Origin of the sequence: Tunturiibacter gelidiferens (genome assembly GCF_013410115.1) — a bacterium.
Classification (GTDB): Bacteria; Acidobacteriota; Terriglobia; order Terriglobales; family Acidobacteriaceae; genus Edaphobacter; species Edaphobacter gelidiferens.
The window spans coordinates 2,008,080-2,063,096 of the sequence record NZ_JACCCV010000001.1; the positions used below are offsets into that span (position 1 = coordinate 2,008,080).

Below are 55,017 nucleotides of genomic sequence, written 5' to 3' on the forward strand. Positions count from 1 at the left end.
GAGTTTGCTGAGCCAGACGCCGATGGTAGAGACGAGGCTGAGGGCGATGCCTCCGCGGGACATTTGGTAGAGAAGGATGGCGCCGGCGGCTGCGAAGAGGAGGTTGGCTCCCCACACGCCGAGGAAGGGTGAAAGCCTGCCGGATTGCGCGAAGGCTACTCCAACGGAAGAGAGGAAGTAATAGATGAAGACGAGCAGGATAGTGAGGACGAAGCCGGTGGATTTGCCGCCGCGTTTGGAGGAGATGCCTAGCGGAACGCCGACGAGCATGAGCACCAGACAGGCGAAGGGGTAGGAGAAGCGCTTGTTGAACTCGATGCGGTAGACGGAAGATTCGTGGCCGCTGGAGGCTTTGATGGCGTTGGCGCGGCGCCAGAGGTCGGGCAGTGAGAGGGCCTGGATGGGAGTGTTGACGCGGCCCAGGTGAGCTTCTTCGGGAGCTTCGGTCTCGATGGGGACGTCGGTGCTGGTGAAGGTGGATATGTTGTATTGGTTAGGGTCGCTGGAGGAGGTGTCGTGCTGGCCGCCGTTGAGCAGATGAAGGCGGATGGTTTGGGCGTCCTGCGTGTTGGGCGCGCCGCTGACGACGACGGCTTGGTCGGCGGTGGTGATGTGGGGATCGGCTGGTTCGGTGAGGTCGGCGAGAAAGACGTGATGCCAGAGAGCGGCTCCGGCTGCGGGGCTGACGTCCTGGATGTAGAGGACGCGATCTTTGAACTCTTCGTAGAAGACGCGGGGCTGAACCTCGAAGGAGGCCTGCGAAGACTTCAAAGATTCTCCGAGGGCGATGAGGCCGGAGGCGGCGCGTGGGGCGAGATACAGCGAGTTAAAGAGGCCCAGCGCGAGGGCCACCGCGGAGACGATGGAGACGATGCGGACGAAGTCGATGGCTCCCATGCCGCTGGCGCGCATTGCGGTGATTTCGCTGTCAGCGGCCAGGCGGGAGAGGCCCAGAAGGATGCCGACCAGAACGGCCATGGGGATGGTGACGGTGAGGGCTGGAGGAAGGGTGAAGGCAATGATGCGGGCAACATCCCCCATAGTGGCGGAGTCGCGTACGACGAACTCGAGGATACGGCCGAGGTCGCGCATGAAGATGATGAAGGTAAAGAGGGCTCCGCCGAGGAGGGCGTGCGAGGTGACTTCGCGGAGAATGTACCGGGTGATGATGCGCATTTGTTTGCTGCTTAATGTGGCTGGTTTCAAGTGTATCGTGTGCGCGGTGGATTGCTGGTTGATGGGGAAGGAGTTAGGTGCTGATTCGAACTCGAGGCAACTCGGAGAGAGATTGTGCACTCCATCTTCAGAGACAAATACTGCATGGGGTGAGTTCGCGCGGCAGTTGATGCCGAGTGCGAAACTGGGAGTTTGAGACGGGATTGAAGTTAGAACCGAGATTCAGAAATGATGATTCGCCGATGTCGCTAGATATTTTTGCCTCTGAGCGTGTTGCCGCTGAGCTTTCGCCGAGCAGGATTTTGCTGGTCGATGACGATCCGGATATGCGCGCGTTGACGCGGACGTTCCTTGAACATGAAGGTTATGGGGTTTTTAGTTCGGGGGACGCGGAACGGGCAGCACAGATCTTTCGCAGCGTGCCGGAGATCGATCTGTTGGTGACGGATTTGTATATGCCCGGCAGGTCGGGCATGGAACTGGCACGCGAGTTGAAGGTGATCCGTAGTGAGTTGCCGGTACTGATGATTTCGGGTGGGATGGTGGATGGCGCGCAGAAGTTGCGGTTGGAACAGGAGGGTTGGAGCTTCCTGGCGAAGCCGTTCCGATTGCCGGAGTTGTTGAGCACAGTGCATCGGATTCTTGCGCCGATGGAGGCGCAGAGGTGGAGAGAGGCGCGTTAACGATTGCTTGCTGCCAGTCTTTCGGCGACGAGTATTAGCGCTCTTGGTTGGTGGATCGGAGTTCTTTTTCCATTAAGATGAAGTGGCACGGCAGGATGAGAACTTCAGGGCGTATGTAAGGAGCTTCGCCAACGATTTTGTAACCTTGTCTCTGATACCACGCGAGGAGTTCCGGCCTGAGATCGATAACGGAGATCTCGATGAGACGGCAGTCGTGGTCGCGACAGAGTTGCTCGCCTGCCTTCATCAACTCTCTGCCGGTTCCCATGCTTTGCCAGCCGGGATCGACGGCAACCATGCCAATATAGCCGTGGCCGTTATCGCGCAGCTCGATGTATATCAAACCGAGCAATCCATCTCCATCTTCCTTGAGGAGAAAGGTGCCTTTCTGAAGATATTCCGCGACCTGTTCAGCGTTGGTTCGTTCGGTGCGCTTGAAATAGTTGTCGCGGGCGAAGGCGCGATTGATGAAGGGCACCAGTCGACCAGTGTCTTCAGGCGTGGCCGTCCTAAGTTGAGTGGCGAGGTCTGACCCGAGTGCCGGTGTCGATGTATGGGACAAGGTTATGTGTTTTCCTTCGATCGATGATGGAACAGGTCAGGAATGCTCAATGGCTCCCTCAAATTCGATAGCCACGTTGTTGATGCCAAGACTTCCTTAATTATAAATACGCCTAGGGATTGGCGAGGAAGCGGTAGCCGACGCCGCGGACGGTGACGAGGTGTTGGGGATCGGCGGGATCGTCTTCGATGTAGCGGCGGAGTCGGACGATAAAGTTGTCGATGGCACGGGTGTCCGTGTCTTCGTGGACTCGCCAGACGTCTTCAAGAATGGCTGATCGCGAGACGATCTGGCCTTCTCGCTCGGTGAGATAGCGGAGAAGATCGGCCTCCATCAGGGTGAGGTGGGTGATGCGATTGGGTGCGATGAGTTCCAGGGTGTCGAATCGGATGGTGCGGTGATTGAAGGCGTATTCGTCGGTCTGATCCACGATGGCGGGTGGTGGAGTCTCCGGAGTTGCTGCGTTTTGCCAGGCAGTCCGGCGCAGGAGTGATTTGAGCCGTACGAGAAGGATGTTGAGGTCGAACGGCTTGGCGAGGTAGTCGTCGGCGCCGGCCTCGATGCCTTCGAGAACCTCTTCGGGGCGGGAGCGGGCGGTGAGCATGAGGACGGGAGTGTAGTGATGGGCTTCGCGTAGTGCGCGGACGATGGTGAAGCCATCAGCGCCGGGGAGCATGCCGTCAAGGATGATGGCGGCGATGTGTTCTTCGGGAGTGTGTTTTTCGGCGAGAAGATAGGCGAGGGCGGCGTCGCCGTCGGATTCATGATGAGTGCGATAGCCTTCGGCTTGAAGGTTGAAGAGGAGGCCCTGGGCGAGATGCTCCTCGTCTTCCACAAGAACGATGAGTGGGGCGGTGGGTTCAGTCATGGCTTTTCGGTCCGGATCTTCTGTGCTATTTTGTAACTTTAGACGTTACGATTTCTTCAAAAGCTCGGTGAACAGACCGCTGAGGCCGTTCCATGCTATCTGAACTCCTATGCAGAGCAGAATGAAGGCCACGACGCGAAGGATGCCGTGCGCGGTCGCGGGCGAGATGGTGCGGGCGATTTTGGGAGCATAGGCGTAACACAGATAGATAAGAGCGCTGAGCACGATGACGGCGATGAAGAGGCCTAGATGGGCGAGGACTTTGTCTTCGAGGGTGGTCTGTTCCGTGTGCACGCTGAGGGTGAGCATAACTACGATACAGCCAGGGCCGGCGGTGATCGGGAAGGTGAAGGGATAGAAGGCTTTTTGTCGAAGGCTGTCGATCTCTGCGGGTGTGACGGCAGGGGCGGCGGCTGACGTCTTCTCGGGGTTGGGGGTGCTGTCGGGTTGATTCAGGAGCGCCCAGGCGATCATGGCGATGACGATGCCTCCCGAGACTTGAACGATGGGAAGCGAAATGCCGAAGAAGCCGAGAAGATAAGAACCGATGAGTTCGATAACGGCGAAAAAGATTACGGTGTTGATTGCGATGCGGCGGGCGAGGCCACGATAGATGTCGATGGGTGCAGCGCCGACGAGACCAAGGAAGATCAGCGCGGAGCCGAGGGGGTTGATGAGCGGCAGAAGCGCGCTGAATCCAAGGGCGAAGTATTTCCAGAGCAGAAGCATGGAGATCACGAAGTCGATTGAGATTAGCTACAAGCTTTGATGTGATTGTACGTCTCGTATTCTTTAAGGAGTCCTTGAAGGAGAGTACAAGATTGCCTAGTTGTTGACCGCTGAAGAGGCTGGCGCGGCGAGCGGAAGGGTGATGGAGATGGTGGTGCCGAGGCCAGGACCGGGGCTGATGGCGGTTGCCTCGCCGCCGTGTTGACGGGCGATGTTACGAACGAGAAAGAGGCCGAGGCCTGTGCCTTTGATCTTGGCCATGGCCCTACCGGGGACTCGGTAGAAGCGTGTGAAGATGCGTTTGAACTGGTTGGCGGGCAGACCGACGCCGGTGTCGGTGACCCGGAGGGCGACCCAGGTGTAGTTGGATATGGAGAGCGAGCAGCGGATGTGAACTCCTTCAGGGGAGTATTTGACGGCGTTATCGAGAACGTTGAGGACGGCGGTGCGAAGATCTTCGGCGATGCCCTGGGTATAGAGGCGGACGACGCCCGAAATCGGTTCGAGGACGATGCTTTCGGCAGGAAGGTGGTGCCGCTGGAGGGTGATGGCGATGCAGTCGGAGACGAGGGATTGCATGTCGATGAGGGTGCGGTTTTGTTGACGGTGGCGCTGCCCGAGCTGGCCAGCTTTGAGGACCTGCTCCACGGTGGCCAGGAGACGGTCGGAGTCAGAGAGCATGATCTTGTAGAACTCCTGGCGCTGGGACTCCTCGACGGGGCGCCGCTGGAGGGTTTCGAGGTAGAGGCGGATGCTGGCGATAGGGGTTTTGAGCTCGTGGGTGACGGCGTTGAGGAAGGAGTCCTGGCGTTCGTTGCGGCGGATCTCGCGGACGAGGAAGACGGTGTTGAGGACGACGCCGGCGATAAGGGCTGCGAAGAGAATGACGCCGAGGACGGCGATGGCGACGGTGCGCTCGTTGAGAACGATCCAGGTGATATTGAGGGTGATGGCGAGGCCGACGGTTAGGACGCCCAGGGTGATGAAGGTTGCGATGGCTCCGCGGCGTCGGGTGATGTTCATGGCTTGCTGGAAGTATAGCGGGGGAGGTTTAGAGAAGGAGATAACGTCGGGCGAGATTGTCCATGAGGTCTGCCGGGGCGTCGCAGAGACCTGTGTGGACGGGCGAGACCTGGATGATGGTGCTGCGAGGAGAGACGAGCCAGTGGAAACGTTCGCGTTGGCTCAGTTGCGAGATGGGGCCGCCAGCGGGGTCTGCGGCGCAGATTCTAGGGAAGGCCTCAAGGTGGTTGCGAACCAGATCGAGATCGATCTCGGGCCAGAGGGTGCGGAGGCGTTGATTGTCGATGTGGATGCGGGCTTCAAGGAAGCGTTGCTGCAGGCAGAAGACGACAACGCCCGCGTTGACGAACTCTTCGCGCTCGACGCGGGGAACGACGCGAACGACCGCATAGTCAAATGAGATGGGCGCGAGCACGGATGGCCTCCTGGGTGAAGATGGGGGATGCAGCCAGCCGCCGGGTGAGGAGATCGAGATAGGCTGCGCGTGCCTCGGCGGGAGTGGGATGGCTGGACTGAAGCCACTCGTCGGGAATCTGCGCGAGGATCTCGGTGAGAACCTGGCGGTTGAGGCGGCTGGATGCATGCACGGCAGCTTGTTCCAGATCTGTGGCCCAGGGCAGAAGGATGTGGTTGCGGACGTCGGAGAAGGGAGAGTCGGCGAGGCGGCTGGCGTCGGGCCAATTGTGGTGAAAGTAGAGTGCCGCGCCGTGATCGATAAAGTAGAGCTGGGTGTGCCAGTTGAGGAGATTGGCATTGCGCGGGGTGCGGTCGACGTTGAGGGTGAAGGCGTCGAACCAGACGGCGAGTGAGGCGGTGTGCGGGTCGGCTTTGTCGCCGGCTGCCCGGTCGAACATGGAGGAGCCGGGCAGATAGTCGAGGGCGAGGTTGAGCCCGGAGCTGGCGCGAAGGAGGTCGCGGATCTCTTGGTCGGGTTCGTTGCGTCCTAGCGCGGGGTCCACTTGGGCGAAGACAAGTTCAGGAACGTTGAGGCCGAGGGTGCGGCCGATTTCGCCGGCGACGAGTTCGGCGACGAGGGCGAGAGGACCCTGGCCCGCGCCGCGGAATTTGACGACGTAGAGGCCAAGGTCGTCGGCCTCGATAATTGCGGGAAGAGAGCCGCCTTCACGAAGAGGAGTGACGTACTGGGTGGCGCGGATGGTACGAAGCATTGGTGCTTAGTGTAGCTGGACGGTAGTCATCTTGGAGCAGGTGACTACCGTCGAGTTCGGCGATCAACAGGCGATCAATAGCGGACGCGGAAGTCGGCGCGACAGCCGCGGTCGACCCAGAGGCCGCGACGGTCGAGGCCCCAGGTGCTGTCTCGGACACAGGGGGAGCCGCTGATCTGTCGATTTAGTCGGACGTCACGACTAGGCCCGATGTCGCACCAGTTTCGCCTGCCATCATTCGAAGAGCAGGTGACGATGCGGGCTGGTGGTGGCGGTGGTGGGCCTCCCCGGCCGACGATAAACTCTGCGCGGCATCCGCGGTCGACCCAAAGGCCGCGACGATCTACGCCCCAGGTGCTGTCACGAACACAGGGAGAGCCGCTGATCTGTCGCGCCATGCGGACATCGCGAGAGGGGCCGATATCGCACCAGTTTCTGCGGCCATCGTTGGAGGAGCAGGTGATCCTTGGTGGCGGGCCGCCGTAACCAGGTTGTGCTGTCGCGGATGTGGTTACGACGGAGGTGCCGGCGATAAGCAGGGTGGATATCAGTAGGAGTTTGATTGTGCGCGTCATCTTTCCTCTTTCGAGTTGAAGATTGCCACTGATGTTGAAACGTGCGGTTCCGGATGAGGATAGCGCGGAGTGGAATGCTTGTCGAGATTGGATGAAGAGATTTAGAAGACTGTCAGTCCTTTCGGAGGACGGGTTTTTTGGTTGCTGATGTTCGGTCAGAGACATGGTGCGAAGTATTGATGCTCGTGCTAGCGAGCCTGGAAGTCGGCACGGCAGCCCTGGTCTACCCACAGGCCGCGATTGTTGACGTTCCAGGTCTGGCCGCGAACGCAGGGAGATCCGCTGATCTGCCGGATGAGCCGGACTTCGGTTCGGGGACCTATGTCGCACCAATTTCTGTCTCCGTTATTGGAGGAGCAGGTGACAGTGATGGGAGGAGGTGGTGGTGGTCCTGTGCGAACGAGGAAGTCGGCGCGGCATCCGCGGTCGACCCAGAGGCCGCGTTGATCGATGCCCCAGGTGTCGTCCTGGATACAGGGGGAGCCACTGATCTGTCGCGCCATGCGGACATCGCGAGCGGGGCCGATATCGCACCAGTTTCTGCGGCCATCGTTGGAGGAGCAGGTGATGGTAATGGGAGGAGGAGGTGGTTCGCTGCGGCCGAGGATGAACTCTGCGCGGCATCCGCGGTCAACCCACAGGCCGCGGCGGTCGACGCCCCAGGTGTCGTCCTGGACGCAGGGGGAGCCGCTGATCTGTCGGACCATGCGGACCTCGCGATCGCGAGTCGGTCCGATATCGCACCAGTTTCTGTGGCCATCGTCGGAGGAGCAGGTAATTCTCGGGGGACCGCCGTAATCAGGTTGCGCCGCTGCGGTTGCGGGTAGGGCGCAGAAGCCGGCGATGAGAGTCGTGGCTGTGAGGAGGAGCTTGATTGTGCGCGTCATCTTTCCTCTTTCAAGTCGGCGATTGCAACTAAGGGCCCTTGAAGCGTTTGCGATTCCGGATGAGGATAGTGCGGAGTTGGATGCTTGTCGATATTGGATGCAGAAATAAGAATGGCCGCCACCCTTTTTGGATGACGGCCTTTTCTTTTTTTGTGAACGGTGGACTAGATGACGCCCGCTGGTTTGGGATTCTTCGGATCGAATTTGGCGATCTGGATCTTGTCTGCGAGACCGACTTTGCTGAGAACCCAGATGCAGTAGTAGTTGATGTCGAACTCATACCATTCGAGACCGTGGCGCGCGCTGACGGGATGGGCGTGGTGGTTGTTATGCCAGCCTTCGCCTCCGGTTAACATGGCGACCCACCAGTTGTTGCGGGAGTCGTCCTTGGTCTCGAAGCGGCGCTTGCCCCAGAGGTGGGTGGCGGAGTTGACGAGCCAGGTGGCGTGGAGACCGATGGTGACGCGTAGGAAGGTTCCCCAGAGGACCATGCCGAGAGCGCCTACAAAGTGGTGACCTGCAGGTGCGAGAGCTGCGCCGAGCGCTACCTGGAGAAGCCCGGTGACGACGAGGGGCACGTAGTGGTATTTGCTGAGCCAGACGTGGACCGGGTCTTTGGTGAGGTCGGGAGCGTAGCGGCCGAGGAGGGCGGTTTCGGAGTGGAGGGCGCGACCGGAGAGGATCCAGCCGGCGTGAGCCCACCAGGTGCCGTCATGCGGTGTGTGCGGATCGCCTTCCTGGTCGGAGTTCTGATGGTGGACACGGTGGGTGGCTACCCAGAAGATCGGGCCACCCTCGAGCGCGAGGCAGCCGCACATGGTGACGAAGTACTCGACCCACTTGGGAACTTTGTAGCCGCGATGGGTCAACAGGCGGTGATAGGCGACGCCGATGCCGACGTTGATCGCGAAGAAGTACATGACGAAAAAGACGGCTAGATTTTTCCAGGAGAAGAAGAAGAAAGAGGCGATGGCTCCAACGTGGAAGAGTCCCATGGCGATCGTGGTGATCCAGTTGATGCGGCCTTCCTGGTGCTCGCGGCCCATTCGCAGATCCTGCTTGATCTTCTGGGTAACTTCGGCGACGGCCGGAACGACGGCGGCGAGCTTGGGTGCTTTTACCTGGGCTTCTTCGATGGTGGTGATGGGGGTCATATATGTATCGCTGTCCTTGTGTTTCGGGTACCGATGAACTGCTAATACTGACGCTATCAGGGGCGAAGGGAGACGTGGTGTAAGACTTTTGTAATGCCACCCAAAGGTGGGAGTTGATAGGCTTGAAGTATGACGATTGGGACCAAAGTTGCACCGTTTAGCCTGAAGCCGTGGTTTAGCGAAAGAGTATGGGGAAAGAGCGATCTGAAGCCTTGGTATGAAGAGACTGGAACGACCGAGTTGGTGGGGGAGGCCTGGCTGACCGGGCCGCAGTGTCTGGTGGAGAGTGGACCGTATACGGGGCAGACGCTGGCTTCCGTTGCGGAGAAGATGGGTGGCGAGTTTCCGCTGCTTGTCAAGATTCTGTTTCCGGCGGATAAGCTTTCGGTGCAGGTGCATCCGGATGATGCGCAGGCGACGGCTATGGGCGAGACGCGGGGAAAGACCGAATGCTGGTATGTGCTGGAGGCGGAGCCGGGTGCGACGGTCGCACTCGGGTTGAAGCCGGGTGTGGGTGCGAAGGAGGTTGCGGCTTCTGTGGAGAGCGGGACGATGGAACTGCTGCTGGAGCATGTTCCGGTGTCAGTGGGGGACATGCTGTTTGTGGATGCTGGGACTGTACATGCGATCGGACCTGGGGTGGTGCTGCTGGAGACGCAACAGACGAGCGATGTGACGTATCGGCTATATGACTACGGACGGCCGCGGGAACTGCATCTGGAGAAGGGCCTGCAGGTGATGAAGTCTAAGACAGAGGCGGGCAAGGTTGCGCCGCGGAAGATGGACGGATTTACGAGATTGATTGAGCAGAAGTATTTTGTCGTTGATCGATTTGAGATCTCTTCGAGGAGTGAAAGAACGGTTTCTTTTGCGGGAGCGGGATGTCTTGTCGGGTTGACGGGTAGTGGAGTGGTCAGGACTCCTGATGGAGAGTTAGCGTTGACTCCCGGGAGGGCCGTGGTAGTGCCGCGGGGAGATGGTGACGTTGTTGTTGAGACGAAGGCTGGAGTTTCGTTTGTGCGGTGTGTGGCTCCAGTTTAGAGGAGTGCATGATGAAGGATCGAGTCGCCGAGACGCCTTTGAGATATGTCGCTTTGATGCGTGGCATAAATGTTGGCGGTAAGAACATGTTGCCGATGAAAGATCTTGTGGGGTTCTTTGAAGCGGCTGGATGTGGGCAGGTCGCGACATACATCCAGAGCGGGAATGTCGTCTTCTGCGCCGACGACAAAGTGGTGAAGCGATTGGAGACGGTGATTGCGATGAAGGTTGAGGAGCGGTTTGGGTTGAAGGTGCCGGTGGTGTTGCGGACGGCTTCGGAGATGAAGGCAGTGGTTCGGGGAAATCCGTTTTTGAAGGCGGGAGCTGCGGAAGAGATGCTGCATGTTTCTTTCCTCGCGGATTGTCCAGGAAAGAATTTAGTGGCGGGGCTGGATGCAATGCGATCACCGCCGGACGAGTTTGCAGTGATTGGGAGAGAGATCTACATGAAGCTGGTGAATGGGGCGGCGAGGACGAAGCTGACAAATGCTTATTTTGACTCGAAGCTGCAAACCGTGAGCACGATGCGGAACTGGCGGACGGTTTTGAAACTCGCCGAGATGATGGCATGAGATGCGATTCTCATTCGACTGAATTTTGGTGACGATTAGTTGAGGAAAGCGCTTAGCTCGTTGGCGGCGTTGCGAAGGTGATTGAGGAATCGGCTTTGCATCTCGAGGACGGAGAGACGAGGCGCGTTGCCGCTGAGATTCAGCGTGGCGACGACTCGGCCTGAGGCGGCATAGACGGGCACGGCGAGGGAGCGGAGGCCGACCTCGTACTCTTGATCGACGAGGGCGTAGCCGTTGCGACGTACGTTGCGCAGAGCGAGGCGGAGCTTTTCGACTGAGATGATGGTGCGAGTGGTGTGAGGAGTGAGCACGGCTTTGGCGAGATACTGCTCGAGCTGCTCGGTGGGGAGATAGGCGAGAAGGACGCGACCCATGCTGGTGCAGTAAGCGGGGAGCCGGCTGCCAATGTGGAGGTCGACGGCCATGACGCGGCTGACTTGAGTGCGGGCGATATAGACGATGTCTTCGCCGTCGAGGGTGGCGACGGAAAAGGACTCGCGGAGAGCGGCGGACATGCGTTCGAGGATGGGCTGCGCGGCAGTGGAGAGGGTGTTCGAGGTGGTGTAAGTCTGGGAGAGGGTGAGCATGCGCGGACGAAGGGAGTAGCGCGAGCCGTCTTCCGCGCCGGCAAACCCTAGCTTGGTGAGCGTGTAGAGGCAGCGGCGGACTGCTGCGCGAGAGAGGCCGGTCTTCACACTAAGTTGCGAAATGGTCATCTGCGGGGATTGCTGGGTGAATGCCTGGATGACAATAAGACCGCGAGCGAGCGAGGTCATGAAGTTGGGATCGCCGGTGAAGATGTCGAGAGAGGATGCGGGGGTGGGTTTGGGAGCAGGAGGTGGAGCGGGCGGGAGGGAGGTTTCGGATAATGTGAGGGGTTGGCGGGGGGTGAGGCTCATGCGGGTCCTTTTCCGTGACGTTGTCGAACAAGACTGTTCGATAGACGGACTATCACTACGATAAACGCACGCTTAGGATATCGCAAGATCTCGCCATGATCGGGCTTCAATATTGCGGGAAGATTGGAAGTCTCTAGAGGAATCAGCGACACGTCCGTCGGCGGAAAGCTGGCTATCGTGGGGTGTGAGCTGTTTTATCTCTGGTCGAGAGTTGCAAGGATGTCGGCAGGTTCAGGGCGGACACGGAAGTCGGCGTGGCCTTCGGCGAAGACGATGGTGTTGGTCCGGTCGATCACGAAGACGGCGGGGAGCGGGAGGCGCCAGCTGGCTTCGGTGGCGTTGTGATAGCTGAGGCCTGCGTTGTTGAAAGGGATATTGATGAGGATGGACTGGTAGTAGCTGCGGAGGGCTTGCGGGATGGTGTGGGCTATCCCAAATTTGTCTGCGATCGTAGCGCCGGGGTCGGAGAGGAGGGGGTATTGCAGGCCATGCTGCTCGAGGGTGAAGTTATTTTGGCGAGTAGTTTGCGGGGAGATGGCGACGAAGATGGCGCCGTGTCTGCGGAGGTCGGTGTGCAGCTCGCGCCAGGCTTCGAGTTCTGTGACGCAGTAGGGATCCCAGCGCCCACGAAAGAATTTGATGACGAGGGGTCCGAGGGCCAGCAGATCGGCAGAGCTGACGGACTTGTGGGTGAGGGCGTCTTCGAGTGTGAAGGCCGGAGCTTGCGCCCCGGCTTTGAGGGTACGGTCTTCAATGCCGGTGTTGAAGAGGTCTTCGGTCGCTTTTTCGGAGATGGCGAGACGCTCGGGCTGGACTAGAGCACGAGTGTTTTGCGTGATGCGGTCCAGTTGATCCTGAAGCGAGATGTTGAGAGCAGCGGCCACGATTACATTATTGCAGCTGTCTCTGTGGGTTGGTTTGTTGGACTGGCTTTCGCAACTTTCGTGTTGGTGTGGCAGGAGATGGCGGGCTGTGCTTTTTGCGCTACGGTCTTATTGTGATTTGCGTTGCTGGCAACCGGGGCCGCCTTCATCTCCTTAATCAGAGTTACGAGACGGGTGAAGGCTTGTTCGCGTGCGGTTTTGTTTCCGGGGACTGTGTTGCCTGGGTCTTCGCCGGCGCGCATGAAGCCGTGGCCTGCGCCGGCGTAGGTGATGGGCTCGTACTTCTTGCCGGCGGCCTTCATAGCATCGGTGGTAGCGGGGATGGTTGCGCCGATGCGGGCATCATTGCCGGCGTAGAAGCCGTAGACGGGAGCGGTGATCGTGGTGACGTCCGAGGGGCCGGGGCCGTAGAAGACGAAGGCGGCGGAGAGATCTTTGCGGTGAGCGGCGAAGGCGAAGGAGTTACCACCTCCCCAGCAGAAGCCCGTCACAGCGATCTTGCCGTTGGCCGCCGGTAGCTTCTTGCCGTAGTCCGCTGCGGCGTCGAGGTCGGCGGTGACGACGGCGGGATCGAGGCCGGAGATGGCTTTGACGGTGGCGTCCTGATTGGGGAAGGCGTCGGAGCCGCCGCCATTTGGGCCGAAGCCGGTAAGCAGATCGGGAGCGATGACGATGAAGCCCTGGGCGGCTAGCTCGTCGGCCATCTCTTTAGCCCAGTCGCTGAGGCCGAAAATCTCGTGGATGAGAATGATGACGGGGGCCTTCGTCTTTACCTCTGGGTAGACGACAAAGGCCTGAACGGTGCGGTCGCCATGCTTGAGAGGAACATATTCGTGGTGGCGGGGCGAGGCTTCGAGGCGGGTCTTGGCCCAGTCCTGCGCTTGGATCGTAGATGTGAGGGGGAGGAGCAGAGCAAGGGCTAGGAGGTGCAGAGCAGGTCGGCGCATGGGAGGAGTTTAGTCCTGCGGTAAGGACTCGACAAGGCGCACGGAAAGTTTTCGTCAGGCTTTGATGGATCCGTCGTCCACAGGATATGGTCCCTGAGAAAATACTTCGTTGTGATAGCCCTTGGCTCCAACCGCTCTTGCGAGAGGACTTCGAAAATCAACCCCCGCGTTGAGACTATTTATGACAGAGGTGAAGTCATATTGCGGCAACCATCTCAGTTCGTCGCGGGCACGTTCGTTCACATAAACCCGTTCGATACCGGGAAACATCTTCCAGCCCCGATGACTGTATTTGACCTCGTAGTCCGGAACCCGCTTCCGCACGACTCCGGGTGCATCGTGTCGTAGCTGTTCTAGATCGTCGCGGTGGAATGGGGTTGTTGCGCTGACAATATATCTTCGGAAACCAAGATCTGGCGCGCGTTCTGCAGCCAGCAAATGTGCGCTCACGACGTCTTCGATATCAACACGCCGGTAGAGGTACTCGTTCGCCTTTGAATTCAGATCCGAAAAAGCTTCGCGCACTTCCTGGTTGTCGTCCTCCTCAGGAAAGAATCGAGACGTCCTGAGCACGATGCATGGGAGATTTTGATTGCGATGGAATAACTGACAGAGATCCTCGGCGGCTGCCTTGGTCGCGCCGTAGATATTCTTGGGAACCGGCGTTACATCTTCGGTGATCCATGCCGCAGGATGTCCCGAAGGGGGCACAAGAGCGTCGCCAAACACACTGGTTGTGCTTGTGTGGACAAAAGACTTCACGCCTGCGGAGACAGCGGCTTCCAGCAGATTGAGCGTGCCGGTGATGTTGGTGTCGACAAACTCCTGTCGGCTATGTGTGGCAATGTGTGGCTTGTGCAGCGTGGCAGCGTGGAAGACCACCTGGACCTCTTTCATGCAGTGCGTTACGAGAGACCGCTCCGATATCGAGCCGATGTGAGTCGTAAAGGGAGATTTCAAAATATCCAGTCCCACAACTTCATGATCCAAGCTGTGCAGAGTTCGAACTAAAGCCTCACCCAGGTGACCTGCACTGCCCGTGACTAGAAATTTCATAAAGTGTCGTTCCGTGCATCCCAGGATTGGTCGGAGATGCGGCTGTTTCCGTCATGGTAAATGAATTAATTAAGGCTACTAATCGCGAAACAAATCATTGAGGTGCAACCCGGAAGATCGTCACGCCGGATTCCGCTGCAGTGACATGGCTCGCCATCTGGGCTTTTATACTTTGCTGACCATGCGATTTCAATTGAGAGTGGCTACGGCGAAGGATGTGGGAGCGATTCGCGAACTGATCGAGGCTTCGGTGCGTGGGCTTCAGGCGAAGGATTATTCGACGGCGCAGAGGGAGGGTGCGTTGGCGACAGTATTCACGGTGGACAGTCAACTGATTGCGGATGGGACTTACTTTCTCGCGATTGCTGAAGGTGGTGAGATTGCAGGGTGTGGTGGATGGAGCTTTCGGAAGACCCTGTATGGAGGAGATCATCAGGTCGAGAAGATTGCTCTGGAGAGGCTGAATCCGGTGGTGGATGCGGCGAAGATTCGGGCGATCTTTGTGCATCCTGATTTTGCGCGAAAGGGCTTGGGAAGTCTGATTCTAGCGGCTGCCGAGGATGCTGCGATCGCGGAAGGGTTTACGCACTTCGAGATGGGCAGTACGTTGACGGGCGTGGGGCTTTATGCGCTGAAGGGGTATCTGGAGTTGGATCGTCGGCAGGTTCCGGTGGGCGGTGGGGAGACCATTGAAGTGGTGAGGATGGTGAAGCGGCGCGGCTTTGATGTTGGCACGACGCCGTGTAGTCTTCAGGCAGATTGAGAGTTGGGAGTGAACCGATGATTGAGATGCCAATGATTGCGAAGGGTGCAGACGAGCTCTATTTGCTGCCGGGAATGACGAATCGACATGGTCTGGTCGCCGGGGCCACGGGGACTGGCAAAACTGTCACGCTGCAGGTCATGGCGGAGGCGTTGAGTTCGATTGGGGTGCCGGTGTTTGCCGCGGATGTGAAGGGAGACCTGTCGGGAATCTCGCAGGCGGGGAAGAGTTCGCCGAAGTTTGATGCGCGGGTTGCTGCGATGGGATTGGGGGAGTGGAGCTTTGCGGGGTGTCCCGTCGTGTTCTGGGATGTCTTCGGCAAGCAGGGACATCCTGTGAGAGCTACCGTCAGTGAAATGGGGCCGCTGCTGTTGAGCAGGATTCTGAATCTGAACGATACGCAGACGGGTGTGCTGACATTGGTTTTCAAGATCGCCGATGACAGTGGATTGCTGCTGTTAGATATGAAAGATATGCAGGCGATGCTGCAGCATGTGGGTGAGGGCGCGAAAGAGTATCAGACGCAGTATGGAAATATTTCGGCGGCGAGTATCGGGGCGATTCAGCGTGGGTTGGTGGCGTTGGAGCAGCAGGGAGGCGACCTTTTCTTCGGCGAGCCGGCGCTGAATATCGATGACCTGCTACAGGTAGATTCCAGCGGCAAAGGTGTGGTGAATATTTTGGCTGCGGATCAGCTGCTGCAATCGCCGCAGTTGTACGCGACGTTTCTGCTTTGGCTGATGAGTGAATTGTTTGAGAAATTGCCCGAGGTTGGAGATCAGGAGAAGCCGAAGCTGGTTTTTTTCTTCGATGAAGCTCATCTGTTGTTCAACGATCTGCCCTCAGTTTTGCAGAATCGCATTGAGCAAGTGGTGCGGCTGATCCGGTCCAAGGGAGTTGGGGTATTCTTTGTGACGCAGAACCCGATCGACGTGCCGGATACGGTGTTGAGCCAGTTGGGCAACCGTGTTCAGCATGCGCTGCGGGCGTTTTCTCCAAGAGATCAGAAGGCAGTGAAGGCGGCGGCGCAGACGTTTCGCGCGAATCCGAAGGTGAATGTGGAGGCTGTGATTACAGAGATGGGTGTGGGGGAGGCGTTGGTCTCGTTCCTGGATGAGAAGGGGATTCCGGGAATGGTGGAGCGGGCGATGGTATGTCCGCCGCATAGCCAGATTGGGCCGATTACGCCGGAGCAGAGGGCGGAGATTATCAAAAATTCGGTGGTGGCGGGGGTGTACGAGACAGTGGTGGATCGGGAGTCGGCGTATGAGCGACTGAAGGGGAAGGCCGTGGTTTCGGGGGGTGGGGCTGCCGGTTCGGCAGGGTCTCTCACAGGTTCGGGATCGGGTTGGATAGAGGCGGCTGGGACGGCGTTGGGTGGGGTGCTGGGACAGGGGAGTTCACGGAGAGGGGATACTGTGTTGCAGGCGGCGGTGAAGAGTGCAGCGCGGACGATGGGGAGCACGGTGGGACGGCAGCTGATCCGCGGGGTGCTGGGATCGTTGCTGGGAGGATCGAAGAGGTAAGCTTGGCTACTTGGCGCAGGAGGAGCAGGTGCCGTAGACGAAGAACTCGTGGCTGGAGTACTTGAAGCCGCGGGGTAGCTTCGGTCTGGACTGCATCTCGCAGCCTTCGAGTTCGTGTACGGTGCCGCAGGTGTTGCATTGGAAGTGGTGATGGTGGGCCTTGCCGGCTACTTCGTAGCGGGTGGAGTGGCCGGGGACGTCCACTGGGGTAAGCCACTTGTCGTCGACCAGGCTGCCGATGTTGCGATAGACGGTGGCGATGCTGAGCGCGTCGACCTCTTTCTGGGCGAGGGCGAGAGCCTCGTCGGGGGAGAGAGGGCGGTCGGCCTCAACGAAGGCTGCGCGGATGGCGTCTTTCTGGCGGGTGTTACGGGTCTGGACCGATATTGGCATGAGCGCGCTTGGCACGCTTATCTTAGCGTGTTGCGAAGATAGTCTCAACTAGAAGGGGAAGGCGCGGAGGGCTGGGTCGGCCCATTCGTTGCTTGAGGGCTGCGCGGAATGGGCCGGTCTCAGTTAGATAACTTTTAGCAGAAGCAGGATGAGAACGATGAGCAGGATGAGGCTGATGCCGCCGCCTCCGTAGTAGCCGAGGCCAGGTCCCAAACGATAGCCGCCAAAGCCGAACACCAGAATCAGAATGATCAAAAGGATAAGCATCTTTAGTTTTTCTCCGTTCGGCGAAGTTTCGCCAGTTGGAGGTGTGATGCAGATTTTGTTGCGGACGCAATAACAATTTCTCCCGTGCTCCACTGATTGTCTTCAGGCCGGGCTCGAACTCGTTGGTACCCCCTCCCCCTCCCCCCAAGGGGATCTTGCGGCTAACTTATCTATTTTCAGTAACTTGAAGGGAGGGTATATCTATAAAATATTCAAAACAGGAGACTTGCGTGCAAAATACTTGTTTTGAATGAGTTGCAAGATTTCTATCGAGCTACACATCCCTCGCTGCTTAGGTCCATCCATCCCATCTCATGACCGCTGTTAACAGGATATCTGTTTCAAGCGGGTAGATACGCCACGCGAAAAACCGCATCTGGAGCGGGTTTTCGCGTGTATGGGGCTTGACATGCGATTTATGGGTTGTTTTTCAGGTATGTTGCAGGCTTGTTTCTGGTGTCTGCCGAGGAATGCCGGGTCTTCTGCTGGCGATCAGGTTTCGACATACGGGACAGCGGACGAGGTGGTCGGCGGCGTGACGGTATGCGGCCTGGAGTGCTTCTGCTGTATCCATCTCGAGGGCGATCTCGTAGCTGGATCTTGTTTTGCCGGGGAGTTCGCACTGGCGGCGGAGGGATTCCACCAGGTTTCCTATGAGCAGGGCGGCGTCGGGACAGGAGTGGATCGACATATCGTGCCTCCTTCTTCGAAAGAGACTTGCGATAGAGGTACGACGCGGCGAGGTGCCTGGATGGGGGTCTGCGAGAGTTTTCTTCTCTAAATGGGGATACGTCGGTGGATAGCAGTGGAGCGACCGGCCGGTTCAAAGGAGATTGCCGCAGTCTTTGCGTAGAGGAGCTACGATCTTCGCTCCGGGCTAATCAATCGTTGTTGAGAGGGGTGCTGTGCTCCCTTGCGGTTGAATTGGGGAGGGTTTGCGATTATTTTTCCTTTTCGAGTTCGACGACCATGACTTCCATTGGTTTGTCTCCGGCGTTGATGTCGGAGTGGAGGGTGTTGGGTGCCATGGCGGGGAGCCAGTAGGCTTTGCCTGTCTCCCATACGTGGGTCTCGGTTGCGCCGGAGGGCTCGACGATGTTCATGGTGCCGCCGGTGAGCGCGATGATGACGCGGGGATGATCGTGGTGGTGCATGGCGAGTGGCTGGTGCGGCATGACGATCGTCTTCCAGACTTTGACGTCTTCATTGTCAAACTGAGGGAATCTTTGGGTCTTCTGTTCGACCTGCGAGATGAGAACAGACGTGCTGAGGGCGGCCGCTAAGAGGGCGGCCACGCGGGTGACGTGCTTCATGGGTGTCTCCTTTTGGCGAGGAGTTTAGCACGCGGTTAGACGGCTGGCATCTTCGTTCGCGCGTGGCGCAAGTGCCCAGATGTCAGGATCGAGATATAGGCATCGGGCATAACATTGTTGCGTCTGAACGGTCTCACAGTTAGGAATGACGGCCCGGGCAGGTGAATCGACTTATTCAAGGAGGCAGGTGCAATGTCAAATCGAATGGTTGGAACGATAGTGTCTGGCGTGGTGTGTGGCGTGGTTCTACTCGGTGCGGCTGGTGTCGGCTGGGGGCAGGGAGCGAAGGCGCTGTATCCGGCGATGGCTCCCATAGAGCAGTACCGCGTGGCGAGCGTGGCGGAGGAGGTTGCGCTGGCGCGCAGTGCGGCGAATGCGGCAGTGAGCGGCGATGCGGAGGTGATGGTGCTCGGTAGCCACGGCTACGAGACGGCGGCAAAGGGGAAGAACGGCTTCGTCTGCCTGGTCGAGCGGTCGTGGGCTACTAACTTCGACGACTCTCAGTTCTGGAATCCGAAGCTGCGTGCGCCGCACTGCTTCAATGCGGCTGCTGTGCGGTCGGTGATGCCGGCGTACCTGAAGCGGACGGAGTTGGTGTTGTCCGGATTGCCGAAGGATCAGGTGGAGGCACGTATGAAGGAGGCGGTGGCGAAGAAGGTCATCGGGACGCCCGAGCAGGGGGCGATGTGCTACATGCTGTCGAAGCAGGGCTATCTGAACGATCATGACGGCCACTGGCGTCCGCATCTGATGTTCTTCCTTCCCTCCGTGGATGCGGCGAGCTGGGGTGCAAACCTCGACGGGTCGCAGGTCTTCGCTGCGCAGGGAGACCCCGAGCCGGTGACGATCTTTATGGTTCCGGTGATGACTTGGTCGGATGGGACGGTGGAGGAGATGAAGTGATGGAGTCTCTTTGCGGCACTCGGCTAGCGGTTTGCGATCCCACCCTTCGCAGAAAGGGCGAAGGATGGGGCACCCGAGCATTAGTTTGAGAGTGCGGGCGGGCCACCCGAATGTTTTCGCGTTCTTACTATCGGCCGGCCGCCGTGGAATTTATACTTAGCCGTCACTGTTATCAATGCATTTATGAACCGAGGGCCGATGTCCGAGAACTACGATTATTTTCGCCGACGGTTACCCAACAAAACGTACATAAGTAGAAAATTTCCTGAGACCGCGAGCGACGAAGATAGTCGTTCACTTCGAATTGCATACAAAGTGTTTGACACTGACGGGGGCATTTCTTTGATAAGACGGCTAGGCGAAACCATCATTCAAAAGTCTCCGGCTGAGCGCAACCAAATAAAAGCTACTTTTTACGAAGATGATCGAAGCTTATCTCGTCTGACAATCCAAAAGTTTATCCGCAAAGGAACCAGTCCTCAAGAGCTTTATTTTTCATTCGGGCCAGCCGAAATTCTTCGGTTATTTAGATTTATTCAGAGTCTCCAGAAGGTTCCGCTTCTTGATGGTCAAACCATGTCGGTAACTGACGACGAACTGGAGAAGATATTGCTTTCTTCTGATCAAGTCAGACGATTAGTTAGTGAAAATCAACCTCTTGTATTAGAGATGCTTCGTTCCGAAATAACACCGAGTGATATCGTCGCCCTAAGCTATCGAAAAAAACAGTTGGATCGATTTCACAAACTACTGTTTGATCCTGCATATTTCAAAGAGCAGGCATCCGATCTCAACAAGACAGAAGAGGCCCTGTGGCAGGCGTTCTTTGAAGAAAATAAGTGGGTATTTGGCTACGGATTGACCTATTTGTTCTTATCGAGTTTGGATGGCAGTAAGCTCGAACAAACTGTCGCCGGATCCGATATATGGGGGAAGGGTAAACGGGCCGATGCTCTCATGAAAACTAGAGGCGCGATCGAAGCGCTATGTTTCGTGGAAATCAAAAAACATACGACCTCGCTCTTAAAAAGCGCCCAATACAGGTCTGAATGCTGGGTTCCCTCTGATGAGTTGGCGGGTGGCGTCGCACAATCCCAGATTACCGTCGCAAACACATTAAAAAGGGTTGTTGAGAAATTTGAAACTACCGATGAAGATGGCAACTTGACCGGCGAGCAAGTTTTTTCTTACCAGCCTCGCTCATTCTTAGTTGTGGGCTCTTTGAGTGAATTCCAGTCTTCTAACGGTACGAACTCTAAAAAATATCGCTCATTCGAGCTATATCGGCGAAACACAGCTCGACCGGAGATAATTACTTTCGACGAACTCTACGAACGCGCGAGATTTATCGTTGCTTCAGAAGAACAGGCTTAAGCATCATCTGCCGAATTTTTGTTTGCCTTGCATTTGGCTCATCATGCGTTGCTGGGCTTTGATGCCGCCGCCGGAGCCCATGGACTTGAACATCTTGCGCATCTGGGAGTACTGGCGCAGGAGGTTGTTGACGTCTTGAACGGTGGTTCCGCTGCCGCGGGCGATGCGCTTGCGGCGGTTGCCGTTGATGATCTCGTGGTCGAGACGCTCTTTTTGCGTCATCGAGTTGATGATGGATTCGACGCGGGTGAACTGGCCCTCGTCTACGTTTTCGACGGCCTGCTGCATGCCCGCGAAGGGGCCTACTGATGGCAACATCTTTAAGATTGACTTCATGCTGCCCATCTTTTTTATCTGACGGAGCTGGTCGCGGAAGTCGTCGAGGGTGAAGCCGTCGCCGGAGAGGGCCTTCTTGGCGAACTGCTCGGCTTTGCCGCGGTCGAGGGTGGATTCGGCGCGCTCGAGGAGGGTGGCGATGTCGCCGTGACCCATGATGCGGGAGACGATGCGGTCGGGGTGAAAGGGCTCGAAGGCGTCGGGCTTTTCGCCGGTGCCCAAGAATTTGATGGGGGCTCCCGTCACGTGGCGGATGGAGAGGGCAGCGCCGCCGCGGGCGTCGCCGTCCATCTTGGTGAGGATGGCGCCGGTGATGGTGAGGAGATCGTTGAAGGCCTTGGCGGAGTTGACGGCGTCCTGGCCGGTCATGGCGTCGGCGACGAAGAGGATCTCGGAGGGGTTGAGGAGCTTTTTGAGCTCGGCCATCTCCTGCATCAATGCGGCGTCGATCTGGTTGCGGCCGGCGGTGTCGACGATGAGCATGTCGCAGCCGAAGTTGGCGGCGTCGCGCTTGGCCTCTTTGGCGAGGCGGAGGACGGCTTCGGTGCCGGGCTTCGCGATATCGGAGTCGGTGAGTTTGCCCTCGTAGAGCTGGGCGGAGATGGAGCGCGCTACGATGGCGAGCTGCTCGCGGGCGGCGGGACGGTAGACGTCGACCGACACGAGCATGGGGCGGTGGCCGGCTTTTTTGAGCCACTGGGCTAGCTTGCCGCTGGTGGTGGTTTTTCCGGAGCCCTGAAGGCCGGCCATGAGGATGACTGACGGTGGCTGGGAGGACTTCTGGAAGCGGGCGGTGTCTCGGCCGAGGACGTTGACGAGTTCGTCGTGGACGATCTTGACGATCTGCTCGGAGGGCGAGAGGGCGGTGGCGACCTTTTCGCCGATGGCGCGGGTGCGGATGTGCTCGACGAGCTCGTTGACGACGGTGAGGTTGACGTCGGATTCGAGGAGGGCGAGGCGGATCTCGCGGATGGCGTCGGAGATGTTCTCGTCGGAGATGGTGCCCTGGCCGCGGAGGGTCTTGAAGGAACGCTGGAGTTTGTCGCTTAGGTTTTCAAACATGACTGCTTCAAGTTTACAGGGAAGAGGGGGAGGACGCGCGGCGGGAGGGGAAATGCCCGCTACGCGCGGGGCGGTCACTTCGTGACTTGTATACCCCTTCGGTTGGTGCTCTCGTTAGTCGCGAGACGGAGCTGGGGCAGCACGCCGTGCACCCCTTAGTTCAGGACGCCGCCCTTGGCGAAGGTGATGGTGAGGTCGACGAGGTGAGTGTCGGGGTCGGAGGTGGCTTTGTAGGTGGCGGAGTAGCCGGCGAGGGACTGGAGGGCGCTGTTTTTGTGGAGGAACTCGGTGAGGTAGGTGGCGTCGTAGAAGTCGCCGGGGTTCATGTGCCAGGCGGAGTCGAACTGTTTCTGCTGCTCGTCGGAGAGGCCGAGGGCTTTGACGCTGTGGATGTGGTACTGCGGGCCAGGGTCGACGGTGATGGTGTAGGAGACGTGGTGGCTGAGGTGGTCGAAGGTGGCGGGGGCCTTGACTTTGGCGTCCTGAAAGCCTTTGGCGAAGTAGGCGCCGGCGATGATGGAGAGGCTTTGGCGAAGGGCTGCTTCGGAGGCCATGTCGCCGGGCTTCATTTTGGTTTGTTTGTTGAAGTCGGCGGTGCTGATGATGTCGGAGCCTGGCCAGGTGAGCTGAAAGAGCTGGTAGGGCTGGCCTTCGCTGAGTGTGGCGGTGAGGTCGAGATCGATACCACTCGGGGTAACTTGAGGCGGGGCCTCAGTGAGTTTGAGCACGGCCATGTCGAGGTAGCCCTGGTTGTGGTAGGCCGAGGTGAGTGCGGTGGTGATGGAGGTATGGGTGGTGTTGGTGTCGAAGGGTTGATTGGTCTGGTCTTTGATTACGGTGTCGAGCTTCGGCCGCATGGCGGGAGAGGCGTGCACCAGGGTGAGGGTATGGACGCGAACCTGGGGGGAGTCGATGGCGAAGCCGATGGAGGATGGGGTGGCACCGGGTTGTGAGCTGACGGCGATTGCCACGATGTTGGCGGTGACGCCCTTTTCGGCGACCATGGCTTTGAGGGCGGAATAGATGGTGTCCTGGAGGTTGCCGGCGGTGGGGACGAGGCCGGTGTAGAGAGGGACTCGGGCCTTGAGCGCGGCGGTGAGTTCGGCGGGAGACCACCAGACGAAGTTGGTAAAGGAGGCGGGGAGGAGGTTTTCGGGCGGCATCGGCTTGAGATCGTAGACCAGGCCGGTTGCGTTGGACTCGAAGCGGATGTCGGAGAAGAGACCGGTGTCGCTGAGGTGCTGGGCGGCGGCTTGAACGTCTGCCTGGGTGGCGGTTGCTCCGGGGTGCAGGCCGCTGACTTTGAGGAGGTCTGCCTGCGAGAAGGTGGGAGCGCCGGTGAAGGTGACGGGCGGCAGTGTGAAGGACTGTGCGGAGAGGTGGAGGGTGGGGACGGAAAGGCAGAGAGCGAGGAGAGTGAGCCTGAGAGTGGTCGAGCGCATTTGAATGGAAGATACCCCATGCCGCGATGGGAGGAAAGATGATTTATGGGAAGAGACTTTTGAGAGAAGTCTGTCCTGCCGGACGGGCCCACTGCGCGTGGGGCGGGCGTTCGCACGCCTTTTTACTGCTTCGCTCAGGTCCTACCGTTGGTCGGAGGAGAAGTTGACTCCGACCAACGGGAGGACCTGAAGCAGCTAGTCTCGCCGAAACAGGGTATACGCGTCACGAAGTGACCGCTCCACGCGCAGTGGGCCCGTCCGGCAGGACGCCTTCTGGCAAGTGGCGGACTTGGTGAGTGGCCAGGTTGGTTCGGGTCGTGAGTCGGCAGGCACGGAGGATTGGGGAGCGGGATAATCGACTTCTATGCACGAGATTGGTCAGGCCGGCGGGAACGCGCGGACGGTAAAGGAGTTTCTGGCGTATCTACGAGTCGAGAAGGGTCTGAGACCAGCCAGCTGTGAGGCTTATCAGCGGGATCTTGAGCAGTTTGCTGAGCATGTCGAAGGGCGGAATGGGTTGCTGGTGGGAGCGACCCAGGCGGATGTGAGCGAGTTTATGGAGAGGCTGCGGGGGCACGGGGTGGAGTCGCGGTCGATTGCGCGGAAGCTGAGTTGTCTGCGCGGGTTCTATCGCTGGCTGCTGATGGATAAACGGATTGCCCATGATCCTACGGTGAACGTGGAGACTCCTGCGAGTTGGAAGGTGCTGCCTAAGTCGCTGGCCGAGGGCGAGGTGGCCGAGATGCTGGAAAGGACAGGTGTTGCCGCTCGAAGCGCCGATGCAGATGGGCTGGCGCTGCGGGATCACGCGATCCTGGAGTTGCTGTACGCCGGGGGGCTGCGGGTGGGGGAGATCTGTGCTCTGCGGGTGGAGGATCTGCATCTGGACCAGGCGAGGGCGCAGGTGAGGGGCAAGGGCGATAAGGAGAGGATTGTGCCGCTGGGGCGGTCGGCGGTGGAGGCTTTGGAGAGGTATCTGGCCTTGGGCAGGCCGGGCCTCGTGAAGGGTGGGTTGGAGCGGGGAAGCCATGCGGTGCAGAGGGCACTGTTTCTGAGTGTGCGTGGGCATGGGCTGACGCGGCAGTGGGTCTGGGAGATGGTGCGGTCGGTTTCGGGGACGGGGAGTAAGGCCAGCCCGCATATGCTGCGGCATAGCTGCGCGACGCACATGGTGGAGCATGGTGCGGATCTTAGAAGTGTGCAGACTTTGCTGGGGCATGCCGATATTGCTACGACCCAGGTTTATACGCATGTGGCGCTGGGGCATTTGAAGAAGGTGCACCGGGAGCATCATCCGCGAGGGAAGAGGCGGGTGGTTTGAAGGGTTGGGCTGAAGGTTCGGATTGTCGGGGCGGGTGAGGGGCTTCGGGATCCTTCACTACGTTCAGGATGACGGCAAAAACAAAGGCTAAGGCAGCGGCAAAAGCGAAGGCTCAGGCAGCGGCAGAAACGAAGGCTCAGGCAGCGCAAAAGACGCAGGCGGCGGCAAAGACGAGAGCTAAGGCAGAGGCAAATGCGGGATAAGGCTGACGAGATCGAAGGATTGGCCGAAGGGTTTCTGGCGATGCTCGCGAATGAGCGCGGCGCGTCGGAGCATACCGTGCGGGCTTATGCACGCGAGGTGAGGAGCTTTGCGGCTTATCTCAACGAGACGTTGGGCAAGGGTTCGAAGGTGGGAGCGGTGGAGCATCTGCATATTCGCGCTTACCTGGGAGCGTTGTACGAGCGAGGGCTGACGAAGGCTAGTGCGGCGCGGGCGCTGGCGGCGGTGAGGAGCTGGTTCAAGTGGCTGGCGAAGGAAGGGAAGGTGGCGCAGAATCCGGCGCTGCTGGTGAGCACGCCGAAGCTGCCGAAGCATCTGCCGCGGGTGCCTAGTATGGAAGAGGTGAATCGGGTTTTGAATTCGCTGGATGGTTCGACCGAGAAGAGGGCTGGCGGGTTGGGAGGTGTCGTCTCCCACCCTTCGCAAGGTGCGCGAAGGATGGGGCACCCGGATGGTGGTGGAGATTCGGATGAGGGAGATGCTTCGGCGTGGCCGGAGCGGGATCGCGTGATCTTCGAGATGTTGTATGGGTGCGGGATTCGCAACTCGGAGCTGGTGGGTTTGAATATGGGCAGCGTGAAGTGGCGCGACGATGCGGTGCTGGTGCGTGGCAAGGGACGAAAGGAGCGGCTGGTGCCGCTGGGAGATGAAGCTGCCGTGGCGCTTCGAGCGTATCTGCCGCTGCGGGAGGCGAAGCTGGGGGCGGCAGGCAAGGGCGCACTGGTGCATGATGGGCCGTTGGTGCTGAATCTGCGAATGCGTGGGGATTGCCGGCTGACGACGCGGAGTGTGGGGCGGATTGTGAAGGCGATTGCGTTGAGCCGGGGGCTGGCGGCGGATGTTCATCCGCATACACTGCGGCATGCGTTTGGGACGCACATGCTGGAGGAGGGTGCGGATCTGCGTGCGATTCAGGAGATGCTGGGGCATGAGCGACTTTCGACGACGCAGAGGTACACGCAGCTGACGGTGGGTCAGGTGCAGAAGGTGTATGACGAGACGCATCCCCGGGCGAAGTGAGGTTTGTCTTCAAATAATTTTTGGATTGCCGGGAGATTTTTTAATCTTGTGGCTGTGGGGCGTTTTTGCTGGGGGTTTTGCGAAAAAGGTGTTTTTGAACGTGGCTTTTTGATGGTGGGATTGTGGTGGATTGTGGTGAGTTGGTGGTTGGTTGATGGTGTTGTTTCTGGTGGCGAAAAAAGTGACACGGTTTTGAGATTTATTTTCGTGTCATGAGATCCGCTCCGGCCGCGCTGATCGGATTCGCGGAGGTTGTGGTGGGTTTGCTGATTGCGATGGCGCGCTTGTAGCGGATTTGCTGTTGGTGTGAGGAAGGCAACAGCAGATTCCCTTCGGGAATGACAAACAGAAGGGCACGGCAGACTCCAGGCCAACGACTACTTTGCTCTAGCTGGTGGCGGCGAAGACGTAAAAGTCGGCGAAGGAGGTTTCTTCGGGATTGGCCGGGTCGTAGGGATAGGCGTTGGGGGTTTTGGACAGGAGAGACCACCGCGGTTGGTTTCGGGCCACCCATTCGGTGAACTTTCGATGGTGGACGTGCTTGTAGGGCCAGTCCCGCTCCATGTTGCTGGAGTAGACGATGACGAAGCGGCTGGCGGAGGCGAAGAGTTTTTGCATGTAGGCGTCAAAGACGTGGTCCTCGACGACGTGGTAGATCACGTCGAGGGACAGCGCCAGATCGGCCACGGTGCCTGCGGGAAGGAGACTGGCTTCGAAGAAGCGTTTGGTGGGATCGCTGGCGAAGAGAGTGCGACATATCTCAACGGCTTTGGGGGAGATGTCGACGCCGGTGTAGCTGGGATAGCGGGCGAGTTTGAGTTGGGCACCGTCGCCGGAGCCGTGCTCGATGACGGAGGAGATGCGGTGCTGCTCGACGAATGTGTTGAGGAAGTTGGCTTTGAACTCGGCCAGCCGGTTGTAGCTGCCTGCGCCTGAATCGCCGCCCTTGCGATAGCGCTGATCCCAGTAGTCGACCGAGCTCCTGAACCGCGCTCTGCGGAGTTGAAGGAGACCCTGACCAAGAACCGGGACGTTCTTTAGGAAGGACTTGACGCTTCCTAGCATTCGGTTTACCTCATTTACCTGGCGATGGGACGGCCACTTTTAGTTTGGACCCGAGGAGCAAAAAGAAGTTAGTTGAGCAAGTATGTTTCGCCGGATTTTCACAAAGCTTATCATGATGCCTAAGTGAGGACCCTGTGCGATTTGTCGCAGGTCTGCAGTTGAACCTCAAGTGCAACGGCGTAAGGCACGGGCGACTGCTTTTCGAGTATTCTGCGGGGAGATTCGAGGTGCGGCGTGTGGTAAGCCTGCATCCAATGGGGACGAGGTACGGGATGCTGGCACGATTGGCGAAGGGCGCGGGGTTGGCGGCGGTGGGGTTGGCGTTGATCGTGGGGCAGGGATGTAAGAAGAAGCAGGCTCCGGTGGTGGTGCAGCCTGTGGTTCGCACGGTGCCCCGCGCTGCACAGCCGGATTTTCCTGATGATCCGCCGCCGGTGCCAGTGGTTGCGGATCAGAGAGCGCATCACGCAGTACGGCGAATGGCGCCACCTGTGGTGCAGGCTCCCAGGCCGGTGGTTGACCCGGAGGCGTTGGCCGAGGCGCAAAGACAGAGGGATGCGAGTCTTTTGCAACGGCAGCAGGCGGCTTCGCAGAGGCAACAGCAGGAGCTGAATGGGGTGGTGCAGCGGAGCTTGAAGATTCAGCAGGACCAGCAGGCGGAGCCGAGGATTCAGGAGGCGCCGCAGGTTCCGATCACGCAACAGCCGGTGCCGGGGCAGGAGGGTCCGCGGATTTCGGATAATCCGAATGTGCCGCCGCCGCAGCAGCAGGCTGAGCCCGAACAGCCGGAGCAGCCGGGGACAAATCCTTCGCCGGAGCAGCCGAATCAAGAGCAACCGCAGGTGCCGCCGCAGAGTTAGCAGGGATTTTTGACCGGTCAGGGTCTTGTGGATCAGTGTCTTGAGATGAGCAGGATGTGGGCGGGCTCGGATGCGACCGGAGAGATCTGGAAGGATTGGCTGGGGGCTATGGGAAGGACGGTGCCTATCGCGATCTTCGTGGTTTGACCGTCGTGGGTGAGGGCTGTGGAGGAGAAGGCGATCAGGACAGATGGGGCTGCCGTGGGTGGGACGTTGCAGGGCGCGGGGTTGACGCAGACGACGCGGAGAACTGTGACGTGCGGGGAGGAGAACTCGGTGGCGCTGATGTTGTGGGTGAGGTCGGTGGGGGCGGGGCCGCGGAAGTCGGGTGTGGTGTCGGGCAGGGTGAGGTTGGGGAGTTCGACGCGGAGAAAGAGGGAGGGCAGGTCGCTGAGGTTTTCGATGGAATGGCGCTCGATGATGCCGCGGTTGAAGCGGAAGGCTCCGAGCTGGGTGGGGGGACGGGTGACGGTGGAGGGCGGTGTCCCGTCGTGGATGATGTTTACGGGGCCTGAGTTGTTGAGGTAGACAAAGACGGTTGGGGTGGCGGGGTGGTCGTGGACGGGAACCTTTTCATGCGGGCCGTACTGGACACTGATGACTTTGAAGGCGTCGTTGGTGAGGACGGTGTGGTAGTTGGAGGGAAGGGGGCTCGGGTTCTGCTGGGCTGCGAGGGGCAGCGAGCTTGAGAGAAGGACGATCAACGGAAGGATCTTATGCAAGCAAGGCCTCCTGTGGGTGTGATGCGTTGAGGGTGGGAAACGGGCGATTGCAGCGGTGGGACGACAGCAGATCCCCTTCGGGGATGACAACGAAGAACGGCAACTGCAACGGCAAGGGCAACGGCAGATTCCTCCGCTGGCGCTGCGGAATGACAACCAAAAAAGCGGAACGACAGAGCGACAGCGAGAGAAGCGGCAAAGGGACGTTTTGGGTTAGTAGCGGGGGATGGCTGGGTCGATGGTGCGGGACCAGGAATCGATGCCGCCGGCCAGGGACTGGACGTGTTCGAAGCCTTGATTACGCAACCACATAGTAACGCTGAGGGAACGGGCTCCGTGATGGCAGAGGACGACGATGGGGGCGTCGGGGTCGAGTTCGGTGTGGGCGCGGGAGGGGATCTCGCCCATGGGGATGAGGGTGGAGTCGGGGAGGTGGGCCGTCTGGTACTCCCAGGGCTCGCGGACGTCTAACAGGAGGGGGGAGTTGGGCTGCTGGCGGAGGGCGGAGAAGGCTTCTACGGTAATTTCGGGCTCTAACATGGTTTCAAGGATATCCTTAGAGATGGCGTACGGCACAGGTCCCGAGACGGGGCCTGGGCGAGGATTGAGTTAATGGAGTCGGTTCCGCGAAGCGTGCCGGGCTGAGGATGTGATTGAGCAGGGTGCATCCTGTTTGATAAGCTCTCGAATTTAATTGCGGACGGTGGCTGCTTTGGAGACTGTCTTGGGTTCGACTACTGGTTTTGGTTTGGAGAGTGTGTTGGAGAAGGTACTGATTGTTGAAGATGAGGTTCATGCACGGAGTGGCCTGACGGAGCTGATTGAGAGCTGGGGCTATAGGGCTGAGTGCGCGGCGGATGGCATGGAGGGTCTGGAGAAGGCGGTGTCGTGGGCTCCCGCGATCATTGTGACCGACCTGAAGATGCCACGGATGGATGGGATGGAGCTGTTGAGCAGGATTGGCGAGCTGCCGCAGAGGATTGCGGTGGTGATGCTGACGGCGCAGGGGTCGATTGAGTCGGCCGTCGATGCGATGCGGATGGGGGCGTACGACTATATTCCGAAGCCGGTGGACCCGCATCGGCTGAAGACGATTCTCCATAATGCGAGCCGGCAGCGGGAGGCGGATGCTGAACTGGAGGCGACGGGTCGGCAGCTAAGGGACACGGGCGTGCTGGGGCCGATGGTTGGGTCGTCGCCGCAGATGGTGGATATCTTTTCGATGATCGAGAGGATCGCTCCGTCGAATGTGTCGGTGCTGGTGACGGGTGAGAGTGGGACGGGAAAAGAGCTGGTAGCGCGGGCTCTTCATGACCTGAGTGCGCGAAGGCTGAAGCCATTTGTGGCGGTGAACTGCGCGGCGATTCCGGAGACGCTGATCGAGAGTGAGATCTTTGGGCACGAGAAGGGCGCGTTTACCGGGGCGCTGGAACGTCGTGCGGGGTGCTTTGAGTTGGCGGAAGAGGGTACGCTACTGCTCGACGAAATTGGCGAGATGCCGATGGCGACACAGGCGAAGCTGCTGCGTGTGCTCGAGGACAGAAAGCTGCGAAGGCTGGGCAGCAAGATTGAGACGCCGGTGGATGTGCGGGTGGTGGCTGCGACGAATAAAGATCCGGAGAAGGCTGTGGCGAGTGGGGAGCTGCGTGGGGATCTTTACTATCGACTGAATGTTTTTAATATCCAGATGCCTCCGCTGCGCGATCATTTGATGGATGTGTCGGCGATTGCGGAGAAGATGATCGACGATATGAACGAGCGGCATCACTGCACGGTTGCGGGATTGAAGGATTCGCTGATGACGCGGCTGGAGAGCTACAAGTGGCCGGGCAATGTTCGGGAGCTGCGGAATACGATTGAGCGGGCGGTGATTCTGGCCGGGTCGGGGATGCTGGGGATTGAACATCTGCCGCCGCACTTTGGAGAGCCGGGATTTGCTCCTCCGCCTAATCGGGTTGGCGTAGCGGAGGCTGCTGCTGCGCAGATGGCGCACTTTGAGGACGGCCAGCGGCGTCTGGATGAGTCGAACTCAGTGCGGGTGGAGGTGGGAACGACGGTGGACGAGGCAGAGAGGCAGCTGATTCTGAAAACGCTGGTGGCGACCCATAACAACAAGACCAAGGCCGCTGAGATTCTGGGGATCAGTTCGAAGACTCTGCAGAATAAGCTGAAGGAGTACTCGAACGCTGCTGCTGTGACGGAGTAACGATGCGGCTGAAGACGAAGCTGGTGCTTGCGGCAACGGGGTTGACGTTTGCGATCGTGCTGGTGCTTTCGGCGCTGTTCGTAAGCGAACTGCTGCGGCAGAGGATCGAGCAGACGGCTGCGGCGAACGATGTGCTGGTGCATGAGGTCTGGCTGGAGATGCGGAAGGCAATCGAGACGGGGCTGCGGGCGAATCCACCGGTGGACCGAAGCGATGAGGCGCTGCATGCGGCGGTGGTGGATGCGCTGAGGAGTCATACGGCGCTGATCGAGGTGATGAATACGATCGTGCGGTACTCGCCTACGGTGCAGGACGTGAGTGTGACGGATGCCCACGGAATGACGCTGCTGAGTACGGATCCGGACGCGGTGGATCAGCCGTCGGTGTTTCGGTTCAGCCTGGCGAGTGTTCAGAACGGGCCGATCCCGCGGCAGATGAGAGTGGTGTTTGGCAAGCCGCGAGTGCTGGATATCTCGCAGGCGTTGCAGCGGAACGGGGCTGCGTTTCTGGTGGTGCACGTTGGGGTGCGGTCGACGTTTTTGAAGAACTCGTATGAGCCGTGGTTGCTGGATGCGCTGATCTTTGCGGCACTGGCGGCGCTGGCGGCGATGCTGTCGGCTGGGCTGCTGGCGAATGTGGCGTTGCGACCGCTGGAGGCGATCAGCGCGCGGCTGGAGAGCTTGACGTTGGCAGGGGGAGCGATTCCGGAGAAGTTGCTGGAGAGTCGGAATACCAGGAGCGACGCGGTGGTTCGGGTGACGAAGACGCTGGATCGCCTAGGAGAGCAGATGCGTACGCAGGAGGCCGGGTATACGGCGCTGCAGGCGAATCTGAACCAGATGCTGGATACGCTGCGCGATGGAGTGCTGCTGTTTACGGCGGATCGGCGGGCGGTGATGGTGTCGGATGCGGTGGCTTATTTTCTTGGCGCTCCGCTGAATGAAGATCACGAAAAGCTGGTGGGGATGCGGCTGGAAGAGATCTTTGCTCCGGATAGCATCCTCGGAGAGGCGGTGCTGGAGGCGTTCGCCGAGGGGGGCCAGGTGAGTGCGCAGGCGGTGACGCTGGAGGACGGACGGCAGGTGCAATTCTCGCTGGACCGAATCGACGATCGGTTGAGCGGGGTGGGGAGTGTGGCGACGCTGTTGACGCTGCGGGATATGGAGTCGGTGGCGCAGTTGGGGCAGGAGCTGGAGGTCGCGAGGAGGCTGGCAGCGATTGGGAGGCTGACGGCTGGGGTGGGGCACGAGGTGAAGAACCCGATCAACGCGATGGTGCTGCACCTGGAGCTGCTGCGTGGGAAGCTGGCGCCTGGCGGGGCCGAGGCGTTTGGCGGGGCACAACGGCACGTGGAGATTCTGGCGGGCGAGATGCAGCGGCTGGACAGAGTGGTGCAGACGCTGGCGGACTTTTCGCGACCGATGGAGCTGCATCTGAAGGAGCAGGATCTGCGGCACGTAGTCTCGGTTGTGATGGATCTGACGTCGGCCGAGATGCAGGAGAGTCGGGTGCGGGTAGTGGTGGATGCTCCGAAGGATCCGTTGATGGTGAGGGTGGATGCGCAGCTGATGCAGCAGGCGCTGCTGAACCTGTTGCTGAACGGTATGCAGGCTATGCCCGAGGGCGGGGTGATGGTGGTGAGGATGCGGCGGGATCACCAGTTTGCAGTGGTTGAGGTAATTGATGAAGGAGAGGGTATACCTCCGGAGCTATTACCGCGTATCTTCGAACTGTACTTCACGACAAAACCGAAGGGCAGCGGGATCGGGCTGGCGATGACGTACAGGATTTTGCAGCTGCATGGCGGAGCGATGGACGTGCGATCCAATGCCGACCCGGATTCGGTCGAGCGAGGGACGACTTTTACGTTTCGGCTGCCGGCTGCGGCGGGAGTTGGCGGCGAGAGCAGGAAGGCCGCAGGAGCAGTTCACAAAGAACTAGGGGAACGGGTTTGAAGGGTACGAGCAACATTACGCAGAAGATCGCATGGACGGCTCTCTGGTTTGGTTTGGCGATGGGGATGGCGGGATGCCGGCATAAGCAGCAGCTTGCGCCTTTGCCTCCGGTGATGGCTCCAGTGGCGCTTGAGGAGATTCCGGAGCCGGATGATCTGCCGATGGTGGAGGCGCCGACGGAGAAGCTGCCGCCGGTGCCGGTTTCGACTGAGGCAGGGAAGCCGAAGCGGAAGAAGAAGACGCCTAAGGTTGTCGCGCCACCTGAACCGCCACCGGAGACCCAGGTGGCCAGCGCCGCTGCAGGACCACCCTCGCCGGATGCAGCGGTTGGTGCTTTGACCGCTGGCGGAGAGACGAACCCGCAGACGAAACATGAGGCAGAGGACTTGATTGCTTCGATCGACAAGAGGCTGAATGCGCTGCCGGCGCAGAAGGCGGAAGAGCAGAAGGCGCAGGTGAGCAAGGTGAGGAACTTCTGGAAGGATGCGCGGGATGCGCTGAAGTCCGGCGATGCTGAGGGGGCGAAGACGCTGGCCACGAAGGCGAAGCTTTTGCTGGATGATCTGGAGAAGTAAGGCTCCGTAACTTCCCTCGTTCTTAAAAGTTGCAAGCTAGCGCCCTTTCAGCGCTGGCATCCCCTCGGTGCGTCGTCCAATGATGAAGTTGACACACGTTGGACAGGGCCTATAATTCCTGCCGGGCTCCGGGCCTGCTCCCCCAAAATCTATATTTTTCAAGAGGCGATCATGAGATCGAGAAACTCGATGTTTGTGTCGGTGGCGTCGCTGGCGGCGCTGGTGGTTTGTATCCCAAGCAGCGCTTGTGCCCAACAAAGCTGGAAAGCGCTGTTGGGCGGTCAAAGTAAGGATATGGGCAGGCAGGCAGTCGCCTTTCTTCCCAACGAGCTGTGGATCCACGAGGGCGACAGCATCACCTGGACGTCCGGCAGCGGCGATATTCATACGGTTTCCTTCTTCATCGCAGGTCAGCCGTATAACGATTTCACGGTGGGTTGTCCGGGTTTCTCGCCAAGTGGGGCAAGTTTTAACGGCTCCAAGTGCGTGAGTGCGCCCCCGCTAGTGGAGGGGCAAAGCTTTACCGTGAGCTTTCCTAAACCCGGCAACTATAGCCTTATCTGCCTGGTGCACACGCACATGACCGGAGTCATACACGTCCTTGACGCGTCGGCGACTTTACCGCACGACCAGGCCTTCTATGACGCGCAGGCAGCGGACCAACGGAAGAGTCTGCTCACCGATACAGACAAGCAGAGGGACATGGATGACATGCTCTCCGCGCACGTGCTCTCAAACAAGAACAGCGTGACTGCCGGCATTGGAGAGATGACGGTGACCGGCGCTGGATTTGAGTCGCTTTCGGTCGTGCGTTTTCTGAAGGGGACCATTGAGGTCCATAAGGGGGACACGATCGAGTGGACCAATTTAGACCCGGCTTTGCCACATACGATCACCTTCGGAAAGGAGCCGGCGAATCCCGGGCCTCCGTCCGGCAATGTGCCCATAACTCTCGATGCGGATGGCGTATTGCATGCCACGATCAGTTCGCAGGGGGACAACGTGCATTCGGGCCTTATTGTCGCATCGCCGCAAAACCAGGTTGGCGTGGCTCAGTCTCCTCCGGGCAATACGCGTTTTCGCATTACCTTCACGGAGGCGGGGACGTACAACTACATATGCGCGTTGCATGACAATCTTGGCATGATTGGCAAGGTGATTGTCCGGGTCTACTAGCAGACCGACAAGGGGCGGCGTCAATAAGCGTCGCCCCAACACTTCGGGATTGCGGCACAGAGCGACACGCATGGTTGGGATGGTTCAAACGCACGTCTCTGCGATGCATCGCATCTTGGTTCGCGGCGGCGGGAACTGCTGCAGGCTAGGCGGTGGCGCCGTGACACTTTTTGTACTTCTTGCCGGAGCCGCAGGGGCACTCGTCGTTGCGGCCTACTTTTTCGCCAGCGTGACGCGGGCCTGAACCGTTGGTGGCGGATGAGGAGGAGCTTACTGAGCGGGCTTGCTCGAGTTCGCGCTGCTTCTTCTTTTGGAACTCACGCTCGAGTGCGTCGATGGTGGTGGAGGGTGCGCGATTGGATGGCGGTGCTGGTGGATTTTGACGCGCGGCCGGGGCGTTGGTGTGTTGCGGCGGGCCGGAGGGTGGGAGCGCATTTTGGGCGTTGGCTGCGGCTAGCTGCTGGGCTTGTTGGGCCTGCGCGAGAGCCTGCGCGTGGGCCTGGGCTTGAGCGAGCTGCTCCGCGGACTCGATGGGTGTGCCGTCGGGGCCGATGATCTGCATGCGGAAGAGGTGGCGTGCGGTGTCTTCCTGGAAGCGCATCATCATGCCTTCGAACATCTCGAAGGACTCTTTCTTGTAGGCGACGAGCGGGTCTTGCTGGGCGTAGCCGCGGAGGCCGATGCCTTCTTTGAGGTGGTCCATGGCGAGGAGGTGGTCTTTCCAGAGGCCGTCGAGGACGGAGAGCATGACGATGCGCTCGTGGTAGCGCATGGCTTCGGCGCCGAGGATATTCTCCTTGATGTCGTAGCGTGCGCGGAGGTTTTGGAAGATGGCTTCGCCTAGCTCGTGGCGGTTGAGTGTGGTGGCGTCGATCTCTTTTTCGAGGTGTGCGCCGAAGATGTCGTAGATCTGCGCGAAGAGAGGTTCGAGCTTCCACTCATCGGCGTGGACTTTTTCTGGGGCGTTCTCGTCGAGGATGTTGGAGAGGATGGTGGAGGTGTAGTCCTCGGTGATGAGCTGCTTCTGGTCGACGCCTTCCATGAGTTGGCGACGGAGGCCGTAGACGGCTTCGCGCTGCTTGTTCATGACGTCGTCGTACTCGAGGACGTGTTTGCGGGACTCGAAGTTTTGAGTTTCGACGGCCTTCTGTGCGGCTTCGATGCGGCGGGAGATCATGCCGGATTCGATGGGAACACCCTCTTCCATGCCGAGGCGCTGGAGGAGCGTGGAGACCCACTCGCGGGCGAAGATGCGCATGAGGTCGTCTTCGAGGGAGAGGAAGAAGCGGGAGGAGCCGGGATCGCCCTGACGGCCGGCGCGTCCGCGGAGTTGATTGTCGACGCGGCGGGACTCGTGACGCTCGGTGCCGAGGATGTGGAGGCCGCCGGCGCTGATGACGGATTCGTGTTCGGCTTTGGCTGCGCCCTCGTGGGCTGCGGTGGCGGCGTCCCAGTTGGCTTGCGTGGTTTCGAACTCCTGGCCGGTGTAGTAGAAGCGAACCATGCCGGGACCGGCGACGGGGCTGATGATGCCTTCGGCTGCGGAGACGGCGCGGGCCTGCTGCTTGCGGACGAGATCTTGACGGGCCATGAACTCGGCGTTGCCGCCGAGGAGGATGTCAGTGCCGCGGCCTGCCATGTTGGTGGCGATGGTGACCATGCCGAGGCGGCCGGCCTGGGCGACGATCTCGGCTTCCTTCTCGTGGAACTTGGCGTTGAGGACGACGTGGCGAACGCCTTTGCGCTTGAGGATCTCGGAGAGGAGCTCGGATTTTTCGATGCTGGTGGTGCCGACCAGGACGGGCTGCTTTTCTCCGTGGAGGCGGGCGATCTCGTCTGCTACGGCGAAGTATTTCTCCTGCGCGGTACGGTAGACGACGTCGGCGTTTTCGATGCGGCGCATCGTGCGGTTGGTGGGGGTGACGACGATGTCGAGCTTGTAGATCTTGTCGAACTCGGCGGCTTCGGTCTCGGCGGTGCCGGTCATGCCGCTGAGTTTTTTGTACATGCGGAAGTAGTTCTGGAAGGTGATGGTGGCGAGCGTCTGGTCTTCCTTGCGGATGGCGACGCCTTCCTTGGCTTCGACAGCCTGATGGAGTCCGTCGGACCAGCGGCGGCCGGGCATGAGACGGCCGGTGAACTCGTCGACGATGATGACTTCGCCGTCTTTTACGACGTACTCGACGTCGCGCTTGTAGAGGGAGTGGGCCTTGATGGCGACTTCGACGTGATGCTTGAGGTCCCAATTTTCCGGGTCAGCTATGTTTCCAATTCCAAGCAACCCTTCGATCTTCTCCCAGCCCTCGTCGGTGACGGTGATGGAGCGGGTCTTTTCGTCTACGACGTAGTCGCCGGACCAGGTTTTGGTTTCGACGGTTTCGATGAGTTCGCCGAGCTCGAGCTTGGGGATGATGATGTTGACGCGGGCGTACTTGTCGGTGGTCTGGTCGGTGGGGCCGGAGATGATGAGGGGGGTGCGGGCCTCGTCGATGAGGATGGAGTCGACTTCGTCGACGATGCAGTAGTAGTGACCGCGCTGGACCTGATCCTTGAGCTCGAACTTCATGTTGTCGCGCAGGTAGTCGAAGCCGAACTCGTTGTTGGTGCCGTAGGTGATGTCGGAGGCGTAGGCGTCGCGTCGCTGCTCGTCGGAGAGGTCGTGGACGATGACGCCGACGGTGAGGCCGAGGAAGCCGTAGATCTTGCCCATCCATTCGGCGTCGCGTTTGGCGAGGTAGTCGTTGACGGTGACGACGTGGACGCCTCGGCCTGCGAGCGCGTTGAGGTAGCAGGGGAGAGTGGCGACGAGGGTTTTGCCTTCGCCTGTTTTCATTTCGGCGATCTTGCCGGAGTGGAGGACGATGCCGCCGATGAGCTGGACGTCGAAGTGGCGCATGCTGACTGCGCGCATGCCGGCTTCGCGGACTACGGCGAAGGCTTCGGGCAGGATGGCGTCGAGGGCCTCCTTTTCGGCGGCGTTGCGCTCGTCGGCGTTCTCTGGGGTATCAGCGATGTGGGAGATGGCGGCGGCGATGCGCTGGCGGAACTCGGCGGTCTTGTTGCGCAGAGCCTCGTCGCAGAGCGCCTGAATGGTCGGCTCGAGCGCGTTGATCTGCGCAACCGTAGGCTGGATGCGCTTGACGGCGCGTTCGTTACTGGTGCCAAAGACTTTTGCAATGACTGAGTTGAGCAAAACGGTATCCTTCGGGGCGCACTTAATCCCAAATACTAGTGTAACTGGTATGGGTGGCGCGGTTGGAAGTGAAGTTGGCCGTTGGAGATACGGCGAATCTGAAGCGCGCGGGTGCCAGGGATCGAACGGCTAGGATTTCGAGCGTACGTAGACCGGATCGCGCTTGAGGTAGGCGAAGCGATACTTGGCGTCTTGTCCTGAGGGCGCGCAGAGATGGCCGGTGAAGGGAGCGCGGAGGGTCTCGGTGCCTAAGGCTATGGCTACGAAGGCAGGGGTGAAGCACTTGCTGTTGTCGAAGACCTCACCGGAGACCCAGTGAAGTTCGCCTGTGGCCTCGGCGTTTGCAGGAATCGCGACGGACAGAATCACCGGGCCGGGGTGCATGCCGGGCGGGGTTTCGAGGGAGATGGGGAGTTTGGTGTTGGAGCCGTCTTCGAAGGCGAGCGTGGGGCGGCCGGGGACGGTGCAGGTTTGCGCGCCGATGTTGCGAAGGACCAGCAGAGTTCCGGACTGCGACATGCCGTCGAAGTTGCCACCTTCGCCGTCGAAGGAGAGCGAAAGCTGCGCGGCGGTGCAGGCCAGCAGGGTGGACGCGGAGGGCAGCGGGGTCGCGCTCGCTGAAGATGCGAGGATGAGCACCACTGCGACAACTACATAGACCGCGTTTGAGGCCGGTTTGGTCACTGCGAGAATTTTAGTCTTTCTTTGCTCCTCTGTTGAGATGTTTTCAGGTGGGTGTCCGATGGGCGTGCCATTTCGACGAGCGCTCGAAGCGGGGTGAATGAGCGGTTCCTATTATTGACGAAGGGTGTGAACCGCGTGTGACGGTTAGGACAGCCTCTGGCCCGAGTCGTTCAGGTCAAGGTCGGAGCGCTCGAAGACTCGTTGGAAGAAGGTGCGGGTGACGAGGTATCCGCCGAGAAAGCCTTCGACGAGGAAGAAGACGAGCAGAGCGGCGGCGAATGGGACCAGATGGGAGTCGTCGCCCATACCAGCAGCGACGAAATGGGATGCGGTGCCGAGTCCATGAGGCAGGTCTTTGAGTTCGACCAGACCGACGCCGACGAGTAATTTGGTGAGCCAGTCGGAGATCTGCTCGATGTTGGTGTTGGCAGAGAGGCCGGCGTGGGACTGCGGCGCGTCGGTTGCTGAGCCGGTGGCGGCTCGGGGGATGCCGAAGACGAAGCCAAGCAGCGAACCGACGGCGAGGCAGGCAAGGGTCCACATCAGGGCGGCGGCGGGCTTTGGGACTTTGTAGAGGAGGACGGTTATGAGGCCGCTCAAGATCGAGCCGACGACGAGAACGCCGGTGAGCCACAGATCACGATCAATGCCAAGCCATTGCTTCGAACGAAGAGAATGGTTCAAGTGCTAGACCTCGTTTTTGAAGGAAGAGTTGGAGAATGATAGCGCATACGGGTTTTTAGCGATCTCACCGGATTGTGTGGGCCCGTTTCGGCGTGTTGACAGGAAGGCGTTTTGGGAATGGTGTGATGTGGAGGCGGGATGTAGTCTGATCTGTCAGTTGCAGCTTTCCGTTCAGGTGGACCCTATGCTGAGTTATGCGCAGAGTAGCTTGCTGGTTGTGTTGGCGCTGCTGGTGTCGGTGGTGATGGTGCTTTTGTTGAACCGAGTATGGCCCATTCCCAATCGCAAGCTGATCAATGATGTGACGGGATGGCAGCTGGGGATCCTGGGGACGACGTATGGGGTGATTCTGGGCTTCATGCTGTACACGGTGTGGTCGGATTTTCGCGCGGCGGAGGTGAATGCGACGCAGGAAGCCAGTTCGCTGCTGACCGTTACGCGTGTGGCGTCGGCTTTGCCAGCTGCGGAGCGAGAGGCGTTTCGGGTTCTTGGGATGAAGTATGCGGACGCGGTGGTGAACCAGGAGTGGCCGGCGATGCAGCATCAGGAGGAGAGCCGCGCGGGAGAGTTGATCGAGGTGGATATGTGGAAGCTGCTGGCGGCGGTGAAGGACGATGCCAGTGCGGCGAATAGCGTGGATCATCTGACGCGGGTGCTGAGCGAGCTTTCGGAGAGGCGCAGCCTGCGGGAGGAACAACTTCGTGTGAGGCTGCCTGTGGTGCTGTGGATTCTGCTGCTGGCGGGCGGAGGAGCGACGGTGGGGTCTTCGTGCCTGTTGGGGAACGACAACAAATGGCTGCACTATTGTCAGGTTCTGGCGCTGACGTTTGTGGTGGCGGTGACGCTGTCGGCGATTGCGGATCTGGCGCGACCGTTTGAGGGCGCGGTGTCGGTGAGCCCGGTGGCGTTTGAACGTGCGCAGACGATGATGCAACTGGACGCGGCTCGTTAGCGCTTTTCTGATGATGCATAAGTGTCGCGGAAAAACCCACATCTCAAAATGGAGATGTGGGGCACCCGTTTTTTTCCGCTGTTGAGGTCCACCGCTTTAGACAGCGTGGGTTAATCGAACGACGTTAGTGTCCGCCCATGGCTTCGGGGTCGGGTTTGGCGGCCTTGGTGGGGAGACGCATGATGAAGGGCAGCGGCGTGAGCAGGAAGATGGTGCAGGCGAGAATGGCGAAGGCGTTTTTGTAGCTGAGCATGGATGCCTGACGGAGCATCTGCTGGTAGGCCTGGCCGATGGCCATCTGCGAGGCGCTGGCGGCAGACATGCCCTGCGACATGAGCATCTCTTTCATGCGGTCCATGTAGAGGTTGTAAGGGACGCTTCCGCGAACGACGTTGGCGGAGAGCGCGACCTGCTGAACCTGGGAGTTGCGCGCGAGATAGGTGGTGAGGAGCGCAGTGCCGGCGCTGCCTCCTAGGTTGCGGGCAAAGTTGGAGAGGCTGGAGATCTGGTTGGTTTTACTGGCAGGGACTCCGACGTAGTTGAGTGTGCTGATGGGGATGAAGATGAAGGCGAGGCCGATGACCTGCAGCATGCGCCAGAGGGTGACGGTGCCGAAGGCGGCGTTGAGATCGAGGCGTGTGAGGTTGTAGATGCCGATGGCGGTGACGAGGTAGCCGAGGCAGACCATGAGGCGGGGATCGAATTTGCCCAGGGTGCGGCCGGCAACGAACATCATGAGCATCATGACGAAGCCTGCGGGGGAGAGGACCATGCCGGCGCGCTCGGCGGTGTAGCCGAGGAGGCCCTGGAGGTACTGCGGGATGAGGACTGTCGAACCGAAGAGGACCATGCCGAGGATCAGTTGGAGGAAGACGGCAGTTCCGAAGTTGCGGTTCTTGAGGAGCTTCAGGTCGACGATGGGGTCGGGGTGGTGCCACTCCCACCAGGTGAAGAAGATGAGGGTGACGGCGGCGAGGATGGCGAAGGTGCGGATCATGGGGTCGCCGAACCAGTCTTTTTCCTGGCCTTTGTCGAGGGTGAACTCGAGGCAGCCTACACCGAGTGCGACGAGGCCGAGACCGAGGAAGTCGATCTTGAGATGCTTGGCCTGCTCCATGCGCTCCTTGAGGTGCGGCGGGTCTTCGACCATGCGGTTGCTGAGAAAGAGCGAGATGAGGCCGATGGGGATGTTGATGAAGAAGATCCAGTGCCAGTTGAAGTTGTCGGTGATCCAGCCGCCGAGGGTGGGGCCGATGGCGGGTGCGACGACAACAGCCATGCCGTAGACCGCGAAGGCCTGGCCGCGCTTTTCTACGGGGAAGGTGTCGGCGAGGATGGCTTGTTCGCTTGGGGCGAGGCCTCCGCCGCCCGCGCCCTGAAGGATGCGCGCGACGATGAGCAGGGGAAGCGTGTTTGCGATGCCGCAGAGGAAGGAGCAGATGGTGAAGAGCGCGACGCAGACCATGTAGAAGCGCTTGCGTCCGAAGCGGTTGGAGAGCCAGCCGGAGATGGGCAGGACGATTGCGCTCGAGACGAGATAGCTGGTGAGTACCCAGGTGGCTTCTTCGGAGCTGGCGCCGAGAGTTCCGGCGATGTGGGGCAGGGCGACGTTGGCGATGGAGGTGTCGAGGACCTCCATGAAGGTCGCGAGTGTGACGGTGAGCGCGACGGCCCAGGGGTTGTGATGGGGCTTCCACGCGGCGGCCGCGGCGACGGGCTTAGGCCGGGCTAGCGCGGGCGAAGGTGCGGTCATTGTTGCCATATCAGTCTCCTGATATGATATCAGGAGACTGATATGGTTTCTTTAAATTCTAACGGGACGAAGAGACAAGCTGAAAGGCGGCGAGCTGCGCAGATGATGAAGCGCATCCTGGTCCACTTCCGCAGCCAGATGGATGAGGCGCTGCGCCCCCAGGGCGTGACGACAGCTCAGTTACACATACTGAAGACGATTCGGGAGGAGCCAGGGGTGTCGGGCGCTCAGTTGGCGCGGTTGTGCTATGTGACGCCGCAGTCGGCTCAGTCAATGTTGACGGGGCTTGAGAGAGGCGGGTGGATCGTACGGAATAAAGGGCGGGAGAATGATCGGATTCTTGCGGCGCGACTGACTGCTGAGGGGGAAGAGCTGCTTCAGACGGCGGAGAAGATGGTGAAGGTGATCGAAGGGAAGTTGTGGCGGGGGGTGGCGGAAGGTTCAATTGAGGCTTTGAATGGAGTGCTGGAGCAGTGCCTTGCGAATCTTGGGCCGGAGGATGTTCGCTAGCGTCTGAGAAGATAGGACGGCCTGCCGCGGTGGAGGCAGGCCGTTGGTTTTATTGGCTAGGCTGTTTGCCGTGGAAGAACTTGTGGTTGATATCGGGCCAGAACTCGTGAAGGAGGAAGGTCCCGGCATCGATACCGACGCTTGTGCCCCATCTGCTTGCGGTATTGCTGAAGGTGCGCTGGGACTGAGGATAGTAGAAGTTCGATATTCCGGCCGCGGCGCCAGCACCCACAATTTCGCTGATGTTGAAGGTATTATGCCCGGCATCGTTTCGAGTAATGACGACGCGGCTGAGGGAGTACTCGGCGCGCTTGATAAAACCGCCGCTGCCGAGGGTGTAGTAGCGCGTGTCTTCGCGGGTGATAGTGGGCACAATGAACTCGACGAGGTAGTTTTCACTGGTCTGGTCGACGAAGGTGTGCCAGAAGTAGCGGCCGTACCCGGCTGCGCCCTGGTGAAATTCCGGTACGGAATTCGTAGCCTGGTTAATGCCCGCGACAAAGGCGGGAATGAAGAGGGAAGAGTAGTCGAAGCTATCGTGAGTCGCGGTGATGAACTTCTCCTTGACCGACTGAGGGGGCAGGTGGACGTTGGCACTGACCGCTCGAAAGTTGGGAAAGATCCCGAGGATGCGCTTGGTCTGCTGACCTTCTTCGGAGGCCACTGGTCCTGACACTGGTCCCTGGGGGGCGTCGGGCAAGTCCGAGTTATTGAGCGAAGAGGAGGAAGTTGTGTCGGCGCTCACTGTCTTGAGCTTGACTGTCGGGTCCGAGGTGGAATTCGATGTGTCCTGTCCGTTTGCGTTTCCGCAGAAAAGATACAGTAACAGGAACAAATTGGCGACGCAGAGAGACTGACTCGATTTTATTTTCATAGGCCTGATTGTTTTGTTAATTCATTAGACGCAGAAGTATGATGTTTCGTCTAATTGAGATGATTCATCCACTTTTAATTGACTCTGAGGCACGGAAGCGGCAAGAGATTGAGGTAAGATGCCGGACTCGCTCTGGGCCTAGCGGAGGGTGGCGTGGAAGCGGAGTCGAACGTAGTCTGCTGTCCAGTTTCCGTCGGCATCGCGGAGGATGGGCTCGAGCAGCGCGATGGTGTCAGTGAGTGCGGCGGCGCGATCGTGTGGATTGAGGCGGTCGAGGACTCCGTTACGGAAGGTGTTAAGCCATGACTCCATGCCGTTGGGCAGCGGCGTGGGGCGAGGGATGAGTTCGATGGATTGAATCGTGAAGCCAGCGGATTCGAGCAGGCGGCGATAGAGCGCGGGCGAGGGGAAGAAGCTGGCGGCGGTGGCTTCGGCGTCTATGTGGAAGGGGGCGAGGGTGGCCTGGAGTGCTGTACGAATGGCGGCGATGTTGCCGTGGCCGCCCATCTCGGCGACGAAGCGGGCTTGTGGATTTTTGCTGCGGAGGGCTCGGTGAACACCGGCGAGCGTGGCCTGCTGGCCGGAGATGCCTGTGATCCAGTGAAGGGCGGCGTTGGAGAAGACGGCGTCAAACTGCTCGTGGTAGGGGAGGGCGGTGGCGTTGTGTTGTTCGACAACAAATTTGGCGGAGCTGTGAAGGCTGCGTTGGCGAGCGGCTTCGAGCATGGTGGCTGAGGCGTCGACGCCGGTGAGGATGGCGCCGGTGGCTGCGAGTTGTTCGGTGAGGGCGCCGTCGCCGCAGCCGAGATCGAGTATTTGTTCGCCGGATTGCGGGGCGAGGAGAGCGACGACCTCGGAGGCGAGGGTGGCGACGAATCGGCCGTTGGCGGCGTAGGCCTCGGTGTTCCAGGTTTGGCCGGTTTTGAATGAGGCTGTGTCAGCGGGGGGCGTGGTCGTCATAGAGGCATTGTGCGCCACTGCGATGGGGGACGCTATGAAGATAAGAATTTTCGAAACGATGATAAGCGAGATAAGCGGAGACGGTTCAGGTTCGGATGGTTCCTTCGTGGCGCAAGAGCTCTTGAAGCACGACGGCCTCATTGTGTTCCGTATCTCGGGCGCCGTATAGCAGGGTGGATCGACCACGACCTGTGGCTTGTCTAAGGAGAGCTAGCTGCTTGGCGTTATGTTTGAGCTCCCTCTTGTACCGCGCTTTGAACTCCGGCCACTTTGCGGGGTCGTGATCGAACCATCTTCGAAGTTCGTTACTGGGGGCGATCTCTTTGAGCCAGAGGTCGACGCGAGCCTTCTCCTTGCTTAGACCTCGCGGCCAGAGTCTGTCGACTAAGATGCGGGTGCCGTCTTCGAGGGAGGGTTCTTCGTAGACGCGCTTGAGTTCAGCTTCCATCGTGTCTTCGCTTTTGCTTTGCGTGGCTCTAGGTGCCGTAACCGCGGTGCTTCATTGCGAGCAGATCCTGATTGCTGGGCCAGGAGATGGTGAGGAGGAAGGCGGAGTCCTGAAGGGCCTCTACTTCGTGCCGGATGGAGGCGCTGAGAGTGATGAGGTTTCCTTCCTTGAGGTCATGGGATTTACCGTGAACGGTGAAACGTATCTGCCCCTTGAGTACTTGGACAGAGAGGGTTCCGTCTGCGTGATGCTCCTTCATCCTGGATGCGTCTTCCATGACGACGAGGACGACTCGGAGGTCGTGCTTCTTGAAGAGGGTCTTGGCGTAGTGGCCGGATTGCCAGGGTTTTTTCTGCTCGGAGTCAGCGATCTCCTGATGGAGGTCAAACTGCGCCATCTTGTCGATCATGGTGCCGTCTTTGAGGGAGGTGGTCATTTTGTTTTCCTCAGCCCGCATTAATTACGCTTTGTGATGGATGAGATGCAAGGGGAATGATTGGGGAGTGGGGCGGACATATACTTGTGTTTTGCCGGGAGAGGATTTGCCGGCGGGAGAATACTCTCCGGGAGTGGACAAGTGACGACGAGGATGATGACGGCGGTTGCGTTTGGGCGGGAGAACAAAGCACGGTTCGTCGAAGAGTTGAAGGCGCTGCTGCGGATTCCTTCGGTGTCTACGGCTCCTGAGCACGTGGGGGATGTGCGGCGTGCGGCGGAGTTTGTGGCGGCGGAGCTGAAGAGGATCGGGATGGAGAACGTTCGTCTGATTGAGACGACTACGTCGAAGCGGAAGGGGCATCCTCTAGTGTATGCGGACTGGCTGCATGCGGGGGCGGGAGCTGATGGAAAGGCTAAGCCTACGGTGCTTTGCTATGGTCACTACGATGTTCAGCCAGCGGAGCCTCTGGATGAGTGGAAGTCGCCGCCGTTTGAGCCGACGGAGCGTGATGGGAACATCTATGCTCGCGGTGCGGTGGATGACAAGGGACAGATGTGGATGCATGTGAAGGCACTGGAGTCGTTGATGACGGCGGGCGGGGGGACGCTGCCGGTGAATGTGCGCGTGATTGTGGAGGGCGAAGAAGAGGTGGGCGGCGAGGGGATCGCTGCGTTTGTGCGTGAGCATGGAGATCAGCTGAAGGCAGATGTCGCGCTGGTGAGCGATACGGAGATGTTTGCGCCGGAGCTGCCGACGCTTTGCGTTGGGTTGCGCGGGATGATCTATACCGAGATCGAAGCACGCGGGGCGAAGACGGATCTGCATTCGGGGATGTATGGCGGAGCGGCTCCGAATCCTTTTGTCGCGCTGGCGCAGGTGATTGCGAAGTTGAAGGATGAGAACGGGAAGATTTTGATTCCGGGATTTTATGACGAGGTGCAGAAGCCGACGGCGGATGAGTTGAAGGCGTGGAAGGCGCTGCCTTTTGATGAAGAACATTATCGGGCGACTGAGGTTGGGTCGAGCGTGCTGACGGGAGAGCCGGGGTTGAGTGTGCAGGAGCGGACGTGGGCGAGACCGACGCTTGATGTGCATGGAATGCTGGGTGGGTTTATCGGAGTTGGTGCTAAGACTGTGATTCCCGCGAAGGCAGTGGCGAAGGTGAGCATGCGGCTGGTGCCGGATATGACGCCGGCGGCGAGCTTTGCGAAGTACAAGGCTTTTGTGGAGTCGATTGCGCCAAAAGGAGTTGCGTTGGAGGTGCGGTTGATTCATGCGGGCGATCCGATTGTGGTGAGCACGGACAACTCCTACGTGAAGGCCGCGACGGAGGCGATGCGCGAGGTGTTCGGGAAGGAGACGGTGTTTGTGCGCGGGGGCGGGTCGATTCCGATTGTGGGCGACTTTGTGCGGGAGCTGAAGGTGCCGACGGTGATGATGGGGTTTGGATTGCCTGATGACAACCTTCATGCGCCGAACGAGAAGTTTCATCTAGCGAACTTTCATCGCGGAATCGAGTCGATTGTACGGTTTTTGAGTGGTGTGGGTGCCTGATGGCTGGCCCGGTCGCGGATGAGGTTGGCGGCTATGTGCTGGCTGGTGGGAAGAGTTCGCGCATGGGAAGAGAAAAGGCTTTGCTGGAGCTGGCTGGGAAGCCGCTGGTACACCATGCGGTGAAGAAGCTGCGGCGGGTGTGCATGGATGTGCGGATTTTGAGCAGTAACCCGGAACTGGCGGCGTACGCACGGATTCTTCCTGATCTGCACCCCGGTTGCGGGCCAATGGGAGGGATGGAGGCGGCGCTTGCTCATTCAGTCTTCCATTGGAACCTGTTCCTGCCGGTAGATATGCCGTTTCTTCCTTCGGCATTCTTGCACCACTGGGTTCGCAGAACGCTGATTGAGGAGAAGAGGGGAGCGAGGCTGGTAATGTTTACGGTCGATGGCCTTGCGCAGCCCACGCTGGCGATGATTCACCGGGACGTCGCCCCATTTTTGACGAGTGCGATAGAGCAAGGGGAGTTGAAGTTGTATCCGGTGCTGGAGCGTGCGGGCAGGGAACTGGCGGCGAAACATGGGGTCGTGCTCAGGATGACATTCCGCAATTTGCCATGGAACGATCACTCGACGTTTCGGGCCACGCCAAGCTTGCACGGTCCGGGGCGAGAAGACTGGATGGCAACGACGGAGTTCCAGCAGTCAGCGAAGCATCTCTGGTTTGCGAATCTGAATACTCCGGAGGAGTTTGAGGAGGCGGAGCGGCATGTCGATGCGTTGGATACTTAGCGGGGACCAATGGGTTAGGCTAGATTTGTGTCGTGATTTGGTTGGTGGGAGTCGCTGAGATGGCAGAGCCGGATGACAAGATCGAGGAACAACAGCCTGAGGTGACCGCGGATACTCCGCTGATTGAGAGTGTTTCGGAGGACGTGTCTGCGGAGGTGGGTGATTTTATCCAGCAGGCGGCGGAGCAGAATGAGGCTGCCGCCGAGGCTGTCCCGGATGTGAAGAACAAGCCCGGGCCGTACATCTCGTTCGAGCATGTATATAAGTCGTTCGGCGAGTTTGTGGTGCTGGAGGATGTGAGCTTCTTTGTGCTGCCGGGGGAGACGCTGTGCATCCTGGGACGAAGCGGCGTGGGCAAGTCGGTCTCGCTGCAGATGCTGCTGGGTTTTTTGAAGCCTGACAAGGGGATGATCAAGGTTGCGGGTGAAAATATCTGCGGCTTCCGGGAAAAAGAGTTACAAGAGATTCGTCGGAAGGTGACGATGGTCTTTCAGAATGGAGCGCTGTTCGACTCGATTACGGTGGGAGAGAACGTTGCGTTTCCGATGCGTGAGCGCGGAGAGATGGCGGAAGACCAGATTCTGCAGGTAGTGAAGGGTTTGCTGGAGATGGTGGGTGTGGCGGGAATGGAAAGCCTGCTGCCATCTGACCTCTCGACAGGGATGAAGCGGTCCATTGCGATCGCGCGGGCGTTGGCGTCGCAGCCGGAGGCGGTGCTGTATGACGAGCCGACGACGATGGTTGATCCGCTGATGGCGCATCTTCTCGGAGATTTAATCGAACGGTTGAAGCAACAACTACATCTCACCAGCATTGTGGTGACACACGACATGCGGCTGGCGAAGAAACTGGCGGACCGAGTGGTGTTTTTAAGCGCAGGTAAAGCGATTTTCTTTGGAACCATGGAAGAGATGGAGCGCAGCCAGGATCCGATTCTTCAGGAGTTTTTGACGCTGGATGAGCTAGTTACCCCTGTCTGAGTGCGCAACGTGAGGTAGGTTACAACCGAGTAAAGCGTCTCCCCTGAAGGTGTTAGACAGTTGCTGCCAAGTGTTGCCGTACCCTGTTGCCAAGCCCCTGCCTGAGACGTATGCTCCAGATAGTCTTCAATTTTTCTATATTGCCCGCATAACTGCTCGACTGGCGACTTTTTTTATCGACGGTATTCCTGAGCTTCAATTCAGGCATCCTACCGACTATAAGGCCCTGGGATTATTGAGTTGAAAGGCGTTCGCTATGGCGACACCGGATTATCTGCAGCAGGTCATCGTTTCAGAGAGAAAATACGCGGGGAACGGAAGGCGTGCGTCGAGGACCGACGGCGGAATCTTCCGCAGGCCGTCGATCACGAGCACGGTCTGGGCTTCCCTGGACCTGCTGACGGTGGTGATTGCGGCGGTGGCAGCTTTGAGGTTCCGCGTGGCGACGCCTGCCGATGTACCGACGCTGCATGTGCTCCCGCATCTGATCAAATCTTCTCCAAATCTTCTGTTTTTTTATATTGGCTGGTATGGAATCTGCCTGATCTTCCTTACGCGTTCGTATGGGCTGTATGGGACGATTCAGCACCATAGCGGATTGCATGAACAGAGGATGACGATTCAGGCTTCGCTGACCTCAGGGCTGCTTTTGTGTGGGACGCTGTACCTGTCGAGTGGAGAGGCGATCTCGCGAATCGTGGTTGGACTGATGGTGGTGTTTACGACGGCGCTGCTGTGCGTGCGGCGCGCGTTGTGGCGGAGGATGGTCTATCGGCGATTCCGGGCGGGGATCGAGACGCGGAATGTTTTGATCGTGGGCGCGGGTCGGGTGGGGCATGCGCTGAGAAATCATATCGACACGCTGCAGCATCTGGGATTCCGATTCAAGGGCTTTGTTGCGCTGACCGAACGTGAGGCGGAGTCCGGTAATGCAGATGTGATCGGCGATGCGAGGAACTGCCTGTCGCTGGCTCGATCGTTGTTTGTGGACGAGATCTTCTTTTCTGTTCCGGCCGAAGAGAAGATGGTGATCAGCATGGTGGAAGAGGCTCGGATTGTCGGCATTGATGTTCGTGTGGTTCCGGATATGTACGACGGCCTGGCGTGGAATGCGAAGGTTGAATATGTCGGTCAGTTTCCGACGATTCCACTGCACCGCAGGGACTTTCCGATCGGTGGATTTTTGCTGAAGCGCGTGCTTGATACGACGGTTTCCTTGATTGGGCTGGCATTGACTGCGCCGGTGATGCTGGCGATTGCGATCGCGATTCGGCTGGACTCTCCTGGGCCGATCTTTTATAAGGCGCAGAGGATTGGCCGGAAGGGCCGCGCGTTCTCCTGCTACAAGTTCCGGACGATGGTGCAGAATGCGGACAAGCTGAAGGCTGATCTGGAGCATATGAACGAGCGCGATAGTGTGCTGTTCAAGATCAAGAAAGATCCTCGGATTACAAAGGTGGGCAGAGTGTTGCGGAAGTACTCGCTCGATGAGCTACCGCAGTTTTATAACGTTCTGAAGGGTGATATGAGTCTGGTAGGGCCGCGGCCTCCGATGGCGGCTGAGGTGGAGCAGTACGACCTTGCGCATCTGCGGCGGCTGGATGTGTTGCCGGGCATTACCGGGCTGTGGCAGGTGGAGGCTCGGCAGGACCCGTCGTTCGACAGCTATATCTCGCTGGACACGGCGTATGTGGAGAACTGGAGTCTGATCATGGATCTTCGGATTCTGGCGCGTACGGTGGGCGTGGTGTTGAGCGGGACAGGCTCCTAAGCGGTAGACTTGAAGGGTGAAGATAGCGCTTGCCCAGATCAACCCGACGGTGGGGGACTTCGCCGGGAATGCGAAGAAGATTCTTGAATATGCGACTCGTGCCGACACTTTAGGCGTGGGTCTTGTGGTGTTTCCGGAACTTGCGGTGTGTGGGTATCCGCCGGCCGATCTTTTGGAGAAAGCTTCGTTCGTTGCGAGGGCAGAGCAGGTGGTGGCTGAGCTTGCAGGCTGGACCGCAACTGCGGGTCGACCGGCGATTCTATGCGGGACGGTGATGGCTACCAAGGCCAGCGTGGGCAAGCAGGTAAGGAATGTCGCGGCACTGCTGGATGGGGGCAGGGTGAGCTTCGTGCAGCAAAAGATGCTGCTGCCGTTTTACGACGTCTTCGACGAGCAGAGATACTTTGAGCCGGCCGCGGAGCAGACGCTGGTCTGTGTCGGCGGTGAGCCGCTGGCGATTACGATCTGCGAGGATGCCTGGAACGACAAGGGATTCTGGCCGCGGCAGATGTATCCGGTCGATCCGGTTGAGAAGCTGATGGGGCGGTGGGAGTCGCAGCCGAAGGAGCTGGCGGGACAGCAGCGGGTGATCTTGAATATCTCGGCGTCGCCTTATTGGCAGGGAAAACCGCAGGTGCGGCAGAACATGCTGGCTGCGCTGGCGCGGCGGCATCATGCGTTTGTGGCGATGACGAACCAGGTGGGCGGGAACGACAGCCTGGTGTTTGATGGCTCGTCGCTGGTGATTCGGCCGGACGGTCATGTAGTGGCGCGGGCGGCTTCGTTTGCTGAGGATCTGGTGGTCTTCGATACACGGGATGGCGAGGCGATCGCGGCTGCGACTCAGGTAGACGAGGTCGCTGCGATGTGGAGTGCGCTGGTGCTGGGCACGCGGGACTATGTGAGGAAGTGCGGGTTCAGCAAGGCTCTGGTGGGGTTGAGTGGGGGGATTGATTCGGCGCTGGTGGCGGCGATTGCGGTGGAGGCTCTTGGGAAGGAGAACGTGATCGGTGTGGGGATGCCGACGGAGTACTCGTCGCTAGGCTCGATTGACGATGCGCGGAAGCTGGCGAAGAACCTGGGGGTGAGGTTTGAGCTGCTGCCGATCCATGATGTGTTTGCGCAGTTTCAGCATGTGCTGCAGCCGCTGTTTGCAGGGACACCGTTTGGGCTTGCGGAGGAGAATTTGCAGCCGCGGATTCGTGGGACGCTGCTGATGGCATTGTCGAACAAGTTTGGTGCGCTGGTGTTGACGACGGGGAATAAGAGCGAGATGTCGACCGGCTACTGCACGCTGTATGGCGATATGGTGGGCGCGCTGGCCGTGATTGGCGATGTGATGAAGATGCGGGTGTATGCGCTGAGCCGGTATGTGAATCGCGTGAAGGAAGTTATACCGTGGGCGACGATCTCGAAGCCGCCTTCGGCGGAGTTGCGGCCGGAGCAGCGGGACACGGACTCGCTGCCGCCGTATGAGGTGCTGGATCCCATTCTGGAGGCATATGTGGAGCGATATTGCTCAGCGGAGCAGATTGCCGAGGAGCAGGGAGTGGACGTGGCACTGGTGAGGTCGGTGTTGCAGCTGGTGGAGAAGAGCGAGTATAAGCGGCAGCAGGCGGCTCCGGTGTTGAAAGTTACGAGAAAGTCGTTCGGAATGGGGCGTCGGTTTCCCATTGCGGTCAAGGTTCAGGTGTAATAGAGGAGCTGCGCGGATAGCGACGGCGAAGGATGGTGTCTTTGAAGATTTCGAATTGGATGTTGGCGGGATTGGTGACGGCTCTCAGCGTTACGGCAGCGGCGGGAGCACAGACGTCAGCGGGTGCGGGAGCGCAGACTGCTCCTGCGGCGCAGACTGCTCCTGCGGCACAGAAGCCTGGAGCTCCTTTACAGCTGCAGAGTCTGGGGCAGGATACGAAGGCGGATCCGTTTCCTCCTGTGAATCAGAAGTACTTTACGGCGTCTACGCCCACGGTGGATACGGTCAATGCGTTTTTGAAGGCCCTGTGGGGATATGACCCGAACCGGATCTGGCGGGTCGAGGCGATCCAGTCCACCACGGCGCCGAGTGTGAGTAAGGTGATTGTGTTTGTCACGGACAAGACAGCCAATGCGAAGGTGCAGCCTACGGCGTTTTTTGTGATGCCGGATGGCAAGCATGCGGTCGCGGGCGACGCGGTGGTACCGTTCGGCGCGACTCCGTTTGCTGATCTGCGTAAGACGCTGCAGGCTCGCGCAGACGGTGCGACGCGCGGCGCGACCAGCAAGGATCTTTTGCTGGTTGAGTTTGCAGATCTGCAGTGCCCGCATTGCAAAGAGGCGCAGTCGACGATGGAGCAGTTGGTGAAGGACTTCCCGAACGCACGCGTGGTGTACCAGAGCTATCCGCTGGTGGATCTGCACCCGTTCGCGTTCAAGGCGGCGGCGTATGGGTATTGCGTGCAGAAGCAGAAGAACGATGCCTACTTTGTCTACTCTGCCGGGGTGTTTGATACCCAAGGCGCTTTGACTCCTGAAACTGGGGATCAGACGTTGAAGAATGCAGTGACTAAGGCTGGATTGGATCCGGCGGCGATCGACGCGTGCGCGGCGACTCAGCCGATCAAGGACCAGGTGAATGCTTCGATCAAACTGGCGCAGGACATCGATGTCGAACAGACTCCGATGCTTGCGGTGAACGGGCATCTGCTGCCGTTGGCCGGGATTCCATACGAGACGCTAAAGACGATCATCTCGTACCAGGCGTCGCTCGACGGCGTGAGCACGGGAGCGACTGGGGCGGCTGTGGGTAGCAGTTCGAATCCTCCGACTCTGGGTAAGTAACGAGTCCAGGTCTCCGTTTGTTGGAGTAATTCAATCAGAAGCCTCGGTCACTACGACCGGGGCTTTTTATTGCGCGAAGTTGGAAGTGTTAGCGGCGGCGGTCGCCGATGAGTTTGACTGCCGCCAGAAGAAGCGTGAGGAAGCCGGTGGGGAGACAGCCCATTGCGAGCATCAGGGAGAGCCATCCGAGGTTGGTGTGGGGGCCTTGATGGCGGGTAATGCCGCCGAAGCTGGTAAAGATGAGTGCGGCTGCGACGACTCCGGTGCCGAAGATAAGGAGGCCGGTTCGGAGGAGCTTGCTGGTGTCTGGCTGCATAAGAGTCGTGCTTGGAGTTTGCGGTTTCAATGACTGATTTATCGGTATGCGGCAAGCATCGCGTACACGATGACTCCGGAGACCGAGACGTAGAGCCAGATGGGATAGGTCCAGCGGGCGAGGCGGCGATGTGCGGGGAAGCGGCCGGTGAGGGACAGGAAGAAGGTGATCAGGATCATGGGCAGGCAGATGATCGCGAGCAGAATGTGCGGCGTCAGCAGGATCCAGAGATAGATGAAGCGCGCTGTGGGATAGGCCTTGGGAAAGAGCATGTCGCCGTGGAGGACATGGTTGGCGATATAGGCGACTAGAAAGACGCTAGACACGATGAAGGCGCCGAACATGCTGTTGCGGTGGGCTGTGATCTGGCGACGACGGATGAAGCGATATCCGATGACGAGGAAGACAGCGCACAGGGCGTTCAGGATGGCGTCGAGCGCAGGAAGGAAGGCCAGGTGAGTGCCTGCTACGTCGACCGGAGGGTGATAGTAGACAAGCCATGCGAGAAAGAGCGATGCAACAGCGCTGACGGCGATGATCGAAGCGATGACGGAGGGCGGGGTGCGGTATTCAGGGCTGATTTGTTGTGTGGAGAAAGGCATAGGTCTAGAAGAGCAAGCGTCCTTTGGCGTCGAGCATCATGGCGGCTAAAAGTAGCGGGAGATAGATCACGGAGGCGCGGAGGAGGTCGCGGGCTACGAGGCGGGAGGAGTCGGAGTCGGGATTGCGGAGGATGCGGGCGAAGCGGACCGTGTACCCGAGGTAGCCGGCGCCCAGGAGCGTTGCAGCTACGGCATAGAAGTAGCCGGTGGTGTGGAGAGCTGCGGGCCACAGGCTGACCGGGATCATGAGGACTGCGTAGAAGAGGGCCTGGATGACCGTGCTCTGGGCAGCGTACTGGGTATTTGGCAGGTTGGGCGTGAGGCGGATGCCAGCGCGGGCGTAGTCCTCGCGGTACATCCAGCCGATGGCCATGAAGTGAGGGAACTGCCAGACGAAGAGGATGGCGAAGAGTGCGACGCCGGGCCACTCGATTATGCCTCGTGCGGCTGTCCAGCCGATAAGCGGCGGGAGTGCTCCGGGAAATGCCCCGATGAAGGTGTTGATGGTGGTGACGCGCTTGAGCGGGGTGTAGATGGCGACGTAGCCGATGGCTGTGAGAAGGGTCAGGGTTCCGGTGAGCAGGTTGGTGGTGTAGGCGAGGTAGAGGGATCCCAGAAAGATCGCCGCGAAACCCAGAACGAGGCCGTGCGTGAGAGAGATTCGACCTGCTGCCATGGGGCGTGAGGCGGTGCGGCGCATGAGCGAGTCGGTCTTGCGCTCGAGGGCCTGGTTGAGAGCGCTGCTGCCGCAGGTGACGACGGCGATTCCTGCGAGCGCCTGGAGGAGGCCGGCGTGGAAGGGGCTGATGCCGCTGCGGAGGCTCCCCAGGTAGAAGCCGGCTCCCGCGGTGATGATGACCATGGTGGAGACGCGGAGCTTGAAGAGGGTGGCGTAGTCGGCGAGCAGCGAGTGGGGCTTCGCGGGAGCGAGGACTGCATCGGTTGTCGCGGAGGTAGCCACAGGGTAAGGATAACGCGTTTGGAGCGCGGCGACCGGACCGGCGTCGCCGCTTGTGCGCT

58 protein-coding genes (2 of these 58 running past the window's edge) are annotated in these 55,017 nt (G+C 59.4%); 23 read left to right on the forward strand and 35 right to left on the reverse strand.

From position 1 onward, the window contains the following. Positions 1–1,176, reverse strand: the start of a protein-coding gene (lptF, locus tag HDF12_RS08530; RefSeq protein WP_179582086.1) for an LPS export ABC transporter permease LptF. It extends 1,212 nt beyond the left edge of the window; 1,176 of the gene's 2,388 nt are visible here — the first part of the coding sequence; it begins with the start codon at positions 1,174–1,176; its stop codon lies off the left edge, out of view. 242 nt (positions 1,177–1,418) lie between these two features. On the opposite strand from lptF, the gene HDF12_RS08535 reads away from it, so the two are divergent. Beyond that, entirely contained in the window at positions 1,419–1,859 is a 441-nt protein-coding gene (locus tag HDF12_RS08535; RefSeq protein ID WP_179582087.1) for a response regulator, read from the forward strand. Positions 1,860–1,893: 34 nt separating this feature from the next. Here HDF12_RS08535 and HDF12_RS08540 read toward each other — a convergent pair whose 3' ends face one another. From HDF12_RS08540 to HDF12_RS08580, 9 genes are all read right to left on the reverse strand, one after another. Continuing rightward, positions 1,894–2,421: a GNAT family N-acetyltransferase gene (locus tag HDF12_RS08540; protein WP_179582088.1), complete on the reverse strand. Its 528-nt coding sequence runs from the start codon at positions 2,419–2,421 to the stop codon at positions 1,894–1,896. A 112-nt stretch (positions 2,422–2,533) separates the two neighbouring features. Further along, positions 2,534–3,289, reverse strand: a complete 756-nt coding sequence (locus tag HDF12_RS08545; RefSeq protein WP_179582089.1) for a response regulator transcription factor — start codon at positions 3,287–3,289, stop codon at positions 2,534–2,536. Positions 3,290–3,334: 45 nt separating this feature from the next. Beyond that, a complete protein-coding gene (locus HDF12_RS08550) occupies positions 3,335–4,018 on the reverse strand; it encodes a MarC family protein (protein WP_179582090.1) in 684 nt (227 codons plus the stop codon). A 96-nt stretch (positions 4,019–4,114) separates the two neighbouring features. Continuing rightward, positions 4,115–5,041: a sensor histidine kinase gene (locus HDF12_RS08555; RefSeq protein ID WP_179582091.1), complete on the reverse strand. Its 927-nt coding sequence runs from the start codon at positions 5,039–5,041 to the stop codon at positions 4,115–4,117. 28 nt (positions 5,042–5,069) lie between these two features. Then, positions 5,070–5,456, reverse strand: coding sequence for a DUF3037 domain-containing protein (locus HDF12_RS08560; RefSeq protein WP_179582092.1), 387 nt, complete (start codon positions 5,454–5,456; stop codon positions 5,070–5,072). Beyond that, complete coding sequence (locus HDF12_RS22290; protein ID WP_179582093.1) at positions 5,434–6,210, reverse strand: HipA family kinase; 777 nt, start codon at positions 6,208–6,210, stop codon at positions 5,434–5,436. Before HDF12_RS22290 ends, HDF12_RS08560 begins: the two co-directional genes overlap by 23 nt. Positions 6,211–6,284: 74 nt before the next feature. Beyond that, entirely contained in the window at positions 6,285–6,785 is a 501-nt protein-coding gene (locus HDF12_RS08570) for a DUF3011 domain-containing protein (protein ID WP_179582094.1), read from the reverse strand. Between the two features lie 188 nt (positions 6,786–6,973). Further along, positions 6,974–7,672, reverse strand: coding sequence for a DUF3011 domain-containing protein (locus HDF12_RS08575; protein WP_179582095.1), 699 nt, complete (start codon positions 7,670–7,672; stop codon positions 6,974–6,976). 164 nt (positions 7,673–7,836) lie between these two features. Further along, on the reverse strand, positions 7,837–8,826 hold the full coding sequence (locus tag HDF12_RS08580; RefSeq protein ID WP_218892332.1) for an acyl-CoA desaturase: 990 nt from the start codon (positions 8,824–8,826) through the stop codon (positions 7,837–7,839). Between the two features lie 129 nt (positions 8,827–8,955). On the opposite strand from HDF12_RS08580, the gene HDF12_RS08585 reads away from it, so the two are divergent. Together HDF12_RS08585 and HDF12_RS08590 are read left to right on the forward strand one after the other, a co-directional pair. Beyond that, the gene (locus HDF12_RS08585) at positions 8,956–9,867 is read left to right on the forward strand and encodes a type I phosphomannose isomerase catalytic subunit (protein ID WP_179582097.1); all 912 of its coding nucleotides are present in this window, start codon (positions 8,956–8,958) and stop codon (positions 9,865–9,867) included. A gap of 8 nt (positions 9,868–9,875) precedes the next feature. Next, the gene (locus tag HDF12_RS08590; protein WP_179582099.1) at positions 9,876–10,439 is read left to right on the forward strand and encodes a DUF1697 domain-containing protein; all 564 of its coding nucleotides are present in this window, start codon (positions 9,876–9,878) and stop codon (positions 10,437–10,439) included. 35 nt (positions 10,440–10,474) lie between these two features. Here HDF12_RS08590 and HDF12_RS08595 read toward each other — a convergent pair whose 3' ends face one another. The 4 genes from HDF12_RS08595 to HDF12_RS08610 form a co-directional block, all read right to left on the reverse strand. Further along, a complete protein-coding gene (locus tag HDF12_RS08595) occupies positions 10,475–11,338 on the reverse strand; it encodes an IclR family transcriptional regulator domain-containing protein (RefSeq protein ID WP_179582100.1) in 864 nt (287 codons plus the stop codon). 194 nt (positions 11,339–11,532) lie between these two features. Then, entirely contained in the window at positions 11,533–12,222 is a 690-nt protein-coding gene (locus tag HDF12_RS08600) for a peroxiredoxin-like family protein (RefSeq protein ID WP_373563876.1), read from the reverse strand. A gap of 2 nt (positions 12,223–12,224) precedes the next feature. Further along, positions 12,225–13,169 carry a dienelactone hydrolase family protein gene (locus HDF12_RS08605; RefSeq protein WP_179582102.1) on the reverse strand — a complete coding sequence of 315 codons (945 nt, stop codon included), beginning with the start codon at positions 13,167–13,169 and terminating at the stop codon, positions 12,225–12,227. A 54-nt stretch (positions 13,170–13,223) separates the two neighbouring features. Beyond that, positions 13,224–14,225 (reverse strand): NAD-dependent epimerase/dehydratase family protein, encoded by a 1,002-nt coding sequence (locus tag HDF12_RS08610; RefSeq protein WP_179582104.1) that lies wholly within the window; start codon positions 14,223–14,225, stop codon positions 13,224–13,226. A 145-nt stretch (positions 14,226–14,370) separates the two neighbouring features. On the opposite strand from HDF12_RS08610, the gene HDF12_RS08615 reads away from it, so the two are divergent. After that, the gene (locus HDF12_RS08615; RefSeq protein WP_246373506.1) at positions 14,371–14,988 is read left to right on the forward strand and encodes a GNAT family N-acetyltransferase; all 618 of its coding nucleotides are present in this window, start codon (positions 14,371–14,373) and stop codon (positions 14,986–14,988) included. A gap of 17 nt (positions 14,989–15,005) precedes the next feature. Further along, positions 15,006–16,514: a helicase HerA-like C-terminal domain-containing protein gene (locus tag HDF12_RS08620; RefSeq protein WP_179582106.1), complete on the forward strand. Its 1,509-nt coding sequence runs from the start codon at positions 15,006–15,008 to the stop codon at positions 16,512–16,514. Between the two features lie 6 nt (positions 16,515–16,520). Here HDF12_RS08620 and HDF12_RS08625 read toward each other — a convergent pair whose 3' ends face one another. The 4 genes from HDF12_RS08625 to HDF12_RS08640 all read right to left on the reverse strand — a co-directional run bounded on the left by HDF12_RS08625 (position 16,521) and on the right by HDF12_RS08640 (position 18,487). Then, positions 16,521–16,907: a Fur family transcriptional regulator gene (locus tag HDF12_RS08625; RefSeq protein WP_179582108.1), complete on the reverse strand. Its 387-nt coding sequence runs from the start codon at positions 16,905–16,907 to the stop codon at positions 16,521–16,523. Between the two features lie 123 nt (positions 16,908–17,030). Next, the gene (locus HDF12_RS08630; RefSeq protein ID WP_179582110.1) at positions 17,031–17,174 is read right to left on the reverse strand and encodes a DUF3309 family protein; all 144 of its coding nucleotides are present in this window, start codon (positions 17,172–17,174) and stop codon (positions 17,031–17,033) included. 430 nt (positions 17,175–17,604) lie between these two features. Next, the gene (locus HDF12_RS08635; RefSeq protein ID WP_179582112.1) at positions 17,605–17,865 is read right to left on the reverse strand and encodes a hypothetical protein; all 261 of its coding nucleotides are present in this window, start codon (positions 17,863–17,865) and stop codon (positions 17,605–17,607) included. Between the two features lie 250 nt (positions 17,866–18,115). Next, positions 18,116–18,487, reverse strand: a complete 372-nt coding sequence (locus HDF12_RS08640; protein WP_179582113.1) for a cupin domain-containing protein — start codon at positions 18,485–18,487, stop codon at positions 18,116–18,118. A gap of 192 nt (positions 18,488–18,679) precedes the next feature. Between HDF12_RS08640 and HDF12_RS08645 the strand changes: the two genes are divergently transcribed. Both HDF12_RS08645 and HDF12_RS08650 read left to right on the forward strand, forming a co-directional pair. Further along, positions 18,680–19,390 (forward strand): hypothetical protein, encoded by a 711-nt coding sequence (locus HDF12_RS08645; protein ID WP_257025430.1) that lies wholly within the window; start codon positions 18,680–18,682, stop codon positions 19,388–19,390. 198 nt (positions 19,391–19,588) lie between these two features. Next, positions 19,589–20,764: a Shedu immune nuclease family protein gene (locus tag HDF12_RS08650; RefSeq protein ID WP_179582114.1), complete on the forward strand. Its 1,176-nt coding sequence runs from the start codon at positions 19,589–19,591 to the stop codon at positions 20,762–20,764. Between the two features lie 3 nt (positions 20,765–20,767). Here the strand turns inward: HDF12_RS08650 and ffh are convergent, their stop codons facing one another. Beyond that, on the reverse strand, positions 20,768–22,162 hold the full coding sequence (gene ffh / locus HDF12_RS08655) for a signal recognition particle protein (protein ID WP_179582115.1): 1,395 nt from the start codon (positions 22,160–22,162) through the stop codon (positions 20,768–20,770). Between the two features lie 155 nt (positions 22,163–22,317). After that, positions 22,318–23,604, reverse strand: coding sequence for a POTRA domain-containing protein (locus HDF12_RS08660; protein ID WP_179582116.1), 1,287 nt, complete (start codon positions 23,602–23,604; stop codon positions 22,318–22,320). Positions 23,605–23,968: 364 nt separating this feature from the next. Here HDF12_RS08660 and HDF12_RS08665 point away from each other — a divergent pair, with 364 nt between their 5' ends. From HDF12_RS08665 to HDF12_RS08675, 3 genes are all read left to right on the forward strand, one after another. Then, positions 23,969–24,925 (forward strand): site-specific tyrosine recombinase, encoded by a 957-nt coding sequence (locus tag HDF12_RS08665; protein WP_179582117.1) that lies wholly within the window; start codon positions 23,969–23,971, stop codon positions 24,923–24,925. A 192-nt stretch (positions 24,926–25,117) separates the two neighbouring features. Next, a complete protein-coding gene (locus HDF12_RS08670) occupies positions 25,118–26,167 on the forward strand; it encodes a tyrosine-type recombinase/integrase (RefSeq protein WP_179582118.1) in 1,050 nt (349 codons plus the stop codon). A 3-nt stretch (positions 26,168–26,170) separates the two neighbouring features. Then, a complete protein-coding gene (locus HDF12_RS08675; RefSeq protein ID WP_179582119.1) occupies positions 26,171–26,383 on the forward strand; it encodes a hypothetical protein in 213 nt (70 codons plus the stop codon). A 171-nt stretch (positions 26,384–26,554) separates the two neighbouring features. On the opposite strand, the gene HDF12_RS08680 is transcribed toward HDF12_RS08675, so the two are convergent. Next, on the reverse strand, positions 26,555–27,232 hold the full coding sequence (locus HDF12_RS08680) for a class I SAM-dependent methyltransferase (protein WP_179582121.1): 678 nt from the start codon (positions 27,230–27,232) through the stop codon (positions 26,555–26,557). 272 nt (positions 27,233–27,504) lie between these two features. Between HDF12_RS08680 and HDF12_RS08685 the strand changes: the two genes are divergently transcribed. Continuing rightward, positions 27,505–28,092, forward strand: coding sequence for a hypothetical protein (locus HDF12_RS08685; RefSeq protein WP_179582123.1), 588 nt, complete (start codon positions 27,505–27,507; stop codon positions 28,090–28,092). A gap of 32 nt (positions 28,093–28,124) precedes the next feature. Here HDF12_RS08685 and HDF12_RS08690 read toward each other — a convergent pair whose 3' ends face one another. Further along, entirely contained in the window at positions 28,125–28,814 is a 690-nt protein-coding gene (locus tag HDF12_RS08690) for a hypothetical protein (protein ID WP_179582125.1), read from the reverse strand. A gap of 213 nt (positions 28,815–29,027) precedes the next feature. Beyond that, a complete protein-coding gene (locus HDF12_RS08695) occupies positions 29,028–29,354 on the reverse strand; it encodes a rhodanese-like domain-containing protein (protein ID WP_179582127.1) in 327 nt (108 codons plus the stop codon). A gap of 184 nt (positions 29,355–29,538) precedes the next feature. On the opposite strand from HDF12_RS08695, the gene HDF12_RS08700 reads away from it, so the two are divergent. The 4 genes from HDF12_RS08700 to HDF12_RS08715 all read left to right on the forward strand — a co-directional run bounded on the left by HDF12_RS08700 (position 29,539) and on the right by HDF12_RS08715 (position 34,726). Continuing rightward, positions 29,539–31,020 carry a sigma-54-dependent transcriptional regulator gene (locus HDF12_RS08700; protein ID WP_246373504.1) on the forward strand — a complete coding sequence of 494 codons (1,482 nt, stop codon included), beginning with the start codon at positions 29,539–29,541 and terminating at the stop codon, positions 31,018–31,020. A gap of 2 nt (positions 31,021–31,022) precedes the next feature. Further along, positions 31,023–32,975, forward strand: coding sequence for a sensor histidine kinase (locus HDF12_RS08705; protein WP_179582128.1), 1,953 nt, complete (start codon positions 31,023–31,025; stop codon positions 32,973–32,975). Further along, on the forward strand, positions 32,972–33,550 hold the full coding sequence (locus tag HDF12_RS08710; RefSeq protein ID WP_179582130.1) for a hypothetical protein: 579 nt from the start codon (positions 32,972–32,974) through the stop codon (positions 33,548–33,550). Before HDF12_RS08705 ends, HDF12_RS08710 begins: the two co-directional genes overlap by 4 nt. Before the next feature lie 171 nt (positions 33,551–33,721). After that, entirely contained in the window at positions 33,722–34,726 is a 1,005-nt protein-coding gene (locus tag HDF12_RS08715) for a plastocyanin/azurin family copper-binding protein (RefSeq protein WP_179582132.1), read from the forward strand. A gap of 145 nt (positions 34,727–34,871) precedes the next feature. Here the strand turns inward: HDF12_RS08715 and secA are convergent, their stop codons facing one another. From secA to HDF12_RS08730, 3 genes are all read right to left on the reverse strand, one after another. Continuing rightward, entirely contained in the window at positions 34,872–37,919 is a 3,048-nt protein-coding gene (secA, locus tag HDF12_RS08720) for a preprotein translocase subunit SecA (RefSeq protein ID WP_179582134.1), read from the reverse strand. Positions 37,920–38,048: 129 nt separating this feature from the next. After that, positions 38,049–38,603 (reverse strand): DUF4232 domain-containing protein, encoded by a 555-nt coding sequence (locus HDF12_RS08725; RefSeq protein ID WP_179582136.1) that lies wholly within the window; start codon positions 38,601–38,603, stop codon positions 38,049–38,051. 144 nt (positions 38,604–38,747) lie between these two features. Beyond that, positions 38,748–39,287: a hypothetical protein gene (locus HDF12_RS08730; RefSeq protein ID WP_179582137.1), complete on the reverse strand. Its 540-nt coding sequence runs from the start codon at positions 39,285–39,287 to the stop codon at positions 38,748–38,750. A 184-nt stretch (positions 39,288–39,471) separates the two neighbouring features. Between HDF12_RS08730 and HDF12_RS08735 the strand changes: the two genes are divergently transcribed. Further along, positions 39,472–40,239 carry a bestrophin-like domain gene (locus HDF12_RS08735; protein WP_179582138.1) on the forward strand — a complete coding sequence of 256 codons (768 nt, stop codon included), beginning with the start codon at positions 39,472–39,474 and terminating at the stop codon, positions 40,237–40,239. A 124-nt stretch (positions 40,240–40,363) separates the two neighbouring features. Here HDF12_RS08735 and HDF12_RS08740 read toward each other — a convergent pair whose 3' ends face one another. After that, positions 40,364–41,992: a DHA2 family efflux MFS transporter permease subunit gene (locus tag HDF12_RS08740; RefSeq protein WP_257025606.1), complete on the reverse strand. Its 1,629-nt coding sequence runs from the start codon at positions 41,990–41,992 to the stop codon at positions 40,364–40,366. 42 nt (positions 41,993–42,034) lie between these two features. On the opposite strand from HDF12_RS08740, the gene HDF12_RS08745 reads away from it, so the two are divergent. Beyond that, positions 42,035–42,502: a MarR family winged helix-turn-helix transcriptional regulator gene (locus tag HDF12_RS08745; protein ID WP_179582140.1), complete on the forward strand. Its 468-nt coding sequence runs from the start codon at positions 42,035–42,037 to the stop codon at positions 42,500–42,502. Positions 42,503–42,551: 49 nt separating this feature from the next. Here HDF12_RS08745 and HDF12_RS08750 read toward each other — a convergent pair whose 3' ends face one another. From HDF12_RS08750 to HDF12_RS08765, 4 genes are all read right to left on the reverse strand, one after another. After that, positions 42,552–43,166 carry a hypothetical protein gene (locus HDF12_RS08750; protein WP_373563878.1) on the reverse strand — a complete coding sequence of 205 codons (615 nt, stop codon included), beginning with the start codon at positions 43,164–43,166 and terminating at the stop codon, positions 42,552–42,554. Positions 43,167–43,514: 348 nt separating this feature from the next. After that, the gene (locus HDF12_RS08755; RefSeq protein ID WP_179582143.1) at positions 43,515–44,336 is read right to left on the reverse strand and encodes a class I SAM-dependent methyltransferase; all 822 of its coding nucleotides are present in this window, start codon (positions 44,334–44,336) and stop codon (positions 43,515–43,517) included. An 85-nt stretch (positions 44,337–44,421) separates the two neighbouring features. Continuing rightward, positions 44,422–44,784 (reverse strand): DUF488 domain-containing protein, encoded by a 363-nt coding sequence (locus HDF12_RS08760; RefSeq protein WP_179582145.1) that lies wholly within the window; start codon positions 44,782–44,784, stop codon positions 44,422–44,424. Positions 44,785–44,812: 28 nt separating this feature from the next. Then, on the reverse strand, positions 44,813–45,220 hold the full coding sequence (locus HDF12_RS08765) for a cupin domain-containing protein (RefSeq protein ID WP_179582147.1): 408 nt from the start codon (positions 45,218–45,220) through the stop codon (positions 44,813–44,815). A gap of 153 nt (positions 45,221–45,373) precedes the next feature. On the opposite strand from HDF12_RS08765, the gene HDF12_RS08770 reads away from it, so the two are divergent. From HDF12_RS08770 to HDF12_RS08795, 6 genes are all read left to right on the forward strand, one after another. Continuing rightward, on the forward strand, positions 45,374–46,777 hold the full coding sequence (locus HDF12_RS08770; protein ID WP_179583550.1) for a dipeptidase: 1,404 nt from the start codon (positions 45,374–45,376) through the stop codon (positions 46,775–46,777). Continuing rightward, positions 46,777–47,508, forward strand: a complete 732-nt coding sequence (locus HDF12_RS08775; RefSeq protein ID WP_179582149.1) for a molybdenum cofactor guanylyltransferase — start codon at positions 46,777–46,779, stop codon at positions 47,506–47,508. The genes HDF12_RS08770 and HDF12_RS08775 overlap by 1 nt, the downstream gene beginning before the upstream one ends. Positions 47,509–47,567: 59 nt before the next feature. Beyond that, a complete protein-coding gene (locus tag HDF12_RS08780) occupies positions 47,568–48,488 on the forward strand; it encodes an ABC transporter ATP-binding protein (protein WP_179582152.1) in 921 nt (306 codons plus the stop codon). A gap of 256 nt (positions 48,489–48,744) precedes the next feature. Then, the gene (locus HDF12_RS08785; protein ID WP_179582154.1) at positions 48,745–50,259 is read left to right on the forward strand and encodes a sugar transferase; all 1,515 of its coding nucleotides are present in this window, start codon (positions 48,745–48,747) and stop codon (positions 50,257–50,259) included. A gap of 16 nt (positions 50,260–50,275) precedes the next feature. Then, positions 50,276–51,955, forward strand: coding sequence for an NAD+ synthase (locus HDF12_RS08790; RefSeq protein ID WP_179582156.1), 1,680 nt, complete (start codon positions 50,276–50,278; stop codon positions 51,953–51,955). Positions 51,956–51,987: 32 nt separating this feature from the next. Continuing rightward, positions 51,988–53,079, forward strand: a complete 1,092-nt coding sequence (locus HDF12_RS08795) for a DsbA family protein (protein WP_246373502.1) — start codon at positions 51,988–51,990, stop codon at positions 53,077–53,079. 88 nt (positions 53,080–53,167) lie between these two features. On the opposite strand, the gene HDF12_RS08800 is transcribed toward HDF12_RS08795, so the two are convergent. The 4 genes in view from HDF12_RS08800 to HDF12_RS08815 are tightly spaced (at most 57 nt apart) and all read right to left on the reverse strand, a layout consistent with a single transcriptional unit that may run on beyond the window. After that, positions 53,168–53,395 carry a hypothetical protein gene (locus tag HDF12_RS08800; protein ID WP_179582158.1) on the reverse strand — a complete coding sequence of 76 codons (228 nt, stop codon included), beginning with the start codon at positions 53,393–53,395 and terminating at the stop codon, positions 53,168–53,170. 38 nt (positions 53,396–53,433) lie between these two features. Further along, complete coding sequence (locus HDF12_RS08805) at positions 53,434–53,997, reverse strand: DUF420 domain-containing protein (RefSeq protein WP_179582160.1); 564 nt, start codon at positions 53,995–53,997, stop codon at positions 53,434–53,436. Between the two features lie 4 nt (positions 53,998–54,001). Further along, positions 54,002–54,958: a heme o synthase gene (cyoE, locus tag HDF12_RS08810; protein WP_179582161.1), complete on the reverse strand. Its 957-nt coding sequence runs from the start codon at positions 54,956–54,958 to the stop codon at positions 54,002–54,004. Positions 54,959–55,015: 57 nt separating this feature from the next. Continuing rightward, on the reverse strand, positions 55,016–55,017 hold a 2-nt sliver of the coding sequence (locus tag HDF12_RS08815) for a lysine--tRNA ligase (protein WP_179582162.1). Its footprint extends 1,762 nt past the window's final position; a 2-nt sliver of its 1,764-nt coding sequence is all that appears in the window; the start codon falls outside the window, past its right edge; only part of the stop codon is in view: it crosses the right edge, with 2 bases visible at positions 55,016–55,017.

Coding starts and splice junctions, on each gene's coding strand:
- HDF12_RS08715 (WP_179582132.1), top strand. CDS start 33,722: ATGAGATCGAGAAACTCGATGTTTGTGTCGGTGGCGTCGCTGGCGGCG.
- HDF12_RS08605 (WP_179582102.1), bottom strand. CDS start 13,169: ATGCGCCGACCTGCTCTGCACCTCCTAGCCCTTGCTCTGCTCCTCCCC.
- HDF12_RS08735 (WP_179582138.1), top strand. CDS start 39,472: ATGCTGAGTTATGCGCAGAGTAGCTTGCTGGTTGTGTTGGCGCTGCTG.
- HDF12_RS08685 (WP_179582123.1), top strand. CDS start 27,505: ATGCTGGCACGATTGGCGAAGGGCGCGGGGTTGGCGGCGGTGGGGTTG.
- HDF12_RS08545 (WP_179582089.1), bottom strand. CDS start 3,289: ATGACTGAACCCACCGCCCCACTCATCGTTCTTGTGGAAGACGAGGAG.
- HDF12_RS08620 (WP_179582106.1), top strand. CDS start 15,006: ATGATTGAGATGCCAATGATTGCGAAGGGTGCAGACGAGCTCTATTTG.
- HDF12_RS08590 (WP_179582099.1), top strand. CDS start 9,876: ATGATGAAGGATCGAGTCGCCGAGACGCCTTTGAGATATGTCGCTTTG.
- HDF12_RS08595 (WP_179582100.1), bottom strand. CDS start 11,338: ATGAGCCTCACCCCCCGCCAACCCCTCACATTATCCGAAACCTCCCTC.
- HDF12_RS08610 (WP_179582104.1), bottom strand. CDS start 14,225: ATGAAATTTCTAGTCACGGGCAGTGCAGGTCACCTGGGTGAGGCTTTA.
- HDF12_RS08570 (WP_179582094.1), bottom strand. CDS start 6,785: ATGACGCGCACAATCAAACTCCTACTGATATCCACCCTGCTTATCGCC.
- HDF12_RS08695 (WP_179582127.1), bottom strand. CDS start 29,354: ATGTTAGAGCCCGAAATTACCGTAGAAGCCTTCTCCGCCCTCCGCCAG.
- HDF12_RS08775 (WP_179582149.1), top strand. CDS start 46,777: ATGGCTGGCCCGGTCGCGGATGAGGTTGGCGGCTATGTGCTGGCTGGT.
- HDF12_RS08680 (WP_179582121.1), bottom strand. CDS start 27,232: ATGCTAGGAAGCGTCAAGTCCTTCCTAAAGAACGTCCCGGTTCTTGGT.
- HDF12_RS08770 (WP_179583550.1), top strand. CDS start 45,374: ATGATGACGGCGGTTGCGTTTGGGCGGGAGAACAAAGCACGGTTCGTC.
- HDF12_RS08580 (WP_218892332.1), bottom strand. CDS start 8,826: ATGACCCCCATCACCACCATCGAAGAAGCCCAGGTAAAAGCACCCAAG.
- HDF12_RS08670 (WP_179582118.1), top strand. CDS start 25,118: ATGCGGGATAAGGCTGACGAGATCGAAGGATTGGCCGAAGGGTTTCTG.
- HDF12_RS08640 (WP_179582113.1), bottom strand. CDS start 18,487: ATGAAGCACGTCACCCGCGTGGCCGCCCTCTTAGCGGCCGCCCTCAGC.
- HDF12_RS08575 (WP_179582095.1), bottom strand. CDS start 7,672: ATGACGCGCACAATCAAGCTCCTCCTCACAGCCACGACTCTCATCGCC.
- HDF12_RS08625 (WP_179582108.1), bottom strand. CDS start 16,907: ATGCCAATATCGGTCCAGACCCGTAACACCCGCCAGAAAGACGCCATC.
- HDF12_RS08635 (WP_179582112.1), bottom strand. CDS start 17,865: ATGTCGATCCACTCCTGTCCCGACGCCGCCCTGCTCATAGGAAACCTG.
- HDF12_RS08795 (WP_246373502.1), top strand. CDS start 51,988: ATGGTGTCTTTGAAGATTTCGAATTGGATGTTGGCGGGATTGGTGACG.
- HDF12_RS08805 (WP_179582160.1), bottom strand. CDS start 53,997: ATGCCTTTCTCCACACAACAAATCAGCCCTGAATACCGCACCCCGCCC.
- HDF12_RS08745 (WP_179582140.1), top strand. CDS start 42,035: ATGGTTTCTTTAAATTCTAACGGGACGAAGAGACAAGCTGAAAGGCGG.
- HDF12_RS08765 (WP_179582147.1), bottom strand. CDS start 45,220: ATGACCACCTCCCTCAAAGACGGCACCATGATCGACAAGATGGCGCAG.
- ffh (WP_179582115.1), bottom strand. CDS start 22,162: ATGTTTGAAAACCTAAGCGACAAACTCCAGCGTTCCTTCAAGACCCTC.
- HDF12_RS08785 (WP_179582154.1), top strand. CDS start 48,745: ATGGCGACACCGGATTATCTGCAGCAGGTCATCGTTTCAGAGAGAAAA.
- HDF12_RS08755 (WP_179582143.1), bottom strand. CDS start 44,336: ATGACGACCACGCCCCCCGCTGACACAGCCTCATTCAAAACCGGCCAA.
- HDF12_RS08780 (WP_179582152.1), top strand. CDS start 47,568: ATGGCAGAGCCGGATGACAAGATCGAGGAACAACAGCCTGAGGTGACC.
- HDF12_RS08740 (WP_257025606.1), bottom strand. CDS start 41,992: ATGACCGCACCTTCGCCCGCGCTAGCCCGGCCTAAGCCCGTCGCCGCG.
- HDF12_RS08705 (WP_179582128.1), top strand. CDS start 31,023: ATGCGGCTGAAGACGAAGCTGGTGCTTGCGGCAACGGGGTTGACGTTT.
- HDF12_RS08645 (WP_257025430.1), top strand. CDS start 18,680: ATGTCAAATCGAATGGTTGGAACGATAGTGTCTGGCGTGGTGTGTGGC.
- HDF12_RS08555 (WP_179582091.1), bottom strand. CDS start 5,041: ATGAACATCACCCGACGCCGCGGAGCCATCGCAACCTTCATCACCCTG.
- HDF12_RS08535 (WP_179582087.1), top strand. CDS start 1,419: ATGTCGCTAGATATTTTTGCCTCTGAGCGTGTTGCCGCTGAGCTTTCG.
- HDF12_RS08650 (WP_179582114.1), top strand. CDS start 19,589: ATGTCCGAGAACTACGATTATTTTCGCCGACGGTTACCCAACAAAACG.
- HDF12_RS08550 (WP_179582090.1), bottom strand. CDS start 4,018: ATGCTTCTGCTCTGGAAATACTTCGCCCTTGGATTCAGCGCGCTTCTG.
- HDF12_RS08660 (WP_179582116.1), bottom strand. CDS start 23,604: ATGCGCTCGACCACTCTCAGGCTCACTCTCCTCGCTCTCTGCCTTTCC.
- HDF12_RS08630 (WP_179582110.1), bottom strand. CDS start 17,174: ATGCTTATCCTTTTGATCATTCTGATTCTGGTGTTCGGCTTTGGCGGC.
- HDF12_RS08585 (WP_179582097.1), top strand. CDS start 8,956: ATGACGATTGGGACCAAAGTTGCACCGTTTAGCCTGAAGCCGTGGTTT.
- HDF12_RS08760 (WP_179582145.1), bottom strand. CDS start 44,784: ATGGAAGCTGAACTCAAGCGCGTCTACGAAGAACCCTCCCTCGAAGAC.
- HDF12_RS08800 (WP_179582158.1), bottom strand. CDS start 53,395: ATGCAGCCAGACACCAGCAAGCTCCTCCGAACCGGCCTCCTTATCTTC.
- HDF12_RS08615 (WP_246373506.1), top strand. CDS start 14,371: ATGGCTCGCCATCTGGGCTTTTATACTTTGCTGACCATGCGATTTCAA.
- HDF12_RS22290 (WP_179582093.1), bottom strand. CDS start 6,210: ATGCTTCGTACCATCCGCGCCACCCAGTACGTCACTCCTCTTCGTGAA.
- HDF12_RS08665 (WP_179582117.1), top strand. CDS start 23,969: ATGCACGAGATTGGTCAGGCCGGCGGGAACGCGCGGACGGTAAAGGAG.